Annotated in this window: 41 protein-coding genes and 1 tRNA gene; 24 read left to right on the top strand and 18 right to left on the bottom strand. The window is 43.6% G+C overall.

Going from position 1 to position 57671, the window contains the following annotated elements; translation table 11 throughout:
* The first annotated feature begins 40 nt into the window (after positions 1-40).
* A tRNA-Phe gene (locus tag KW060_RS12105) sits at positions 41-115 on the top strand.
* Between the two features lie 74 nt (positions 116-189).
* Here the strand turns inward: KW060_RS12105 and KW060_RS12100 are convergent.
* The gene (locus KW060_RS12100) at positions 190-1155 is read right to left on the bottom strand and encodes a LysR family transcriptional regulator (RefSeq protein WP_249035646.1); all 966 of its coding nucleotides are present in this window, start codon (positions 1153-1155) and stop codon (positions 190-192) included.
* A gap of 351 nt (positions 1156-1506) precedes the next feature.
* On the opposite strand from KW060_RS12100, the gene KW060_RS12095 reads away from it, so the two are divergent.
* On the top strand, positions 1507-8211 hold the full coding sequence (locus KW060_RS12095) for a DUF5801 repeats-in-toxin domain-containing protein (protein WP_274757286.1): 6705 nt from the start codon (positions 1507-1509) through the stop codon (positions 8209-8211).
* A 47-nt stretch (positions 8212-8258) separates the two neighbouring features.
* Positions 8259-9431: a type I secretion system permease/ATPase gene (locus tag KW060_RS12090; protein WP_249037070.1), complete on the top strand. Its 1173-nt coding sequence runs from the start codon at positions 8259-8261 to the stop codon at positions 9429-9431.
* Here the strand turns inward: KW060_RS12090 and KW060_RS12085 are convergent.
* Together KW060_RS12085 and KW060_RS12080 are read right to left on the bottom strand one after the other, a co-directional pair.
* Positions 9406-10782, bottom strand: coding sequence for an NAD(P)-binding protein (locus KW060_RS12085; protein WP_249037071.1), 1377 nt, complete (start codon positions 10780-10782; stop codon positions 9406-9408). The genes KW060_RS12090 and KW060_RS12085 overlap by 26 nt on opposite strands.
* A gap of 66 nt (positions 10783-10848) precedes the next feature.
* Positions 10849-11715 (bottom strand): LysR substrate-binding domain-containing protein, encoded by an 867-nt coding sequence (locus KW060_RS12080; protein WP_249037072.1) that lies wholly within the window; start codon positions 11713-11715, stop codon positions 10849-10851.
* 124 nt (positions 11716-11839) lie between these two features.
* Here KW060_RS12080 and ahpC point away from each other — a divergent pair, with 124 nt between their 5' ends.
* From ahpC to KW060_RS12050, 6 genes are all read left to right on the top strand, one after another.
* Positions 11840-12403, top strand: a complete 564-nt coding sequence (ahpC, locus tag KW060_RS12075; protein ID WP_249037073.1) for an alkyl hydroperoxide reductase subunit C — start codon at positions 11840-11842, stop codon at positions 12401-12403.
* Between the two features lie 78 nt (positions 12404-12481).
* Complete coding sequence (ahpF, locus tag KW060_RS12070; protein ID WP_249037074.1) at positions 12482-14038, top strand: alkyl hydroperoxide reductase subunit F; 1557 nt, start codon at positions 12482-12484, stop codon at positions 14036-14038.
* Positions 14039-14101: 63 nt separating this feature from the next.
* Positions 14102-16279, top strand: coding sequence for an OsmC domain/YcaO domain-containing protein (locus KW060_RS12065; protein ID WP_249037075.1), 2178 nt, complete (start codon positions 14102-14104; stop codon positions 16277-16279).
* A gap of 99 nt (positions 16280-16378) precedes the next feature.
* Complete coding sequence (locus tag KW060_RS12060; protein ID WP_249037076.1) at positions 16379-17809, top strand: NAD-dependent succinate-semialdehyde dehydrogenase; 1431 nt, start codon at positions 16379-16381, stop codon at positions 17807-17809.
* A 91-nt stretch (positions 17810-17900) separates the two neighbouring features.
* The gene (locus KW060_RS12055; protein ID WP_249037077.1) at positions 17901-19898 is read left to right on the top strand and encodes a TonB-dependent receptor plug domain-containing protein; all 1998 of its coding nucleotides are present in this window, start codon (positions 17901-17903) and stop codon (positions 19896-19898) included.
* Between the two features lie 80 nt (positions 19899-19978).
* Positions 19979-22381 carry a transporter substrate-binding domain-containing protein gene (locus KW060_RS12050; RefSeq protein WP_249037078.1) on the top strand — a complete coding sequence of 801 codons (2403 nt, stop codon included), beginning with the start codon at positions 19979-19981 and terminating at the stop codon, positions 22379-22381.
* Between the two features lies 1 nt (position 22382).
* Here KW060_RS12050 and KW060_RS12045 read toward each other — a convergent pair whose 3' ends face one another.
* Complete coding sequence (locus KW060_RS12045) at positions 22383-24404, bottom strand: oxidoreductase (protein ID WP_274757285.1); 2022 nt, start codon at positions 24402-24404, stop codon at positions 22383-22385.
* Between the two features lie 125 nt (positions 24405-24529).
* Between KW060_RS12045 and fadB the strand changes: the two genes are divergently transcribed.
* Positions 24530-26695, top strand: a complete 2166-nt coding sequence (gene fadB, locus KW060_RS12040) for a fatty acid oxidation complex subunit alpha FadB (RefSeq protein WP_249037079.1) — start codon at positions 24530-24532, stop codon at positions 26693-26695.
* Positions 26692-27867: an acetyl-CoA C-acyltransferase FadA gene (fadA, locus tag KW060_RS12035; protein ID WP_249037080.1), complete on the top strand. Its 1176-nt coding sequence runs from the start codon at positions 26692-26694 to the stop codon at positions 27865-27867. The genes fadB and fadA overlap by 4 nt, the downstream gene beginning before the upstream one ends.
* A 36-nt stretch (positions 27868-27903) precedes the next feature.
* On the opposite strand, the gene KW060_RS12030 is transcribed toward fadA, so the two are convergent.
* Positions 27904-29346 carry a Gfo/Idh/MocA family protein gene (locus tag KW060_RS12030; RefSeq protein ID WP_249037081.1) on the bottom strand — a complete coding sequence of 481 codons (1443 nt, stop codon included), beginning with the start codon at positions 29344-29346 and terminating at the stop codon, positions 27904-27906.
* A 127-nt stretch (positions 29347-29473) separates the two neighbouring features.
* Between KW060_RS12030 and KW060_RS12025 the strand changes: the two genes are divergently transcribed.
* Both KW060_RS12025 and KW060_RS12020 read left to right on the top strand, forming a co-directional pair.
* Positions 29474-30673, top strand: coding sequence for a trans-sulfuration enzyme family protein (locus KW060_RS12025; RefSeq protein WP_249037082.1), 1200 nt, complete (start codon positions 29474-29476; stop codon positions 30671-30673).
* Between the two features lie 25 nt (positions 30674-30698).
* A complete protein-coding gene (locus tag KW060_RS12020; protein ID WP_249037083.1) occupies positions 30699-31994 on the top strand; it encodes an APC family permease in 1296 nt (431 codons plus the stop codon).
* On the opposite strand, the gene KW060_RS12015 is transcribed toward KW060_RS12020, so the two are convergent.
* Positions 31954-32553: a uridine kinase family protein gene (locus KW060_RS12015; RefSeq protein WP_249037084.1), complete on the bottom strand. Its 600-nt coding sequence runs from the start codon at positions 32551-32553 to the stop codon at positions 31954-31956. The genes KW060_RS12020 and KW060_RS12015 overlap by 41 nt on opposite strands.
* Before the next feature lie 171 nt (positions 32554-32724).
* On the opposite strand from KW060_RS12015, the gene KW060_RS12010 reads away from it, so the two are divergent.
* Positions 32725-35124: a transporter substrate-binding domain-containing protein gene (locus KW060_RS12010; protein WP_274757284.1), complete on the top strand. Its 2400-nt coding sequence runs from the start codon at positions 32725-32727 to the stop codon at positions 35122-35124.
* A gap of 6 nt (positions 35125-35130) precedes the next feature.
* Here the strand turns inward: KW060_RS12010 and KW060_RS12005 are convergent, their stop codons facing one another.
* Together KW060_RS12005 and KW060_RS12000 are read right to left on the bottom strand one after the other, a co-directional pair.
* Entirely contained in the window at positions 35131-36819 is a 1689-nt protein-coding gene (locus tag KW060_RS12005; protein WP_249037086.1) for a GMC oxidoreductase, read from the bottom strand.
* A 2-nt stretch (positions 36820-36821) separates the two neighbouring features.
* Positions 36822-37739, bottom strand: coding sequence for a sugar phosphate isomerase/epimerase family protein (locus KW060_RS12000; protein ID WP_249037087.1), 918 nt, complete (start codon positions 37737-37739; stop codon positions 36822-36824).
* 109 nt (positions 37740-37848) lie between these two features.
* Here KW060_RS12000 and KW060_RS11995 point away from each other — a divergent pair, with 109 nt between their 5' ends.
* Together KW060_RS11995 and KW060_RS11990 are read left to right on the top strand one after the other, a co-directional pair.
* Complete coding sequence (locus KW060_RS11995) at positions 37849-39075, top strand: nucleoside permease (protein WP_249037088.1); 1227 nt, start codon at positions 37849-37851, stop codon at positions 39073-39075.
* Positions 39076-39257: 182 nt separating this feature from the next.
* On the top strand, positions 39258-39449 hold the full coding sequence (locus KW060_RS11990) for a hypothetical protein (RefSeq protein ID WP_249037089.1): 192 nt from the start codon (positions 39258-39260) through the stop codon (positions 39447-39449).
* A 48-nt stretch (positions 39450-39497) separates the two neighbouring features.
* On the opposite strand, the gene KW060_RS11985 is transcribed toward KW060_RS11990, so the two are convergent.
* Complete coding sequence (locus KW060_RS11985) at positions 39498-40223, bottom strand: ThuA domain-containing protein (RefSeq protein ID WP_249037090.1); 726 nt, start codon at positions 40221-40223, stop codon at positions 39498-39500.
* Positions 40224-40345: 122 nt separating this feature from the next.
* On the opposite strand from KW060_RS11985, the gene KW060_RS11980 reads away from it, so the two are divergent.
* The gene (locus tag KW060_RS11980) at positions 40346-40867 is read left to right on the top strand and encodes a hypothetical protein (RefSeq protein WP_249037091.1); all 522 of its coding nucleotides are present in this window, start codon (positions 40346-40348) and stop codon (positions 40865-40867) included.
* A 6-nt stretch (positions 40868-40873) separates the two neighbouring features.
* Here KW060_RS11980 and KW060_RS11975 read toward each other — a convergent pair whose 3' ends face one another.
* From KW060_RS11975 to KW060_RS11965, 3 genes are all read right to left on the bottom strand, one after another.
* A complete protein-coding gene (locus KW060_RS11975; protein WP_249037092.1) occupies positions 40874-41356 on the bottom strand; it encodes a hypothetical protein in 483 nt (160 codons plus the stop codon).
* A 24-nt stretch (positions 41357-41380) separates the two neighbouring features.
* Positions 41381-41836 (bottom strand): hypothetical protein, encoded by a 456-nt coding sequence (locus tag KW060_RS11970; protein WP_249037093.1) that lies wholly within the window; start codon positions 41834-41836, stop codon positions 41381-41383.
* Between the two features lie 107 nt (positions 41837-41943).
* A complete protein-coding gene (locus KW060_RS11965; RefSeq protein WP_249037094.1) occupies positions 41944-42402 on the bottom strand; it encodes a PAS domain-containing protein in 459 nt (152 codons plus the stop codon).
* Between the two features lie 263 nt (positions 42403-42665).
* On the opposite strand from KW060_RS11965, the gene KW060_RS11960 reads away from it, so the two are divergent.
* The gene (locus KW060_RS11960; protein ID WP_249037095.1) at positions 42666-43889 is read left to right on the top strand and encodes a hypothetical protein; all 1224 of its coding nucleotides are present in this window, start codon (positions 42666-42668) and stop codon (positions 43887-43889) included.
* Here KW060_RS11960 and dgcA read toward each other — a convergent pair.
* Positions 43857-44846, bottom strand: coding sequence for an N-acetyl-D-Glu racemase DgcA (gene dgcA, locus KW060_RS11955; protein ID WP_249037096.1), 990 nt, complete (start codon positions 44844-44846; stop codon positions 43857-43859). The two genes, KW060_RS11960 and dgcA, sit on opposite strands and share 33 nt — an antisense overlap.
* On the bottom strand, positions 44846-45883 hold the full coding sequence (locus tag KW060_RS11950; RefSeq protein ID WP_249037097.1) for an N-acetyltransferase DgcN family protein: 1038 nt from the start codon (positions 45881-45883) through the stop codon (positions 44846-44848). Before KW060_RS11950 ends, dgcA begins: the two co-directional genes overlap by 1 nt.
* Before the next feature lie 106 nt (positions 45884-45989).
* Between KW060_RS11950 and KW060_RS11945 the strand changes: the two genes are divergently transcribed.
* Entirely contained in the window at positions 45990-46868 is an 879-nt protein-coding gene (locus KW060_RS11945; protein WP_249037098.1) for a LysR family transcriptional regulator, read from the top strand.
* Here the strand turns inward: KW060_RS11945 and KW060_RS11940 are convergent.
* Positions 46861-48585: a SulP family inorganic anion transporter gene (locus KW060_RS11940; protein WP_249037099.1), complete on the bottom strand. Its 1725-nt coding sequence runs from the start codon at positions 48583-48585 to the stop codon at positions 46861-46863. The two genes, KW060_RS11945 and KW060_RS11940, sit on opposite strands and share 8 nt — an antisense overlap.
* Before the next feature lie 90 nt (positions 48586-48675).
* Between KW060_RS11940 and KW060_RS11935 the strand changes: the two genes are divergently transcribed.
* From KW060_RS11935 to KW060_RS11920, 4 genes are all read left to right on the top strand, one after another.
* Positions 48676-49347, top strand: coding sequence for an SDR family oxidoreductase (locus KW060_RS11935; protein ID WP_249037100.1), 672 nt, complete (start codon positions 48676-48678; stop codon positions 49345-49347).
* A gap of 15 nt (positions 49348-49362) precedes the next feature.
* Positions 49363-51099 (top strand): ATP-grasp domain-containing protein, encoded by a 1737-nt coding sequence (locus KW060_RS11930; RefSeq protein WP_249037101.1) that lies wholly within the window; start codon positions 49363-49365, stop codon positions 51097-51099.
* A gap of 80 nt (positions 51100-51179) precedes the next feature.
* On the top strand, positions 51180-52328 hold the full coding sequence (locus KW060_RS11925) for an NnrS family protein (protein ID WP_249037102.1): 1149 nt from the start codon (positions 51180-51182) through the stop codon (positions 52326-52328).
* A 173-nt stretch (positions 52329-52501) separates the two neighbouring features.
* The gene (locus tag KW060_RS11920; RefSeq protein ID WP_249037103.1) at positions 52502-52966 is read left to right on the top strand and encodes a TonB C-terminal domain-containing protein; all 465 of its coding nucleotides are present in this window, start codon (positions 52502-52504) and stop codon (positions 52964-52966) included.
* Positions 52967-52970: 4 nt separating this feature from the next.
* Here KW060_RS11920 and murD read toward each other — a convergent pair whose 3' ends face one another.
* From murD to KW060_RS11905, 3 genes are all read right to left on the bottom strand, one after another.
* Complete coding sequence (gene murD, locus KW060_RS11915; RefSeq protein WP_249037104.1) at positions 52971-54239, bottom strand: UDP-N-acetylmuramoyl-L-alanine--D-glutamate ligase; 1269 nt, start codon at positions 54237-54239, stop codon at positions 52971-52973.
* Positions 54220-55548 carry a MurL-like N-terminal domain-containing gene (locus tag KW060_RS11910; protein ID WP_249037105.1) on the bottom strand — a complete coding sequence of 443 codons (1329 nt, stop codon included), beginning with the start codon at positions 55546-55548 and terminating at the stop codon, positions 54220-54222. The genes murD and KW060_RS11910 overlap by 20 nt, the downstream gene beginning before the upstream one ends.
* Positions 55549-55697: 149 nt before the next feature.
* Positions 55698-56474: a DUF1499 domain-containing protein gene (locus KW060_RS11905; protein WP_249037106.1), complete on the bottom strand. Its 777-nt coding sequence runs from the start codon at positions 56472-56474 to the stop codon at positions 55698-55700.
* Positions 56475-56705: 231 nt separating this feature from the next.
* On the opposite strand from KW060_RS11905, the gene KW060_RS11900 reads away from it, so the two are divergent.
* A complete protein-coding gene (locus KW060_RS11900; protein ID WP_249037107.1) occupies positions 56706-57098 on the top strand; it encodes a CBS domain-containing protein in 393 nt (130 codons plus the stop codon).
* Positions 57099-57671: the final 573 nt, after the last annotated feature.

Below are 57671 nucleotides of genomic sequence, written 5' to 3'. Positions count from 1 at the left end.
TTCCTATAACCCTCCCACCTCATATGAGTCTACACACGATGCCCGGGTAGCTCAGGGGTAGAGCAGCGGATTGAAAATCCGCGTGTCGGTGGTTCAAATCCGCCCCCGGGCACCACTTTCTAAAATATGTTTTTTTACTTCCATCCTTTGCTGTAGAGTTGTGTTCTTCTTCCAGTGAATTCAATAATATTATTCAAGATCGAAAGAGTGTTGTGTTCTGTTAAGACGCTGTGAATAAGGTGCAAGCAGCACATTATTTTGACTACGCATAGCTTCCTCAACATTTTCAATAATGCGTGCAAGAAATTGGTCTTTATAATTGGTGGAAAGCATGCCAATACGGATGGTGTATGGTTTTAAGTCCAATGGGCAACGAGACATAAAAAGGCGTTCTGTTCTTGATAAGATTACAGCTGCATGTGACGGTATCGTTGTAATTATTTTTGTTCCTAGCAACAGGTATTTAGCAACCGAAAAATGTGTGGTCGTAGCAGCAATCTTTCGCCGAAGATTGCTTTGTGAAAGAACTTCATCAATTAAACCAATGGCATCGCTACTACCTTGTTCAGTGAATGTGATAAGTAAGTGTTCATGTTCCAGGAATTCATCTAGGGTAAAAGTACGGCCGTTATCAGGGGGAAAGTTGCTAAGTGTTAAATAGCCGGTTTGGCCAATTGATTGTGCGCGAATACTTCTGTCAGAAAGTCCACCTGAACCGATCGCGATGTCAATTTCCCGGTTTTTAAGCATATCGGCAAGAACCGGGTTATGCGCTTGTTTAAATACCGGCCTTGCGTTGGGAAATAATTCTTTAATACTTGCAATAATATCTTTACCAAATGCAATTTCGATATCGTCGGATAGCCCAATGTTTATACTGCGATCCTGTGAACCTTCATCAACATATGAAAGGCTCTGTTTTACTGAATTTAGGGCGTTTCTTATTAGCGGCCTGATTTCATTTGCACGTTCAGTGGGTTCCAGGCCACCAGGAATCCGCGTAAATAAGACATCGTTATAAGTCTGGCGTAACCTTGCGAGTGATGCGCTGACTGCTGCTTGACTTACCCCTAATTGCATGGCGGCACGGGTTGCATTTCCCTCTTCATAAAGGGCTTCGAAAACTTTTAATAGGTTGAGGTCAATTGCTTTCATTATAAATGCTATTTATAATTTGTATAATATATATTTGTTTGACATATATTATGTGCAATGTCAAGCTTCACAATACATCACCTAATTCTTTTATAATAAAGGTGAAAATATAAAATTCCTTTGGGCAACTGGCATCGTTTTTTTGATGTATTAAATTGGAGGATTTGAGAGCATCTCCATTTGATCGGGGTGTATGCGGGATATTATCATTATCCGGGCATACTGCCTTTTTTATACTCTCCGTTTGTTTTCTTGAGTTCTGACATCCTGAATTGGGGTGTGGGTTCGTACCTAAGTATTTTTTAAAGAAGTAAATTATTCGATAAAAATAAAGTTTGGCAGGAGAATGTTATGGCGACCACATATGTATCAGGCGCAGGAATCACAATACAAATAGACTATTATGAAGTGGACTATGATGGTGATGGTGATATGGAATTGGAATTCACAATCACTATTTTGGATGGTCCAAAGATTGGTGATTTAAGGGGGTTCTTTTTTGATTTAGCAAATGACAGTTTAAACGACTTGTCTGTCACATATGTAAATGACACCAATGATGGTTATGTCGATGATCCAGATGGGGTTGTTACGGATTATCAATTTGAAACCGACGGTGTAGTCGATCTTGGGAATGGTGCCAATATGCATGGTGTTGAGGAAGCACCGTTTGATGCAGGTATTGAGCTTGGCACACCCGGCATGTCTTCTGATGACCTTCAATCGGTTACTTTTATATTAGATAGCGAAACAGAATCTCTTTCCTATGAAGATATTGCTGAACAATATTTTGGCATTCGTCTGACCAGTGTTGGTGCGCCAAACAGCCCACGTGAAGGTTCATTGAAACTTGTTGGTACACTTCCGATGCCGCCTGTTGCTAATCCGGAAGAGAGAACTGTCGATGAAGCTGCACTTGATACTGATGTAACGGGTGATGATGATACCAATGATGTGGCGCCGGCAGATACAACAGGATCCGATCCAGATTCAGGCGAAGAAACCGTTTCCGGAACACTTTCTTTCAGTGATCCCGATAGTTCCGTATCTGTCACCAGTGTCGAATTTGATGGTAATGTGGTGAATGTACCGCAGGACGGCACAACCACGACCATTAATGGTGATTTTGGTGTTCTTGAAATTGATATGTACGGGAATTACAAATATACCCTGACAACAAATAGTACTGATCATAATACAGAAGGCACGGCAACTGATGGCGTCCATGAACTGTTTAATTATACTGTTACAGATCCAACTAATCTGACAGCATCCTCAACCATTACAATTAATATAGAAGATGATATTCCGACAATAGATGTAAATGGTTCAGAACCTGATCTAATGGTCGATGAAAGTGATTTGGACATTGATGATACCGATGCCAATATGCTTTCGGATTATTTTGATATTGAATTTGGTGCAGATGGTCCTGGCTCAATCACATATAGCCTTGAAATAGAAAATGCGAATTCAGGATTATACGATACCGCCACTGGCAATGAAGTAATTCTTTATAACAACAATGGCGTTGTTGAAGGCTGGACTTTACCAGGCGGCGCTGGTGGTGGCGGTGAACTGGTATTCAGTTTGTCAATCGTTGGAGGTGCATTGGTTTTAAATCAAGAGCGCGCGATTATTCATTCAAATAATCCAGGCCCTGATCCTGTGATTGATCATGATGAAAGTTTATCCCTTGGTGATAATATAATTAACCTTAATGCTTCGATCGAAGATGCCGATGGGGATACAGATGATGCAACATTTGATTTGGGTGGAAATCTAACATTTAAAGACGATGGTCCGACATCTGATCTTTCGCTTGCGGGTGGTTATGTTGTTGTTGATGAAACCGATGGTGTTGATAATGCTCCGGGTGAGACCGATGTGGTCGGTGGCAATCTTGGTTCTGCGACCATCGCTGGTAATCTGCTGTTTGTGGATAGTTCTGTCTATGGATCAGACGGCATGGCCGATAGTGACTATGCGGTTTATTCTTTGGCACTGAACAGTGGCGGCGATGGTGATTCCGGTGTTGATGATACCGCGAGCGGTGAGAATGTCATGCTCACGGATAATAACGGTGTCATTGAAGGCCGGACAGAGAATGGCAATCTACTTGTGTTTACGTTATCGATTGATGCGGACACAGGCGATGTCACCTTGACCCAGCACCGTGCTGTTGATCATGGTGATGATGGTAATGACCATGACAGCCTGTTGATGCTGGACAGTGGAGAGATTGATGCGGTGCTGACCGTGACCGATGGGGATGGTGACTATGACATGGATACCGCCGACATTGGCTCCATGGTAGGCTTTGAGGACGATGGCCCAACATCTGATCTTTCGCTTGCGGGTGGTTATGTTGTTGTTGATGAAACCGATGGTGTTGATAATGCTCCGGGTGAGACCGATGTGGTCGGTGGCAATCTTGGTTCTGCGACCATCGCTGGTAATCTGCTGTTTGTGGATAGTTCTGTCTATGGATCAGACGGCATGGCCGATAGTGACTATGCGGTTTATTCTTTGGCACTGAACAGTGGCGGCGATGGTGATTCCGGTGTTGATGATACCGCGAGCGGTGAGAATGTCATGCTCACGGATAATAACGGTGTCATTGAAGGCCGGACAGAGAATGGCAATCTACTTGTGTTTACGTTATCGATTGATGCGGACACAGGCGATGTCACCTTGACCCAGCACCGTGCTGTTGATCATGGTGATGATGGTAATGACCATGACAGCCTGTTGATGCTGGACAGTGGAGAGATTGATGCGGTGCTGACCGTGACCGATGGGGATGGTGACTATGACATGGATACCGCCGACATTGGCTCCATGGTAGGCTTTGAGGACGATGGCCCAACATCTGATCTTTCGCTTGCGGGTGGTTATGTTGTTGTTGATGAAACCGATGGTGTTGATAATGCTCCGGGTGAGACCGATGTGGTCGGTGGCAATCTTGGTTCTGCGACCATCGCTGGTAATCTGCTGTTTGTGGATAGTTCTGTCTATGGATCAGACGGCATGGCCGATAGTGACTATGCGGTTTATTCTTTGGCACTGAACAGTGGCGGCGATGGTGATTCCGGTGTTGATGATACCGCGAGCGGTGAGAATGTCATGCTCACGGATAATAACGGTGTCATTGAAGGCCGGACAGAGAATGGCAATCTACTTGTGTTTACGTTATCGATTGATGCGGACACAGGCGATGTCACCTTGACCCAGCACCGTGCTGTTGATCATGGTGATGATGGTAATGACCATGACAGCCTGTTGATGCTGGACAGTGGAGAGATTGATGCGGTGCTGACCGTGACCGATGGGGATGGTGACTATGACATGGATACCGCCGACATTGGCTCCATGGTAGGCTTTGAGGACGATGGCCCAACATCTGATCTTTCGCTTGCGGGTGGTTATGTTGTTGTTGATGAAACCGATGGTGTTGATAATGCTCCGGGTGAGACCGATGTGGTCGGTGGCAATCTTGGTTCTGCGACCATCGCTGGTAATCTGCTGTTTGTGGATAGTTCTGTCTATGGATCAGACGGCATGGCCGATAGTGACTATGCGGTTTATTCTTTGGCACTGAACAGTGGCGGCGATGGTGATTCCGGTGTTGATGATACCGCGAGCGGTGAGAATGTCATGCTCACGGATAATAACGGTGTCATTGAAGGCCGGACAGAGAATGGCAATCTACTTGTGTTTACGTTATCGATTGATGCGGACACAGGCGATGTCACCTTGACCCAGCACCGTGCTGTTGATCATGGTGATGATGGTAATGACCATGACAGCCTGTTGATGCTGGACAGTGGAGAGATTGATGCGGTGCTGACCGTGACCGATGGGGATGGTGACTATGACATGGATACCGCCGACATTGGCTCCATGGTAGGCTTTGAGGACGATGGCCCAACATCTGATCTTTCGCTTGCGGGTGGTTATGTTGTTGTTGATGAAACCGATGGTGTTGATAATGCTCCGGGTGAGACCGATGTGGTCGGTGGCAATCTTGGTTCTGCGACCATCGCTGGTAATCTGCTGTTTGTGGATAGTTCTGTCTATGGATCAGACGGCATGGCCGATAGTGACTATGCGGTTTATTCTTTGGCACTGAACAGTGGCGGCGATGGTGATTCCGGTGTTGATGATACCGCGAGCGGTGAGAATGTCATGCTCACGGATAATAACGGTGTCATTGAAGGCCGGACAGAGAATGGCAATCTACTTGTGTTTACGTTATCGATTGATGCGGACACAGGCGATGTCACCTTGACCCAGCACCGTGCTGTTGATCATGGTGACGATGGTAATGACCATGACAGTCTGTTGATGCTGGACAGTGGAGAGATTGATGCGGTGCTGACCGTGACCGATGGGGATGGTGACTATGACATGGATACCGCCGACATAGGGTCCATGGTAGGCTTTGAGGACGATGGTCCCTCTGTAGAAGCAACTGGATCAGAGCCTGATTTAATGGTTGATGACAGTGATTTTGATACGGATGATACTGATACAAATGCTGTTGCCGATTATTTTGATACTTCTTACGGTTCCGATGGTCCGGGTAGTACGACTTATAGTCTTGAAATAGAAAACGCCAATAGTGGCCTTTATGATACGTTGACCGGTAATGAAGTTATTCTTTATAACAATGCCGGAAGTATCGAGGGATGGACAATCGCAGGTGGCCAAGCAGGTGGAGGCGAGCTAGTCTTTACAGTTTCGATTGTTGGTGGAATGCTCGAACTTGATCAGTCACGTGCGATTGTACATACGGATAACCCCGGACCTGACCCTGTTACTGATCACGATGAAAGCTTAAGTCTAGGTGACAATGTCATCAATCTTGTGGCTGAAATTGAAGATGGCGATGGTGATACGGATAGTGCCGAAGTTGATCTTGGTGGCAACCTAACGTTTAAAGATGATGGTCCGACAGCTGAACTTAACGATAACGCTGCACCAATCGTGCTTGATGAAACCGATAATGATGGTGATGATGGTGATGTTGGTGGCTTGCTAGCAGATGTCACAGTAAACGGCAGCTCATTCTATACCACATTAACGCACGGAAATGATGGTGAAGCGGCCACGGATCCAACGGTATTTTCTCTTATACTGAATGCTGGTGCATCTGGATTAACGGATACAGTATCTGATACAGCAGTTGTTTTGTCATTTGAAAGCGGTGATGTCGTGGGACGTACATCCGATGGAAATAGTGATGAAGTTTTCCGTATTGCTGTTGATGCTGATACTGGCGATATTACCGTTACTCAAAGCCGTGCACTTAAGCATGATGATCCGAATGATCCTGATGAAAATGCCTCTCCAGAGGTAATGAATTCTGGCCTCGTAGAATTGATGGTTATGTTAACTGATGGTGATGGAGATTATGTTTCAGATACCATTGATCTTGGCGAGCTGATTAATTTTGAAGATGATGGGCCATCAATTGCCCTTCAAGAAGATGATGCCGCAATTGAAGTTGATGAAAGTACGCTTCCAAATAATGGAAGTGATAATTTCGCTGGTTACTTTGGTACGATAACTTACGGTTCTGATGGTGGAAGTGCGGCAAAAACATTTAGCCTTACCATTGATTCAGAAGGCGTGGATAGCGGTCTTAATGACACATTAACCGATGCAGATATCCTGCTTTATAAAACCAATACAGGTACAGTGGAAGGGCGTGTCGGCGGCCAAGCCGGTGCCGTTGCATTTATCATTTCAATTGATGATGTGACAGCCGAAGTGGATTTTGATCAAAAACGCTCAGTCGTGCATCCAAATCCAAATGATGATAATGAAGCGATCACACTTGATTCTGATGTTCTTTATGTCACAGCGACTGTTACAGATGGTGATGGCGATTATGGTTCAAGCAGCATTGACCTTGGTGAAAAAATCACGATCCTTGATGATGGTGTTGAAATTACCAACATAGATGACGGCCTTGTAGAAATTTATAGTATGTCACCTACGGATACAGGCGCGATCACCGTTGATTATGGTAACGATGAAGAACATGGTACTACGCCAGTGGTATTTTCAGCGGTTGATTTAACGCACCCTGACCTTCCAGATGGATTGGTTGTAGTTAGTGGACTTGGAACAGATCAGTTGATTTTATCCAATATGCCGGGTGATATTAATTCGGAAGATGCGACGACAATTACGTTTGACATAATCAACGGTGGTACGGAATGGCAGGTAACAGTGCAGACCCCACCAATTGTCCCATTTGAAACAAATCTTGCGTTTGTGAATCCTGGATCACCAGAGGAATTTGTGTATGCAAATGAAGGTGGTGACGCCAACCAGCCAATATTGGTAACTTTTGATGGCGTATTTGTCGAAAACTTCACAACCATTGATCCAATCAATGACGGTGATGTTATAAATCCAGGCGATGCGGCAGCGGGTGGTTATTCAAGTACGGATGATGACCTAAATGCTAATCAGGTTGGATTTGGTAACCGTGCCGAGCAGGATTCAAACTTTGAAGAATTTGGCGGATTTATTGCAATTCCAATGCCGGAAGAATCCGTAGGGTTCAGATTTACGGTTGATGGTATTGGTAACAATAATGATGCGACCGTCCATTGGGTTGCTTATAACGATACTAATAACGATGGCGTTTTAAGTGCTGGTGATGGCATGGTGGACTATGGCGAAGTTCTGGCGGATGAGCTCGCTGGAGTTAACAAGCATGGCGGAGTAGTTTTACAGGTTACTCCGGATGATGTTCTTGGTGGAGATGGCGTCGATGCCAATAATGACGGCTTTGCCGATAATCTCCAATTCTTTGATTTCATGGTTGTTTGGTTCGAAATGGATGATCCTGAATCAAATAATGGTCCTGATGATAAGGATAATGATACCATCCGTGTAAAAGATTTCGTCCTGCTAACACAAGATGAAATTCCGGATTATGAAATTGATGTTACCGTGACGGCAATGGATGGTGATCAGGATACTGATGATGAAGAATTCACTGTGGTCTTTGATGGTAATGATTTTGGTGTTGGTTAATTCCTATCAATCTTTTGTCTAGTTATTTGTATAGGTAAGGAGTTATCATGAAAAACAGATCATCATTAAATGATTTAATTAAGCAAGGTAGATCAGGGTTAATTGCCCTGATCGGCTTTGGCTTTGTGGCTAATATACTTCTTCTGGCAACTCCACTTTATATGATCCAGATATTTGACCGGGTTCTAAATTCCGGTAGTAAGGAAACATTACTTTTTCTTACGTTCATCGTGATTATTGCATTGCTTGTATCCGGCATAATGGAAAGCGTCAGAAAACGTCTTTTAAACCGGATCGGTAATTGGCTTGATAAATCATTATCCCCAAAATTATTAAAGGCAAGCATGCAGGGTGCATTAAGTGGCATGCCTGCTAGTGCACAATCATTAAGAGATTTAGGTTCCATCAGACAATTTATCACAGGCCCATTAAGAACATTAACGGATCTGTTGTGGGTACCAATTTTTCTTGCTGCGGTATCTGTTTTACATTTATGGCTTGGTATTTTGGCTGTGGTATTCGGTGCCATGCTTATCACCATTACTTGGTTAAATGAAGTGGCAACAAGAAAACCATTATCAGAAGCATCAGAAGAACATATTAAAAATCAACATCTTGCTGATCTTGCGGTTCGAAATGCTGATGTATTGCAAGCCATGGGCATGTTTAATCCTTTTAGTGAAGGTTGGCAGCAAAGTAATCATAAAATACTAGCCAAAAGGCAAATCGCATCAGACAGAAGCAGTACTTTATTTGGTATGAGCCGTTTCTTAAGAATGGCTGCGCAGGCTGGTGTTTTAGGGCTTGGCGCGTATCTTGTACTTGGGAACCAGCTAACGCCTGGGGGTATGATCGCGGGATCGATATTGCTTGCTCGTGCGCTTGGCCCATTGGAACAAGCCATTTCATCGTGGCGCGGTTTCGTGAATGCACGAAGTTCTTATGGACGTATCCGAACATTGCTTGAAATATCCGATCAAAAGAAAACACAATCTAATTTACCAAAACCCAATGGGAAATTGGTTTGTGAAGATGTAACCTATTTTCCCAAGGGGCATCAGGTGCCGGCATTGAACCGAGTAAATTTTACGTTGGATCAAGGTAGTGTACTTGGCATTATCGGGCCATCATCGGCTGGCAAAACTACCCTTTGCAAAATACTTGTCGGAACATGGCAGCCAAACGATGGCCACGCTAGGTTAGGCTTCTTAACGCCGTAAATTGATCTTCCGGCAAATCAGGAACAATAAACGGGATCATCATATTATAGCATGCCATCACAACATTTTTGGCCTTTACCACATATGATTTGCCATCATTGATATAATTCACAAATGCGCTTATGGCGGTGTTAACGGGGCCATCATGTTTTACATTCACGACAGTACTGTTCAGGCGAATTCGCGCGATATTATCCGGCAGATCGAGGGCGGCGTAATTATATTTGGATAAGATTGCGTCCTCTACGTTGTCACCGGGTCCCACGTGGGGGATTAATTTTTTAACTATTAATCTGGCGATGGTTGCATTGCCATCTGGGAAATGTTGAATGAATGGATCGTCGGTGCCGTATGTGCCCTTATCTTTATTGATGTAATGCTGATATGCACCATTACCAAGTGCATCTTTCCATGCCACATTCGGGTCATCACCAAGTGGCCCACTTGCGAGCGCATCATAAAGGCTTAATGCATCAAGCCCGCCTTCGGTATAATCAACGGAAGTATGTCTTGCGATTTGCAGCACATGTTCATCATCCACACCAAGTGTATTTTTTAAGAAATCAAAATATAAATTGGATTTGGCGAATTCTTTCATCTGGCTTTTTGGAACGCCCAGATCATCCTGGCTTGCCTTAATCACCTTAAGAAGCTGTTCTTTCCCACTTTCGCTGAGTGGGGTTTGTGCAACGGCATCCTCGACCGAAATAGTTGGTCTGACCATGCCTTCGATAAAGCCGGGATAATCACATAGCGGGTGATCAACAAGCGTGTTTTTGCCAAAGGTCTTTTCATTAAAAAACATTTTTGCACTAAGGCCGTGTCGTTTGAAAAAGCCGAAATCATATCTTTCGGTAAATTGATTAAGATCGATGCCAATGTCATTCAACATTTCAAGCAGGGCGCCGCTATAGCTTGCTGTATCCTCAAGCGATTCAGAACCACCCTGACCAATGCGAAGATTGCCGTCGATGTGGTGTTCATTGCGTCGGGCGTGTCCCCCAAAATCATCATGATTATCAAGGATCAGTATCTTTTTATCATTGCCATATTCCTTTTGGAAAAAATATCCGGCCGCAAGGCCGCTGATGCCGCCACCAACAACCACGAGATCATATTCTTCGTTCAGGTTTTCCTTCTTACCCCAATCATCCTGGCCAGCCCAGCTTAGCGCATGGGCAGCATCATTTGATCCCGGCTGACTGCCGCGTAGTCCGGTCATTGATGGCGGGTAAAAATCCGGGTTCATTTTTGCCAGAACTTCTTGTCCTGTTCCCTTAAAGGGCAAAAGCGATGCCCCGGCCGCCATTAAGGTGCCATTGACAAAATTTCTTCTGGTAATTTTGGACATGGATATTTCCACTTATATTTTGTGATCACATCACTTTAGGGCAGGAAGTTTAAATGCACCAGAATTTTATTGTTTTAACAGCTCAACCATTTTTTCATATAGCGGGTACTTGGGTGAAGATTTTCGCCAGTTTAACGATATGGTTCGGTACGGCGGATTTGGTGTGATGGGAACGTAATGAATATGATCGTCTTTTTTACGGGCGATTTGTGGGATGAGTGTGGATCCGACCCCTGCTGATACCATTTGTTTTAATGTTTCCATGCTGGTTGCTTGAAAATCATGGCCCGCGTTTTCGGTCGGGATACTGCAATAATCAAGGGCCTGATTGCGCAGGCAATGTCCTTCTTCAAGAAGCAGTAATTTTTCAGATAATAATTCATCACGGGTGATGGATTTTACAGCATTATCATTCATGGGTGTGCCATAAATAAATTCATCATTAAATAGTGGCGCTGATGTCAGCATGCCATCCCCTTCTGGTGTTGCGAGGAAAGCAGCATCAATTTCACCATTTAATATTTTATCGACCAGAATTTCAGTTTTTTCTTCGATCAGTAAAAGCCTGATGTCCGGAAAAGCTTTCGATATAATCGGTACAATCTGACTGAAATAATAAGGGGCAAGGGTCGGGAAGGCGCCCAGTTTAAAATCACCGACAAACGGGCTTTTAAAAGTATCTGCGATTTCAATGATTTCTTCGCTGGCGCGAATGGCGTCTTTCGCGCGTTCAACAATTTTTTCACCCACATCGGTGATCAGCACTTTTTTATTGGTGCGTTCGATCAGTTTAACGCCGAGAAAATCTTCTAACTTGCTTAACTGCATGCTTAATGCAGGTTGGCTGACATGGCAGCTTTCGGCGGCTTTGCCGAAATGCAGATGTTCTGCAACAGCGATTAAATATTTTAAATCACGTAAATTCATAATCATAAATATTACTTATTGAAATGATAAAATCAATATATTTTACTTAAATTGAGGTTGGTTTTATTCTCTTTTTGAAGCTGAGAGACATTCAGCGGAATTTTTTAAATGAATTAAGGAGAAAGAAATTATGTCTATGATCAACAAATCAATTCCGGAATTTAAAGCGGAAGCATTCCACAACGGCGAATTTAAAACAATTACATCTGATGATGTAAAAGGGAAATGGTCAATTTTCCTTTTTTACCCAGCCGACTTTACATTCGTATGCCCAACTGAGTTAGAGGACATGGCCGATCATTATGAAGAGCTTAAAGCACTAGGTGTTGAGGTTTATTCCGTTTCAACAGATACGCATTTCAGCCATAAAGCATGGCACGATTCAAGCCCGGCAATTGGTAAAATTAACTTCCCAATGATCGGTGACCCGACAGGCAGAATTACACGTGGCTTTGACGTGATGATCGAAGAAGAGGCACTTGCCCTTCGCGGTACATTTCTTGCGAACCCGGACGGCATTGTAAAGGTTGCTGAAATTCACGATCTGGGTATTGGCCGTTCCGCAAAAGACATGGTGCGTAAAGTAAAAGCCGCACAATATGTCGCGGAAAATGACGGCGAAGTTTGCCCGGCGGCATGGGAACAAGGTGAAGAAACATTAACACCAAGCCTTGATCTTGTCGGCAAGATTTAAACTTTAAAAATAATAAACGGTGGCGGCTCGCCTGCCACCGATCCCCCCAATTGATATTTAAGTACTGAGGAATAGATTATGTTAACAAATGAAATTTTGAATTCTTTAAAGCAATATACCGCCAACATGCAAAATCAGATTACACTTGTGCTTGAAACAGGTGAACATGAAAAACGCGCTGAACTTCATGATTTTCTAACGAAGCTTTCATCAGTATCAGAAAATATCAAATTCGAAGAGCGTGACACGGGCGGCAGATTACGTTCACCAATTTGCTTTTTAATTGAGGCAGACGGTAAAGACACCGGCATTAGGTTTTCCGGATTACCGGGCGGCCATGAATTTAATTCACTGGTGCTTGCAATCCTTCATTCATCGGGCACAGATATGAAGCTGGACGATAGTATTTTGAAAATCATTTCAAATATCAATGAAGAGCTGAATTTTCAAGTTTACGTCAGCCTAAGCTGCCATAACTGTCCGGATGTGGTGCAGACGTTAAATAAATTCGCGCTTATTAATGATAAGATTTCCACAGAAACCATTGATGGCGGTGTGTTCCCGGAATTGATCGAAGAAAATAATATTCAAGGGGTCCCAAGCGTTTATTTAAATGGTGAGGTTTTCGCAAACGGTAAAATTGATCCTGCGGTGCTTATGGATAAACTTTTACAAAGAAACCCGGAAGCCATAAACGTTTCTGATGATGAAAAATTACCGCTACAGGATATGACCATCATTGGCGGTGGTCCGGCGGGTGTATCCGCGGCCATATATGGTGCACGTAAGGGACTTGCCATTACCATTATCGCTGACCGTTTTGGCGGACAGGTGAAAGATACTATGGGTATTGAAAACCTGATTTCCGTATCAAAAACAACTGGCCCGGAATTAACGGGTGCCTTAATGGCGCACATGGATGATTATACCATCACCCGTAAGGAACATTTACGTGTTGACCGAATTGAACCGGGTAAAATTAAAAAAGTCCACCTTTCATCGGGTGAGGTGATTGAAACCAAAACCGTGATTATCGCAACCGGTGCAAAATGGCGTGAGCTTGGCATCCCGGGTGAAAAAGAAAACATCGGTAATGGTGTGGCCTACTGTCCGCATTGTGATGGCCCCTTTTATAAAGGTAAGGATGTTGCCGTAATCGGCGGTGGTAATTCCGGTATTGAGGCGGCAATTGATCTATCCGGTATCGTAAATTCGGTTTCCGTATTTGAATTTTTACCGGAACTTAAGGCCGATCAGGTGTTAATCGAGCAGGCAGAATCCCGTGATAACATCACCATCTATAAAAATGTCGCTGCACAGGAAATTCTGGCAAATGGATCAGGTGTTGAGGCAATCCAGTATCAGGACCGTGAAAGTGGTGACGTATTGACCAAAGATTTAAACGGCGTTTTCGTGCAAATCGGATTGTTACCGAACAGTGAATTTGTAAAAGGTTTGGTGGATCAATCCGAATACGGTGAAATCCTGATTAATGAACGCGGCGAAACCAGCGAAGAAGGCATTTTTGCCTGCGGTGATGTAACCACAGTTCCTTATAAACAGATCGTCATCGCCATGGGCGAGGGATCAAAAGCATCACTTTCCGCTTTTGACTATCTAATTCGTGAATTTTAATTTATCTTGCTGAAAAAATAGGGTGCGGCCAGTTGCTGCACCCGGATTTCAGGAAAGTAAATTATGGAAATCACCGTAAATTTTTTGGATAACTTGCGACTTGAGGCGAAATTTGATGATTTTACCGTCATCACGGATCAGCCCATTAGGTATAAAGGCGATGGCACGGCCCCAAGTCCGTTTGATTATTTCTTGGCCTCATCCGCGTTATGTGCTGCATATTTTGTAAAGGTTTATTGCCTTGCCCGTAAAATACCAACAGACGGCATCAGAATTTCCCAAAACAACATTATCGACCCTGAAAACAGATATAAACAAACTTTCCAAATTGGTGTTGAGCTTCCGGATACAATATCGGACCGCGACCGCGAAGGGATTTTAAGATCCATTGATCGCTGCACCGTGAAAAAAGTGGTGCAGGAAGGGCCGGATTTCAACATCGAAACCGTCGAAAGCATCGAGGATGACACATCGATCCTTAGCATGGATGATATGATCGATGGCGAAACCATGATCTTGGGTAAAGATTTACCGCTTGAGCAAACCATTAAAAATATGAGCGGCATTCTATCCGACCTTGGTATCAAGATCGAGGTGTCATCATGGCGTAATATTGTCCCAAATGTTTGGTCACTTCATATTCGTGATGCGGCGTCACCCGTCTGCTATACGAACGGTAAGGGCGCAAGCAAGGAAAGCGCATTATGTTCCGCACTTGGGGAATATATCGAACGGTTAAGCTGTAATTTTTTCTATAACGATTATTATTTCGGTGAAGAAATCGCGAACAGTGAATTTGTTCATTATCCAAATGAAAAATGGTTTAAAGCCGGGCCGAATGATGCATTGCCGGATGGGATATTGGATGATTATACCCTTGGGATATTTGACCCCGATGATGAATTAAAAGCATCCAACCTGATTGATACCAATTCCGGCAGAAGTGACCGTGGCATTTGCGCATTGCCGTTTAATCGGGCATCCGATGCTAAAACGGTTTATTTTCCATCGAACCTGATCGAAAATCTGTTCGTCAGCAACGGCATGAGCGCGGGTAATAATGAACATGAAGCCATGGTGCAATGTTTATCTGAAATATTTGAACGCGCCGTAAAGCGTGACATCATTGAAAATGAAATTGTGCTTCCTGATGTGCCGAAAAGCGTTCTAGATAAATATCCACATATTCAGGCGGGTATTGATGAGCTTGAGGATAAAGGATTTCCGGTACTGGTAAAGGATGCGTCACTTGGTGGGAAATATCCGGTGATGTGTGTGACTTTAATGAACCCGAAAACGGGCGGTGTGTTTGCGTCATTCGGCGGTCACCCGAGTTTCGAAGTCGCATTAGAAAGAAGCCTAACCGAATTATTGCAAGGCAGAAGTTTCGAAGGGTTAAATGACGTTCCACCACCCACATTTAATAGTTTAGCGGTAAGCGAACCTAATAATTTCGTTGAACACTTCATTGACTCAACGGGGGTTGTGTCATGGAAATTTTTCAGCGCGAAAAACGAATATGAATTTGTGGAATGGGATTTTTCCGGCACCAATGAGCAGGAATGCGAAACTTTAATGGGCATTATGGAAAGCATCGGCAAAGAAGTTTATGTGGCGACATATAATGATTTTGGTGGCTGTGCGTGCCGTATTCTTGTACCCGGTTATTCTGAAGTGTATCCGGCCGATGATCTGATCTGGGATAATAGCAATAAAGCGCTTTTATTCCGTGAAGATATTCTAAATATTCATTCACTTGATTATGACGACCTTGAAGATCTTCTTGAAAGGTTAGAAGAAAGCGAGCTGGATCATTACACGCTGATTTCAGATTTAATTGGCATCTTGTTTGATGATACATCGGTCTGGAGCAGACTTGATATAGGTGAGCTTAAAATATTAATTCATCTGGCCCTTGGAAATTACGAAGATGCCAAGGAAATCATTTTTGATTTTCTAAATTACAATGACAACACAAAAGAACGGGTTCTGTTTTATCAGGCGGTGAATGCTGCGCTTGATATTGAGCAGGATGATACGCTTGATATGGCGGATTATCTGACCAATATGTCGCGTATGTTCGGTGATGATGTGATGAAAAATGTCGTGGGTTCCATCACGGGTGAGGTAAAATTCTATGGCCTCAATAAAACAAGTATGAATTTGGAAGGGCTTGATAAGCATCTAAAACTTATTGAAAGTTATAAGAAAATTCATAAAGCCAGAGCCTTGAAATCTTAACGCCAGATTTTATTTTTATATAGTAAGTAGATAAGTCTGTTCCTCTTTAAGAGACTCAGATATAAAAATGTGATCACAATTTTTTAAAATGAGAAAACAATGTCGTACGATTTAGATTTAGTGAAAAATTATATTGGTTTTGAAAACGGTCTGGCCGTGAATAATCCGGCCACTGGTGAACAGATCGCGGTGGTTAAGGATTATTCAGTTGCGGAAACAGAAGCCGCCGTAGAAGCCGCTAACATTGCGTTTAAAACTTGGGCAGCAAAAACAGCAAAAGAACGCGCCGCCATTCTACGAAAATGGTATGAGTTGATCCTAGAAAATACGGAAGCGTTAGCGCAATTGATCACGGCGGAATGCGGTAAACCGTTATTCGAGGCACGCGGCGAAGTGGCTTACGCCGCATCATTCATTGAATGGTTCGCTGAAGAAGGAAAACGTATTTACGGTGACGTAATCCCAACTCATGCTTCCGATAAACGCATTATTGCGCTGAAGCAACCAATCGGCGTTATTGCCGCGATTACACCGTGGAATTTCCCACTTGCGATGATTACTCGTAAAGTTGGGCCTGCGCTTGCCGCGGGTTGTACGGCACTGGTGAAACCGGCGGAAGCAACACCATTATCGGCCCTTGCGCTTGAGGAACTAGCGTTTCAAGCGGGTGTGCCGGAAGGTGTGATGAAAACGGTCACAACAACAAAACCGGCGGATATTGGTAATGTTTTTACAACGCACCCAACCATTCGCAAGATTACATTCACTGGGTCAACGGCAGTTGGTAAAATCCTGATGCAGCAATCCGCAAGCACCGTGAAAAAAGTTAGCATGGAACTTGGTGGTAATGCACCGTTTATCGTGTTTGATGATGCGGATATTGATGCGGCCGTTGCAGGTGCGATGGTTTCAAAATATAGAAACGCCGGCCAAACATGTGTTTGTGCAAACCGTTTCTTCATTCACGAAGATATTCATGATGAATTTGTCGAAAAATTCAAAGCGGCGATTGAAGCATTAAATGTTGGAAATGGCGCCCATGATGATGTTCATGTTGGCCCGGTGATTAATAGCGCCGCAGTGGATAAGGTTGAAGGACTTGTAAATTCCGCAACATCAGAAGGCGCGGATTTGATTCTTGGCGGTGAAAGGCATGACGCCGGTGATAATTTCTATACACCAACATTGTTAACCAACGTCAAAATGGATATGGAAATTGCCAATTCTGAAATCTTTGGCCCTGTTTCCGCGATCATTAAATTTAAAGATGAAAATGAAGTCATCGAAATGGCCAACGATACGCCATATGGACTTGCCTGTTATTTCTATAGCCGTGACCTTGGTCGTGTGTGGCGTGTGACAGAAGCACTTGAATATGGCATTGTCGGTGTTAACGAAGGTATTATTTCAACGGAACTGGCACCATTTGGTGGTGTAAAAGAATCCGGTGTTGGCCGTGAAGGATCAAAATACGGCATCGATGATTACGTCGAAATTAAATATTGTTTGATGGGCGGCCTTATGTCGTGAGCATAGCAAAAGATTGACAAAGGGGTAATCTGTTCTTAAACAACGTCGCAGTACTATTGAAACAGCAAGGATTATAGGGAAAACTGTATAGATGCGAACGAACCTGATTACAGCTTTTCTTTTATCATCGTCCTGTTTGTCGGGGAATGTTTTCGCGGCTGCTGTTGAATATGGTGCAATTGACAATATCGTTGTAACCGCACCGAAAACCGAACGCCGATCACTTCAACCGGAAATGGATATTTCCTACGATAAAATCAATGGAAAATTCCCATCAACACTGATTGATATTTTTAATGCTGAGCTCGGGGTGGGGATCAGAACCAATTCCCGCGGTGAAGCGGTCTTGAGACTTCGTGGATCAGAAGAAAGACAATCACAGATTTTCATAGATGGCGCACCCATTAGTGTACCGTGGGACGGACGTGCGGATTTAAGCTTGTTCCCAGCGGGTGTGATTAGGAATGCCCGTGTGATTAAAAGTGCTGCACCTATTGAATATGGTGCTGGGGCTGTGCTCGGGGTTGTGGATTTATCAACGGTTCATTTTGCGGATAAATATGATTATAACGCCCGCGCGGAATGGGGTAGTCATAATGCAGTTTTGGTGGAAGGGGCCGTGTATGCCCCACTTGAAAATGGATTATTTTTACAGTTTGGTGCAAATCACATCGAACGTGATGCGATAACGGTTGCGGATCATGACGTTATACCGTTTGACCCAAACCCTGAAAATGGCAGAACCAATACGGATTTAAATAGCGATAGCATTTTTATGTCTGCAGGCGTTAATCAGGAATGGGGCATGGTTCGATTTACCCTGCTTGATATTAGCGCGAATAAGGGGATTGCCGCCGCTGCACATGTTGAGCCTGAAGATGGAAACCCAAGATATTGGCGTTATCCAGATTGGAATATGACACAAGTCAGTATGGCCAGTGAATTTAATTTTAGCGAACATAGTGATTTAAGAATTAACGTCTGGAACCAGCAGTTTGGACAATCCATTGTTTCATATGATGATGTTAGTTATTCACTCACTGAAAATAGGCAAGATGATAGTGACAGAACATATGGTGGAAGAATTGTTTTAAGCCATGATTGGACAGATGTCACAACACGCCTTGTTGCATCAACGCAGGAAAGTACCCATGATCAGGTCGAAGTTGATCTAATCAATGATGTTTCAGGGAATAATGAGAAATTCCGCCAACGTGTCATGAGCATCGGTGCTGAAATGGATGTGCCGTTAGGGGAAACGGTAAAAGCATCATTTTCATCTGCATATGACAGGTCATCAACCCCATTAACCGGCGGCAGACCAGAACAACCCGCCATTTCAAAATGGGCGGGAAGTGCTGCTATTGAATGGAAAACATCTGATAAAGTCACGGTCACATCCACCATCGGACAGCGTACACGGTTCCCGTCAATGCGCGAATTATATAGCGCGGCCCTTGGCATGTTTTTGGTTAATCCTGATCTAAAGCCGGAAACAGCACTTGTTGGTGATTTAACCATTGCATGGCAAGCGGAAGAAGCACCGGTGGTTGTTAATTTTACCCCGTGGTTTTCGCGCATTAATGACACGCTTTCCAGACGCAATGTCGAAGTGGACGGCAAAACATTAAGGCAGCGATATAATCTGGATGGATCATTCGGGTATGGTGTAGAGTTTTCCGCCGACTGGATGATTTCGGATACTTTAACATTAGAAGCCGACCTATTCTGGCAGGAATTAAAAGCGGACCTAGATGAAAATAGTTTAAGACCAACGCTTTATCAACGGCCAGATAGCCAAATGTTACTGGCTGCCAATTATACATTTGAAAATGAAGCAAATGTCCGCGCGGAACTTAATCATACTGGTAAAGCCTATGATGAAAATGAAGACGGTATTGTAACTAAACTTGATCCATCAACCGAAATAAATTTAAGGGTATCTATGCCTGTAATGGTCAGTGAATTCGGCAATTGGCAACTTTATGCGGCGGTTGATAATCTTACCAATGAAGTCGTTCTCCCCCAACTTGGATTACCGTCGCCGGGTAGACGATTTAAGATCGGTTTACGTGTTGCAGATTTTTAATTACTCGTATTAATGGTTAATTAAGGTTCGATTGATATAAAAACTATGGGGTAGATTTTTGTAGGTACGTATATTCATCAATGAAGTTAAATGTATTTAGATATCTTTTAAGTTTACTGATTTTCATTTATTGCACATTAAGTTATTCACATGCGCAAGCCCAACTTACTGAAGAAGAATTAGAATGGATTAGAAATAATCCAACCGTAACTGTGACCAGTCAATCAGATTGGGCGCCCTTTGATTTTACAGTTACCGGGATGCCGTATGGTTTTTCAGTGGAATACGTTAATCTAGTTGCAAGTAAAGTTGGGTTGAAAACTGAATTTATCAGTGGCTACACTTGGACGGAACTTCTGGATAAATCTTATAACGACGAAATCGATATAATTCATAGTTTGGTTCGTACTGAAGAGAGAGCAGAGCATTTAATTTTTACAGAAACTTACTTTGAAATGCCTGTGGTATACTTTGGCCGCGATGAAAGTAATCTGAATAGCAGTGAAACGGATATCTCCAATCTGAGAATTGGCCTCGTTGAGGATACAGCACAGTCACGCTATATAAGGGAAAGATTCCCTGATTATAATTTTGTAAGTACTGAATCATCCTATACCTCTGTTATGGCTTTAGCTAGAGGAGAGTTCGATGTATTTCTTGGGCGGGCGCCAGTTGTAAATTATATCCTTCAACAAAATAACGTTAAAGGTATCAGTATTCTGGATAAACAATATTTTCCAGAACTGCTCATAATGAACCAGATCAGGATGGGGACGCACAAAACAAATGATATGCTGCGCAATATCTTGGATAAAGGTATGTTGGCTGTAAGTGATGAAGAATATCGTGCCCTTACAAGAAAATGGAATACGGATTATCTTGCTGCGGCTGGACACGAACTGACTGATGAAGAATTAAATTGGTTACATGAAAATCCGGTTGTACGCGTTGCAGCATCACCAATTTCACGGCCAATTGAATTTATCTCGGAAGACGGTCAAATCACCGGGATGACAGGTGATTATCTAAATATTTTATCACGCATGCTTAATGTTGAATTTGAGTGGGTTGGAAATGAAACCTGGGGTCAAGGTTATGATATGGCCGTTGCGGGTGATGCCGACATGATGTCTTTCATGATTGAAAATGTGGAAAGACGGCAATATTTTGATTTTACAGATGGTTACTTAACCGGATTTTATGCCATTTTTGCTAAAGATGGTGAAGAAATGATTGGGGCTATGGAAGGGTTGATTGGCAAAAAAGTGGCGCAAATTCAAAATTCCGCCATTAGTAATTATATCCTTAGAGATTATCCTGGTATTGAAATCATTGATGTAGCAACCACCGTTGAGGCACTTGATTTAGTTGAGAATGGAGTGGCTGATGCTCATGTTGGCGTTCTGCCAATTGCATCTTATTATATTACGACAGAAGGTTTTGATAATATTCGTGTTGTTGGCCAGACGCAGTATGATATCACGTTTTCAATGGGTGTCATAAAAGATAAGCCATTGTTATATAGTGCACTTTACAAAGCCATGAGTGCGATTTCGACAGCGGATGAAATTGAAATATCAAGGAAATGGCTTTCAACCACAGTAAATGAAGGTGTGGATTATACATTTGTCTGGCAAATTGTCGGCGCTGGGATGTTTGTTTTGGTTATTGTTCTTATTTGGGCAATAAGCTTGAGAAGAGAAATCAACAGAAGAGAAATTATTGAAAGAGAACTTATTTTTGCCCGTGAAACCGCATGGGAAATGCAAGCCAAAGCAGAAGAAGCCAATGCGGCAAAATCACAGTTTTTAGCGAACATGAGTCATGAGATCAGGACGCCTTTAAATGCAATAATTGGTTTTTCAGAAGCCATTTCATCCGGTATTTATGGTGAGGTTGCAGTTCCAAAGCATAAAGAATATTTAAAAGATATTAAATTTAGTGGCGAACATTTGGCGACAATCATTAATGATGTGCTTGATCTTTCTAAAATCGAAGCCGGCAAATGGAAATTAGAAAAAGAAAAGTTTGACCTGATCGATAGTGCCAAAAGTACAGTTAATATTATAAAACCTATGGCAGAAGAAAAGGGTGTTGAATTATCCCTAATCAGCGAAGATGAGTGTATCATTGATGCAGAAAAACATGCCATGAAACGCGTGATGATTAATTTACTATCCAATGCTGTGAAATTTACGGATAGTGGCGGGCGTGTTAAATTAAAAATTACGTCATCCAACGGTAATGTAATTTTGATAGAGGTCGTTGATACTGGTATTGGTATTCCAGAAGACAAGCTTGAAAGAGTATTAAGGCCGTTTGAACAAGATAAAGATGTCCGCATATCAAACGAAGGTGGCACGGGTTTAGGGCTTCCGATTGTGCAACAATTAACCGAACTTCATGGTGGTACATTTGAATTATCCAGCGAAGTTGGTGTTGGTACCAAGGCGACCATTACAATACCGCGAAATATAATGTAGCTTAAATCTCTAACGCAAGTTTGCATGCTTGATTGATGGCGCGTTTGGCATCAAGTTCTGCGGCCACATCGGCGCCACCGATTAAATGAACATTTAAATCGGGATTGTCATTTTGAAGTGACCGTTCCGGCTCTTGGCCCGCGCAAATGATGATATGATCAACATCCAGTATCTGTTGTTCGCCATTCATTGTTACATGCAATCCATCATCATTAATTTTTTGATATTCGCAGCCCGGAACCATATGAACGCCTTTTTTCTTAAGTTCCGTGCGGTGGATCCAGCCGACCGTTTTTGCAAGCTTTTTACCAACGCCAGTTTCACTACGTTGCAATAGGTATATTTCCCTTTTCGATTTTGGAAATTTTGCTTCAACCCCTTCGATGCCGCCGCGGGCATCAAGTGCCATATCCACGCCCCATGCTTTCATATATGCACCAATATTTTGACTGGTGCGTTCACCAGAATGACTTAAAAATTCCGCGACATCAAAACCGATACCGCCTGCGCCAATGATGGCAATCTTATCACCCACATGCGTGCCATTTAACACATCGATATAGGTAAGTACCTTTTCATGATCCAATCCGGGAATGTCGGGTATGCGCGGCTTAACACCCGTCGCCAAAATGATCTCGTTAAAATCACCATTTTTGATCACCTCACCATCGATATGGGTGCCTAGTTTGACGTCGACATTATGAATTTCCAGTTGACGTTCATAATATTTGATCATGTCATAGAATTCTTCTTTGCCGGGCACTTTCTTGGCCATGTTTAATTGCCCGCCAATTTTATCCGCTTTATCAAATAAGGTGACATGATGCCCACGCATGGCGGCATAAACGGCAAAAGCCATCCCGCCGGGACCAGCACCCACAACGGCAATGTTTTTGGGTGTTTCGGTGGGGGTGATTTTCAAATAACTTTCCGCACAAGCAAGCGGGTTAACGAGGCAACTTACCGGTTTGCCGGTTAATGTGTGTTCAAGGCAGGCCTGATTACAGCCGATACAAATGTTTATCTCGTCTTCGCGGCCATCTGCTGCTTTATTAACGAATTCTGGATCGGCGAGCATGGGGCGGGCCAAAGAAACCAGATCGGCATGGCCATCCGCCAAAACCTGTTCGGCAATTTCCGGTTTATTAATACGGTTCGATGTCACCATCGGCACGGACAGGTGCTTTTTAAATTTTTCCGTGACCCATGTGAATGCGGCCCTTGGCACCACGGTATGGGTTGTCGGAACACGGGATTCGTGCCAACCAATGCCGCCGTTTAAGATATTGATGCCCAGTTTTTCAAGCTTCTTTGCAAGCATAAGTGCTTCATCAAAGGTGCTGCCCTCTTCAACAAGATCTAGGATTGAAAAACGGTACATTAAGATAAAATCATCACCGATTTTTTCACGCACGGCTTTCACGATTTCAAGGGCAAGTTTGATACGGTTTTCATATGACCCACCCCATTGGTCGGTTCTTTTATTGGTGCGCTTTGCAACAAATTGATGAATGAAATATCCTTCTGATCCCATGATTTCGATGCCGTCATATCCGGCCAGTTTCGCGCGTTCGGCTGCCACGGCGAAATCATCAATTTGCTCTAAAATCTGTTCATGGGTGAGCTCGAGCGGCGCAAACGGCATAATCGGGGATTTGATCGGTGATGGTGCGATCGCTTCCGGGCTTGGTGCATAACGGCCCATATGCAAAAGCTGCATGATGACCTTGCCGCCTTCATTGTGGACGCGGTCGGTGACTAGTTTATGCCTTTCGATGTCATTATTATCATAAAGCCCGCGTGCACCGTGAAAGCCTGCAAATGATGCTTCATTTACCGGAAAACCACCCGTGACGATTAAGCTAACACCGCCACGAACACGGGCCGCATAAAATTCCGCAAGCCAGCTTAAATCCTTCATATCTTCGAGCATAGTATGCATGGAACCCATGATGATACGGTTCTTAAGACGCGTAAAACCAAGATCAAGCGGTTCAAACATGTGCGGGTATTTATTCATCATTTTATATGATCACAAACATATAAAAATATCAATAAAACTATTGAAGGCCATATTGATGCCATTACATTAAAGGTATAGAGTATTTGATAACAAATGAAAAATCAGCAAAGAAGGAGAGATGCACCATGCTTCCGCAAGGGCAATTTATCCAAGTGAAGGACGCCGGAAACGATATTTATGAAATCGTTTTTGACCGCAAAGACGATAAAATCAATAAATTTGATCAGGCTGCACTCGAAGAATTACGAGATACCGTTGCGGCAGTCGCCAAAATCGAAGGCATTAAAGGGGCGGTTTTCACAAGCGCGAAAGATACATTCATTGTTGGTGCTGATATTACTGAATTCATTCAAATGTTCTCTCATACGGAAGAAGAGGTCTATGACCATATCTTAAAACATCATGATTATTTTAATGCGGTAGAAGACCTGCCATGTCCGACGGTTACGGCCATTAACGGCATTGCTGTTGGTGGGGGCATGGAATTATGTCTTGCGACCGATTACCGTATTATGACCCCGGACGCAAAAATCGGATTACCGGAAGTAAAGCTTGGCCTTAACCCTGGTTGGGGTGGCACGGTTAGACTGCCGCGATTAATCGGTGTTGATAACGCCAATGAATGGATTTGCGCGGGCGGCAATAATGACGCGGAAAAAGCATTAAAAGAAGGCGCTGTTGACGCAGTGGTGGAAAAGGACCAATTACTATCAAGTGCCATTGATCTCATTAACAAGTGTAACGCGGGTGATTTTGATTATCAGGCAAGACGCACGGAAAAACAAACGCCCGTGAAGCTTAATCACGTTGAACATATGATGGCGTTCGAAAGCGCGAAAGGTGTCATCGCCGGAAAGGCAGGGCCACATTACCCGGCACCGATGCAAGCCTTAAAAACCATGAAAAAATCCGTGACCATGGACCGTGCCGGCGCGATTGAGCAAGAAGTACGCGGCTTCGCAAAACTTGCTAAAACCGATGTCTGTACGTCACTTGTTAGCCTGTTTTTAAATGATCAGATCGTGAAACGCGTTTCCAAAAAATACACGAAAAACGCAGAACCTGTGAATATGGCAGCCGTACTTGGTGCGGGTATCATGGGCGGTGGTGTTGCCTATCAGTCGGCATCAAAAGGCACGCCGATATTGATGAAAGACATCAACGAAGATGCATTACAGCTTGGGCTTGATGAAGCGGTGAAATTATTAAGCGGTCAATTAAAACGCGGCCGCATTGATACGGCGAAAATGGCAAAGACATTAACGCAGATCACACCGACCTTAAGTTACGGCGATTTTGGCCGTGCTGATATTGTGGTTGAAGCCGTCGTCGAAAATGAAAAGATCAAAAAAGCCGTCCTTGCTGAAACAGAAGAAAATATGAAAGATGGTGCGATCCTAACGTCAAATACATCAACCATCTCCATTACGGAACTGGCCACGGCGTTAAAGAAACCGGAAAAATTCTGCGGTATGCATTTCTTTAACCCCGTGCACCGCATGCCACTGGTTGAGGTCATCCGCGGTGAAAAAACAGGTGAAGAGGCGATCGCTCAGACGGTCGCATACGCACAACGAATGGGTAAAACACCGATTGTGGTGAATGATTGCCCGGGCTTTTTCGTGAACCGCGTGTTGTTCCCTTACTTTGGCGGGTTTTCCTCGTTGGTCAGCGAAGGGGCCGATTTCAAACAAGTGGATAAAGTGATGGAAGGGTTCGGCTGGCCAATGGGGCCTGCATACCTGCTTGATGTAGTGGGGATTGATACTGCCTATCACGCGGATGCGGTAATGGCCGATGGTTTCCCGGACCGTATGACCCATGAAGGAAAAAATGCCGTTGATCTGATGTTTGAACTGGAACGGTTTGGTCAGAAAAACAAAAAAGGCTTCTATAAATACGAACTGGATAAACGCGGCAAAGATAAAAAGATCATCGATGAAGATGTCCCTGGATTATTGAGCGATGTAACCGGTGATATTAAAGAATTTGACGATCAAGAAATCATTGAACGCATGATGTTGCCGTTACTGATCGAGGTCGCAAGATGCGTTGAAGAAGGCATTGTCGCCAGCGCGGCAGAGGCCGACATGGCGCTTATTTACGGTATCGGTTTTCCACCATTCAGGGGTGGTGCGCTACATTATATGGATCAGGTCGGGATGGATAACATCCTCGCCATGGCCGCTAAATACGAACATTTAGGGCCGCTTTATCATCCGACCGACCGAATGAAGGAAATGGCGGCAAATAAAGAAAAATACCACCAAGCAGAAGGAGACAAATCATGAGCATAGCGTTAAATGAAGTCGTGATCGTGGATTGTGTCCGTACTGCAATGGCAAGATCAAAAGGCGGATCGTTTAGAAATGTTCGCGCCGAAAAATTATCAGCCGAGGTTATCAAAGCATTGCTGGCAAGAAACCCAGAAGTCAAAGGCGATATGGTCGAAGACGTGATCTGGGGATGCGTTAATCAGACGCTCGAGCAAGGGTTTAATATCGCCCGGAATGCGGCGTTACTTGCGGGACTGCCGCATTCCGTTTCCGGTCAGACCGTGAACCGCCTTTGTGGGTCATCCATGTCGGCGCTTCATATTGCGGCGCAATCGATCGTATCCGGTTATGGTGATTTATTTGTGATCGGTGGGGTGGAACATATGGGCCATGTTGAAATGACCCACGGTGTTGATATCAATCCGGAAATGTCAAAACATGCCGCCAAGGCCGCCATGATGATGGGGGTGACCGCAGAAATGCTTGCCAATATCAACGGTATCGGCCGCGAAGATCAGGATGCCTTCGGTGTACGTTCACACAGGCTTGCCCATGAAGCGACCCTTGAAGGCAGATGGAAAAATGAAATCATCCCGGTTGAGGGACACGATAAAGACGGCAACAAAATCGCGCTTACCTATGATGAGGTCATAAGACCAGACACATCCATGGAAGGGCTCGCCGGATTAAGACCCGTATTTATGCCGAAAGGCGGTACGGTAACCGCAGGAACATCATCGGCGATATCCGATGGGGCGTCCGGTATGCTTGTGATGTCCGCCGCGAAAGCAAAGGAACTTGGATTAACGCCACGGGCCCGCATTAAAAGCATGGCTGTGGCGGGATGTGATCCATCGATCATGGGCTTTGGTCCGGTTCCCGCATCCATGAAAGCACTTGAGCGCGCTGGCATGTCCATGGATGATATTGATTATGTGGAACTTAACGAGGCATTCGCCGCGCAAGGTTTGGCTGTTCTTAAAAATCTGAAACTGCTGGATAGCATGGAAGACAAGGTCAACATGAATGGCGGTGCCATCGCCCTTGGTCACCCGCTTGGTTGTTCCGGTGCCAGAATAACCACCACATTACTTAATGTTTTGGAAGGTCGCGACGGAACCACAGGACTAGCCACCATGTGCATCGGCATGGGCATGGGGATCTCGACTATTATTGAGAGGGTATAAAAAAAGCCCCGATTAACGGGGCTTTTTCATTTTATCTTACAAGCTCCAACCTTCGCGGTATTCGCGTTTTACAAATTGGTTGGCGGGGTCGAAGTTGGTGATCTTCATGTTCGGGCCATCCCATAACAGTTTCTTACGCCCTGGGTAATTAAACCTGTTGCCGTTCTTTTCACGCACATTAAAGCTGCGAATGGCAAGGTTCCCCATAAGGATGGATTCCGTTAACGGTCCGGCAAAATCAAATGATGATGTGAGCGCCTTATGTTCTGCACTGCCGTGTCCGGCTTTACAGGCATCAACCCATGCGGCGGCGTGGCCATTTTCTGGAAGTGCATTCGGTGCTTCTTCAAGCGCATCGGTGTCAAATTCCATCATCGTACCGTCATTAAGGTAAATTTTCGGATTTTCCGCATAGGTACCACAAGTCATGATGCCTTTTGTCCCGATCATAATCACACCATTGCTGCTGCCGCGGTCACCGATATCATGATCCGCAGGAATCAGGTCAGGACGGAATGGGCGCAGACCACCGTCAGTCCATGACATTTTAACGTCAGACGGGTTTTTATCAGATGCCGGGAATTTAAGCTGCGTACGTGATGACGGTGGGCAGCTTTCCGGTAAATAATCCGGAACCCAGTCCTGTGAATATAGGGCGCCGACGCTGCTTTCGACCTCTGTCGGGTAACCAAGACCAAGCACACGGAATGGCGGATCAATCAAGTGACACGCCATGTCACCAAGTGCGCCTGTGCCGAAATTCCACCAGCCGCGCCATTTAAATGGGTGATAAAGCGGATGATAATCAACCATGCTGGCTGGGCCAATGAAGCTATCCCAATCAAGGCCATCCATCATTTTTGGAAATTCTGTTGGTGATTTAATGCCTTGTGGCCAAACAGGACGGTTGGTCCAGACGTGGACCTCGTCAACGGTTCCGATAATACCGGCATCGAACCATTCGATCATTTTCTTAACGCCCGGTCCGGATGCACCCTGATTACCCATTTGGGTAACGATTTTATGTTTTTCAGCAGATTCTGTTAGAACGCGCGCTTCATGAATGCTATGTGTTAATGGCTTTTGCACATAAACATGTTTTCCAAGCTTCATTGCCGCGTTTGCAATCACCGCATGGGTATGATCCGGTGTTGAAATCGTTAGCGCGTCAATGTCTTGCATTTCATCAAGAACTTTACGCCAGTCTTTATATTTTTTTGCATTCGGGAATTTTTCAAATGCGCGTTCGGCCATATTGAAATCAACGTCGCAAATCGCAGAAATGCGTGATGCGCCATTATTCCATGCGTTCAGTGCATCGGTATATCCCTTACCGCCGCCGCCGATGACGGCAACGTTTAACTGATCACTTGGTGCTGTCATGCCCTGACCCAGTACGTGTCTTGGTACAATGGTAAAGCCCAGTGCCGCACCAGCCGTTTTTTTAATGAAAGATCGTCTATTGGTTTTATTGTTCATTTATAATTCGCCCCTTTAGTTATATGCGCGTATTAAATATGATCTTTATCAATAGGTAAAATGTTTTTTTTAATGACATTTGAAAAAGTTTATGCCCTTCTATTATCGAAATAGAAAAAGGGTCACCATGGATAACAATAATAGACGAAAATTAAACTTTAACAGCCGTGCCGTATATTGCCCACCGGATGAGGCAACAAAGGCTGTAAACCCGCCAATTGTGATGGCATCCAGTTTTGAATATGATGCGGAAATTTTCCAACGCATTGTCGATGGCGCCCGTAAAGAGGTCAATATTTATGGCCGTTGCGGCAATCCAAGCGAATATGCATTCGAAGAACAAATGATGATGATCGAAGGGGCTGATGCCTGCCTTGCGACCGCGTCGGGGATGGCGGCGATTTCAGTAACGCTTTTGGGATTACTCAAAAGCGGTGATCATATTGTGTGTGACTGGACGACCTATAGTTCAACCCATGAAATGCTGGATCACCGTTTGACCGATTATAATATCGAAACAACATTTGTGGATACGTCAAATATTGATGCAGTTCGTGATGCGATCCGCCCAAACACCAAAGTGATTTATTTTGAAACGATCGCGAATCCGTCCATGAAAGTGGCAGAAATGCCGCCGCTTGTGAAACTGGCCCATGATCAGGGCATTGTGGTCGTTTGTGATAATACATTCGCCAGTCCGTATGTGATGCGCCCGCTTGAATGGGGTGTGGATATTGTGGTGGAAAGCTGCACAAAATTCATCGGTGGCCATAGCGATGTGATCGGTGGATCAATCGCCATGAAATCGGAAATTTTGCCGGATGATTTTCTTGAACAAATTCGCTGGAACACCATGGTGAAGCTGGGTTCACCCTTGTCGCCCTTTAACGCATGGATGTTGCAACGCGGCATACAAACATTAAGCGTGCGTGTGGAAAGGCAATGCGAAAATGCGGCCAAGATGGCAGAATATTTCGAAGGGCACGATAAAGTATCCGGGGTTTGGTACCCGGGCCTTGAAAGCCATCCTCAGCATGATATTGCCAGGAAACAAATGCCGAAATTTGGCGCTATGCTTGCCTTTGATGTGGGCAATGCCAATAACGCGCTTAAGGTTCTTGATACACTCGAGCTTAGCTGTTTTTCAGCGAGCCTTGGTGGGGTAAGAACCACAACACAAATTCCGGCGTTAATGGCGTTCCTTGATATTCCGGAAGAAGAACGTCTTGAAATGGGCATTACCCAAGGGATGATCCGTATTTCAGCGGGGTTAGAGGATATCGATGATTTAATCGCTGATTTTGATAAGGCGCTTTCTGGAATTTAATGGCTAGGATTTAAGGGGTAATAGAATGAAGCTTAAAAAATCACTTGGCTTTTGGGATGTGTTTGCCATTGCACTCGGGCAGGTGATTGGGTCCGGTATTATGGTTTTAATCGGTATTGGTATTCAATTTACCGCTTACGCCGTACCGTTTGCGTTCATTCTTTCTTCTATTCTATCGATTATAAAACAGTTGCCTGTGGTGTTTATGGGATCGGCCATGCCCGCGACGGGTGGGTTATATGTTTATTGTAAACGGGTGCTTGGGCCGCGGGTCGGTTTCTTTTATCTGGCGATATTACTGATTACCCATATTTTAATCGCGCTTTTCGCGTTGGGTTTTGCGAAATATGCGCTTGCGTTATTGCCAGGGCTTAATGAAACCTATGTGGCGCTTGGGATATTAACATTATTTTATTTTGTGAATTTGGTAGGCATAAAACAGGCCGCTGCGGTGCAGAAAATAATGATTATTTTCTTGCTGATTGGTTTATCCAGTTTGATATTCTTCGGGATATTAGAGGTCGACTATTCCAATTTCACATCCCAGGAAAAATTATTCCCGGATGGTTGGTATGGTTTTGCGCTTGCATGTGTGGTGATGTCATTTGCGACAGGTGGGGCGCAATTTGTATCGGAACTGGGCGGTGAAATGAATAAACCGGAACGGGATTTGCCAAGGGCGATTGTTGCCGCCACGGTCATCGCGGCGATATTCTTTGCGCTTGTGTCCATTGTGGCTGTCGGGATTTTGCCGGTTGAACAAACGGCAGGTGCGACCCTTTCTGACGTGGCGCAGGAAATATTACCGCCCGCGCTTTATACGGCGTTTATTGTCGGGGCAGGATTATTCGCCCTTGCGACCAGTATTAATTCAACCTTTTCATGGGCAACGAAATCTGTCCTTATTGCGTGTGAGGACGGATGGCTTCCCAAAGGGATCGCGGTTGTGAACAAACGCTTTAACACGCCGCATATTTTGCTGACGCTTTTATTGTTAATTGGTGCTGCACCGATCATGGCGGGGTGGGACCTTCGGTATATTATTATGCTCGGGTCAGGGTTGGTGTTCATTTATGACATGGTACCGCTGGTGGCGGCGTTTCTTCTTTCCGCACGTCTGCCCGATGTGTTCCATGGGGCATATTGGAAACTTTCTGAAGGCAAACTTAAATCGATTAGTGTGGCGGGGCTTGTGATACTGTTATGCCAGTTCGCGCTCTCATTTTCCGATATCGATAGAACCGGATGGGTGTTGATCATCGGGTACGTAACATTAGTGGTTATTTATGTGAATGTTCGCGGAAAGCGTCTTGGGTATTAATCGCGTCCAACATTTCTTGGATGTCGCCATTATTTTCAATCACCAGATCCGCATTGGCCTTTAATGGTTCGATATGTTTGAAATAGGCAGGACGGACATCACGTTCATATTGTTCAATAACGCTTTCCCTTGTACGGCCCCGTTCCCGCATGTCACGTTCAATACGTCTATCAAGGGCAGTATCAAGATTGGCATCAACGAAAATATTAAAATCGCTTCGTTCTGATAAAAGTGTTCCGGCAAATAAACCATCCATAATCAGGGTTTTACCCACTTTAAATGGTTCATATCCCGCACGTTCACTGATGGTGAAATCATAAATGGGAACATTCGTTTCACCCGCCAATTTTAATTGATCAAGGTGGTCATGAAGCAATTCATGTTCTATGGCATTTGGGTCATCGAAATTGAAAGAGCCAAATTTTTCCACTTGTTCATTTTTGCTTAAATAATAGCGATCCACGCTCAGGAGTTTGCTGCCTGTCATGATGTTCAGGATATATTCTGCAAGTGTTGATTTGCCTGATCCACTTGCGCCAGAAATTGTAATGATCCTCATTTTTTGCGCAAAACCATTAAATTATGTAATAAAACCGTCATATTATGTGAGTTGTTAACTAATTTGTATTAAAATTACCTTATATGGTTAGTACAGATTATGGGAAGTACAGGATTTAGTCTATAGATGCAGGCAATAAATAGATATATTTATGCTGTTTTAGCGTTGTTTATGTTTGTGACACATGTGTATGCGCAAAGCCAATCGCCTGTGGATACAGTTCCTGTTGAACTTACCGAAGAAGAAAAGGCATTCATCGCCGATCATCCCGTTATTACATCGACTAATGAAATGGGCTGGGCACCACTTGATTTTATGCGTGATGGTGAAGCTTACGGATATTCCATTGATTATCTTAATTTGGTAGCGAGTAAAGTTGGTATCAACATTGAATATGTAAATGGGCTTGTTTGGTCTGATCTTTTAAAAGCGCTTGAAAATAAAGAAATCGACATGGGGCAAAGCATTATTCAGACGCCAGACCGCGAAGAATATTTGCTGTTCACAAGACCCTACCTTGATTTGCCGATGGTTTATTTTGGCCGCGAAGGGGCAGGTGAAATTACGGGAATTGATGATCTATACGGAAAACGTGTGGGTGTGGTATCTGGGGCATTTCCGGATACGATATATCGATCAGATTATCCTGAATTAAACCTTGTTAGTTTTGATACTACACCGCTTGCATTAAAAGCATTGGCGGCGGGCACAATCGATGTGCATGCGGATATATTGCCAGTTTCGCTTTATACAATCCGTACAAGCATGCTTCCGGGGATTGAGGTTATTGGTGATAAATTTTTCCCAGAAACTGAAAATTCAGATTTTATCCGTCTTGCCGTTCGGGATGATTGGCCGATTTTGCGCGATATCCTTGAAAAGGGAATGGCGGCGGTTACCGATGAAGAAATTGTGATGCTATCTAATAAATGGCAAACAACACAACTTAACGCGTCAACCGGTATTGGCCTTACATCAGCAGAGGCAGAATGGCTTGCGGATAATAGGATTATTAATGTCGGGGTTGATCCGACGCAAAACCCTCTTGAGTTTCTTGATGAAGAAGGAAATATCAGCGGGGTCACCGGCGCTTATTTGGATAAAATTGCAGAAAAGCTAAATGTTGAATTTCGCCATACAGGAAGCCGGAACTGGACAGAAGCCCTTGAAGATATCAATACGAAAGAAGCTGATATTCTTACGCTTATTACAGAAACTGATGAACGTAGAGAGACGCTTGAATTCACCGATCCTTATGTCAGTGTTGTGCATATGATTTTCGCACGTGAAGGCGAAGAGGTTTACGGTAATCTTGATGCGCTTGTTGGCAGAACAGTCGCACAAGTGAATAATTTCGCCGTGAAAAGTTTTATTGAACGGGATTACCCACGCATCAATATTGTGACCGCTGATACGGTCGCGGGTGCAATGGGGCTTGTCGCGACTGGTGAAGCCGATGCTTATGTCGGTAGTATGCCAATGGCAACATATTCCATCGCCAGCGAAGGATATTCGAACCTTGCTGTGGTTGGGGACACGCCATATCGCGGCGAAAATGCTATGGCGATTAGAAAAGATCTGCCGCTTCTTGCTAGCGCAATGCAAAAGGCATTACGCGCGATAACCCCAGAGGAACGCGCAGAAATTTCAAGAACCTGGATCGGCTTGAAATCAGAAGACACGATTGATTTTCAACTGATCTTCAGAATTGCTTTTGGTGCAGCGGTCGTCATATTTTTAGTGTTGATTTGGAATTACAGCCTGCGCCGCGAAGTCGAGCGTAGAATTGAAATTGAAAGTCAATTGAGACATTCACAAAGAGTAGCTGAAAAAGCATTAAAAGATGCGGAAAAAGCAAATCAGGCAAAATCAACATTCCTTGCCAATATGTCCCATGAATTAAGAACACCATTAAACGCGATCATCGGTTTTTCCGAAGCTATGATGAGTGGCATTGGCGGTAAAATCATTTCGGAAAAACATCAGGAATATTTAACCGATATTAAAAATAGCGGTGAACATTTATCCATTGTGATTAATGATATTCTTGATCTGTCCAAGATCGAAGCTGGGAAATGGAAACTTAATGAAGTTGAATTTTCGCTTGTTTCTGAAATTAAAGGCGCCATTAAGATGATTGATAAAATGGCGGAACTTAAAAACATTCCGGTTCACTTTGAATGCGAGAATAAAAACGGAGAATTAAAATTATTCGGCGATGAAATCGCATTTCGCCGGGTGATGATTAATTTATTATCCAATGCTGTGAAATTTACGAATAGCGGAGGTGATATATTCTGTAGAGTAATTAATGAGCGAAACGGAAGTATCACCATTGAAATTGAGGATACTGGTATTGGTATCCCGAAAGACAGACTCGAGCATGTTTTAAACCCGTTTGAACAGGCACATGGATCACACGACCTTAACGAAGAAGGTACCGGTTTAGGATTGCCGATTGTGAAAGAGCTTGTGGAATTGCACGGCGGTAGCTGTCTTATTGAAAGTGAAGTGGGTAAAGGAACAAAAGTTTCAATTTCCATCCCAGCAAGACGTGTGCGTATTATTTAGAGCTGATTATATCCGGCCTGCCTTTAATTCCTTAACCGCGAAATCAACCGCCCGTGCTGTCATGGCCATATAAGTCAGCGACGGGTTTTGACAGCCGCTTGACGTCATAGCGGCGCCGTCAGTGACAAATAGATTTTTAACCGAGTGTGCCTGATTAAATCCGTTAAGGATACTGTCATTCGGGTCACGGCCCATACGGGCGGTGCCCATTTCATGGATGCAAAGCCCCGGTGCTTTTGGTTTTACATATCCGGTTACATTTTTAAGACCCGCGGTATTTAACATATCAACAGCTGAATCCATTATATCCTGCAACATGGCATGTTCATTGTCAGAATGTTCACAAACCATATGCAGTTGCGGTATACCCCATTTGTCGGTTTTGTTTTCATGTAATCTGACATGGTTTTCAAATCGTGGCAGCATTTCACCAAAGCCCATAATTTCAAATTCCCATTCGCCCGGGCCTTTTAGGCTTTCTTTAAATTCGGGGCCATATCCCCCCGTTTCCGCACCATTATCCCAGACGCGGGATGACCATCCCTCATACCCGTAACCACGAAGGAAATCTGAACTGTCGTTCCCAACATTTCTAAAACGTGGCACGTAAATGGCGTTAGGACGACGACCTTTATAATATTTATCCTGAAATCCGGCGTAACGGCCGCGGGCACCAGCAAAGAAAATATGATCCATCAGATAATGACCAAGCACACCGCTATCGTTAGCAATGCCGTTCGGGAACCGTTCAGAAATGGAATTTAACATAATTTGCGTGGATCCAAGCGCCGATGCACAAAGGAATATGACCTTTGCGGTATAAACACGGTGTTCATTCGTTTTGGCATCAATAATACGCACGCCTGTCGCCTTGCCTGTTTCTGCATCATATTCAATGCTGTGGGCAATGGCATCAGTGATAATATTCAGGTTTCCAGTGCGTTCCGCCGCCGGTAAGGTGGCTGACTGACTGGAAAAATAAGCCCCAAATGAACAGCCGCGAATACATTCAGCACGGTTTTGACATTTAGCACGCCCAAGTTCCATTTGTTCTTCCGTGGGTTCTGTTAGGTTTGCCGTGCGGCTCGGTATAATCTTCCTGTCAGGGTAGGTGGCTTCAACCTTTTCTTTCACATAATTTTCAATACAATTCATTTCCATCGGTGGCTGAAACACACCATCCGGCAAATGTGGGATGTTTTCTTTTGATCCGCTGATGCCAGCAAATGTTTCCACGTAATCATACCATGACGCGAGATCATTATATCTGATCGGCCAATCGGTGCCGAAGCCATCTTTTTTATTGGCTTCGAAATCCAGATCACTTAATCGCAGTGCTACCCGCCCCCAGGTTAGCGATTTACCGCCCAATTGATGACCGCGGATCCATGAAAACGGTTTTCCATTCTCTTGTGAATATGGTTTTTCGCTGTCTTTTACGAAGAAATGTTTGTTCCATTCGTTGATGCCTGTTTGACGGTGGACCTGGTAATCTTTCGCCAGTTCTTCGCGGGATGTGCGGCCATGATTGGGCATTTCCCAAGGGCCTTTCCCTTCGGTCGGATAATCACCCCGTTCAACATGGCGGCCCCGCTCGATTACAAGTGTTTTTAATCCCTTTTCACAGAATTCTTTAGCGGCCCATCCGCCGGATATGCCGGAACCCACAACAATTGCATCAAATTCTTCGTCCATGGTTATCCTTCTATGAATGGTCTTAAATGGTTCGCGCTGTCAATAAGCGACTGTTTCCTTGATGCAAGGCTGTCTTCATAATCGGCGTCTTCGACCTCGATACATATGGCACCATCAAAACCGGCCATTTTCATGGTGGAAATGTATTTTTTCCAATCAATATCACCACGCCCTGGAATGCGCGGGGTGTGATATTCAAGCGGGTTCGCCATTGTGCCGACCTCGTCTAACTTTTCCTGATGAACGGTCACATCTTTTGCGTGGGCGTGATACATGCGGTCGCGAAATTCGCCCCATGGTTTTTCATAATCCATCTGCATCCAGACAAGGTGGGATGGATCATAATTTAATCCAAGCTCATACCCGTCAAATTCGGCAAATAACCTGCGCCATATTTTCGGGCTATAGGCAATATTTTTCCCCGCCGGCCATTCATCATCGGTGAAGAACATAGCGCAGTTTTCAATGCCGATTTTGATGTTTTTCGATTTGGCGTGTTCAAGGATCGGTGTCCAAACCTGGATAAGTCTTGGCCAGTTGTCATCAACATTTTTGTGCCAATTATTGCCAATGAATGTACAAACTGTATCAAGCCCAAGGATTGCGGCGGCATCAATAACTTTCATGATGTGATCAATATAGATTTGTGCTTCTTCTTCGTCTGGACATAAGGCATTTGGGTAGTATCCAAGCGCGCTGATCTCAACCCCTTTATCCGCGCAATATTCGTTAATGTAATCGGCTTTTTCTTTGGTGAAATCTGAGACATCAATATGGGTGACACCAGCGTATTTACGTTCTGCTTTTCCAACTGGCCAGCACATAAATTCAATGGATTTAAAGTTATGCTCGGCGGCAAAATCGACCACTTCTTCGAAAGACATGCCGTCAAGAATGGCGCTCTGGAGACCCAATTTCATTGCTAATTCCCTTTATTACTTTACTTTTTGTAACCGTTTACATTTCTACTGGTCATCGCAGTGAAGATCGGTTATGGTTTTTCGCAGTATAAGAGACAGGGAGGCAAAAATGAACCGCAAAGTTTACAGTCAGCTTAGTATTATGATGTTTTTGCAAATCGGCATATGGGGGGCTTGGTTTGTAACACTTGGCAGTTATCTGGCAAATATCGGATTTTCCGGCACGGAAATCGGCACTGCATATTTGACCAATAATATTGGGGCGATCATTGCGCCGCTTTTTGTCGGGCTTGTGGCGGACCGGTTCTTCCCTGCGGAAAAAGTTATGGCGATCCTGCATTTGATGGGTGCGGCGGTTCTTTATTATGTTTCGGGGATGGAAGGAACCAATAACATTATTTTGGGGCTTCTTATTTATAATGCCTGTTATATGCCGACACTGGCGCTTGCGAACAGTGTGTCATTCTATCAACTTGATGAACCGGATGCCCAGTTCCCACGTATTCGTGTATGGGGTACCATCGGCTGGATCGTAGCCGGGCTTGGAATTACGTTCGTTTTGGGAACGCAGGTCGAAAATGTTGAGGCCACATCAGTGCCAATGAAAATGGCGGCTGCGGGTTCTGTGATCCTTGGTCTGTTTAGCTTTACATTGCCAAATACCCCACCAAAAAGTAAGGGTAAAAAGGTCACCATCGGTGATGTTCTTGGTCTTGAAAGCTTTGCATTGATGAAGGATAAATCATTTGCGATTTTTGCCATTTCATCGTTGCTGATTTCCATTCCGCTTGCGTTTTATTATTCATTTGCGAACCTCTATTTAAATGAAATCGGCATGGAAGGCGTCGCCGCGAAAATGACGATGGGACAAATGAGTGAAGCGGTATTCCTCGTGATTATGCCATTTTTCTTCAGACGTCTTGGTGTTAAATGGATGCTTCTTGTGGGCATGCTTGCATGGGTGGTTCGTTATGGCTTGTTTGCCACAGGCGATATGGATAGCCTTGCGGCGCTTGTTTACCTTGGAATTATCCTGCACGGTGTTTGTTATGATTTCTTCTTTGTTACCGGACAGATTTATGTGGACAATAAAGCCGCACCGGAAATTCGTTCAAGTGCACAAAGCTTTATTGCACTATTAACATATGGTGTGGGGCTTGCCATCGGTACCGCAACAGCGGGCCGCGTGGTTGATGCCTTTACAACAGACGGCGTGCGTGACTGGACCAGTATCTGGATGACACCATGCGTTTTCGCCCTTGTGATTGCCATCTTCTTTATGGCAACATTCAAGAATGAAAAACTTGAAGGTAAAGCAGAGGCCGCAGCCGAATAATTACTCGTACAACGTCATAGTTGCGCCTGATAAGAATGTAGAGCTTAAAGTTCTACATTCTTGGGGCGCTCGTCCTTATATTCAGTAATTTGTTTATTACGACATAAGTAAAGATTGAATAAAATATCATTGTCGCATAAGGTTTTTATACCGATTAATGGATTACAAAAAACGAGGAAATAATGGATAAATTAAAATTTATACTTATGACAGCAATGATCGCCATACTTTCAGCATGTGGTGAAAGCAAAGAAGAAAGCTCAATGTCTTCTGCGATAAATGATGCAGCGAAAGAAGTAAACGAAGCAACAGAAGAAGCACGCGAAGAAGCAATGAAGCGCGCAGAAGAATTAGAAGACCTGGAAAATCAATAAATCATTGAAATACATTGCCCGACCAAGTCGGGCAATGACATAAGTTTTTTACTCACCAGCGGCCCATTCGACGCCGCCGATTAGAAGTTCTGATAAGAACGGATGATCTTTTTGGAAATAGTGGCCAAAGCCAGTGTAAAAGGCTCTGCCGCCATCAAATTCATTGACCCATGTGATTGGGTGATCGTCACCGGTAACGCCGCCTTCATATGTATTTTCATCGACAGTCATCAGAACGGTGTAACCCGGTTTGCCGCGCACGTTTGATGTGTAATCATACCATTCTTCAAGAACAGGAACGGTTTCTTGCACGTGTTTAAGTGCCGGATGATTTTTATTTTCAAGGCTTGTTTCGCCGACCTGATCGGTATCAGGATGGCTTCTGAAAAAACCGCCGACCAGTTTTCCGTACCATTCCCATCCATGTTCTGTGTCTGCCGCGGAATGGGTGCCAACATACCCGCCGCCGTTTCTGATATATCTTTCAAAGGATGCTTGTTGTTCATCATTCAATATGTCACCCGTTGAATTGATAAAGGCAACAACATCATATTGCGAGAGGCGCTTATCATTAAAACTGCCGCTATCGTGGGTCACGTCTACTTTCCAGCCTTGTTTTTTGCCAAGCCTTTCAATCAGCGCAATGCCATTTAGGTTTGAAAGGTGGTGATAAATCCCCGGTTCCACTTGTGAAAAGGCAAGTACCTTGATATCTTTTGCATATGCAGTGCTCGTCATAATAAGTGACGACATTAAAAGAATGATTTTTTTCATTTTGATTGTTCCCATTAAATTATGGCTTCACTATTTCATAACCAAATCCATATCACAAGTATGATCGAAAAAATGACATAATTATGATATAGTTATGGTGCATCAGATAAATGAGGTGAGCCATGAAAAGACTATCTTTACTAATAAGCGTTCTGTTTGGGGTATCAATTTTCAACATTTCTTTCGCACAACAAATTGATCCACCATCGCTCGAACTTGATACGGGGCCTGCGGTGATGTCACCGAAATTACAACGAGCACTTGAAAGTTATAGTTCTGGTGACGAGCTACAGGGAATTGTGGTTTTATGCGCCAATGCGTGTGAGCCAAAACAGGCGCAAGGTACACGTGTTCGTAAACCGATGCAGGATTTAAAAAATACGGCTGCGGCGTCAACGCGTGAAAAAGGATCCGGCATGGCCACGGGTAAGAGACAACATCGCCCTGTTACAGTGACCAAACCGCTCGATAAAGCATCACCCGCGATGGCACATGATACCGGTATGGCGATCATCAGGAAAATTGGCGCGCGTATGGCTTGCACTGGTGCATCTGCCTGTGTTGATATGATTGCACGGAATAATTCCTGTAAGGTTGGTACCATAAAATGCACAGATGGAAGCTGCCGCTGCGACGCGAATTAAAAAAAATTATAGTGCCTTCAGCAACGGGCTATAATCTTTGGTGATTTCCGTTGAAATTAAACAAAGGACTTCGCGTATTTCATCGGTGCGCCAGAATGGTATCATGACCTGATGCCATTCTATTTCACGGAATCCTTCACGGCTTATGCATGTGCTTAAATAAATGAAATCATTTTTATTGAGTGTTTCATTTAATAGATCGATGATTAATTTGGACGGCTGTTCGGGGTTGGTTTCTGTAATGTGTTTGCCTGTAATGTCCATTCCATAAATATTTCCGATGTGAGTGCCGCAAAAAGTGCAGATAAAATCCTCACCTTTATTCACCGGTTTTACGATGATCATATCTTTTGAATATTTAAATAATTCTGTGGATTGTATATGGCTGATATTAAAATGATCTTTGGCCGCAATATTTTCATAGATGTTCATGAATTTTTTAAGATAAGGATCGTTAACGGCATCATCATCATTGATTTTGAATTTCATTGCTTTTCCCTCCCTTAATTACTTTTAGTCATTCACACGACCTTCGACGATGACGTAACTGATGACTTCGTTAATTCTTCCGTTCCGCATCAAAGGCTGACTTATTTGGTGCCAATCCAAAAAATCTTTGCCGCGTGTTTGAAGAGTGCCTGTGAAATAGACGGTTTTTTGATCATCAATGATGCTTTTATAGATTTTGATGAACTCTTTTATTGTGGATGGGTCGGTTGTTTCTGAAATATATTTTCCCGTGATATCCATTTCATAATTTGAAGCAATATTGCTGCCACAAAAACGAAATTTGAAATCATTCTGCTCTTTATCAAATTCTGCGATCATTAAAGATTTTGAATATTTAAATAGATCGCGTGATTGCACCATATTAATGGTCAACGGATTACCTGCGGCCGCATTGTCGCAAGCCTGCTTGAATTTGATAATTGCGGGGTGATTGATCGTTTTATCGTTGTTTATAATCAATGGCATAATTCTTTGATTTAAATGATATTTAATTCTTGTCTTATATATCAAATAAACCCCTTTAACAACAAAGTCTTATTGCATATATTTAATTTATTTCAATGAAACTATGTGCTGTTATCATCGAAAATTACAAAGCCAATTACTTCGTTGATTTGATCGTTTCTGATTAAAGGCTGACTGACCATATGCCAGTCAATAAATGCCTTGCCGCGCGGTTTAAGCGTGCCGGAAAGATAAACCGTATTACGTGTTTTTATGATGTCTTTATATATATTTATTAGTGGCTCAATGTTATCCTCTGACGCGGTTTCAGAAATATATTTTCCGGTTATTTCCATTCCATAAAATGAACAAACCTTGCTGCCGCTATACCGAAATTTAAAATCGTTTTTTTCATCGTCATATTCAGAAATAATGAGCCATTTTGAATATTTGATTAAATCATACGTTTGAACATATTGAACCGACAATAAATCGCCATTGGTCGCTTTGTTACAATCTGCTAGAAAATCTTTAATAGCAGGATGATTGATCGTTTTATCGTCGTTTATTGTAAATGGCATAATTTATAATGGCTTCTGCAAGCTTTAAATTTGTTTATGATTGTATATCATTTACGTGTTTTTCACAATGATGACCAAAATACGCTTACGTGCGATTAAGAAAATATGATGGTAAAGGGATAGCCTTTTTCTTTGCATCTGTAAAAATCTGCTTTATGAATGGGCTTATGAAAAATAATGGATTTAAATGGGGTGTTTTTAGGGCTTACCTGCCTTTAATCCACTATAGAATTGAATGGGGGTTGCTGCTGCAGGGATTTGTCGTGTCCCTGTCAACGGGACTTGCGCTTGTGCCGTTACTCACCGGATCATTCGGCCTTACTTTTGAAGAGGCCGTCACCATGGCCATGCTCCATATGATGCTGGTCACATCGCATATTTTGATTTTTGGTGAAGCCTATGCCGCGGGTTGGATTACGGCGGCGTTGCCGCTTGTGCTTGCCCTTGTGCTTGGTGGTTATGACAGCCCAACTGAACGCTTTCAAATGATGACGGCGTTATCGATTGAATTTGCGGTGCTGACCTTTTTCATGGGGATTACCGGTTTTGGTAAAAAGCTAATTGGTATGATCCCGGCTGCTTTAAAGGCGGGGATAATTATGGGGGCGGCATTATCGGCATTAAAACGTATATTTTATGATGATGTGTCAAAATTTGATGTGATGCCGATCTCATTTATCGGGGCGATTGTTTTATGCCTTGTGATTTTTTATCTACCCGCTTTTCAAAAATGGAAACAGGAAAATAACATCATAAAATTGATTGCATCGCTTGGATTGTTACCGGTTTTCGCCGTTGTGGGTATTTCCGGTTATGTCGCGGGCGAGCTGGAATTTGATATCATATCCGGCGTGTTAAATCCGCCGTTTGCAAGTCTTTTTGAAAAAGTATCGCCCTTTGCGATTGGTTGGCCGCCGCTTGATTATTATATTGCCGCCATGCCGATTGTGTTGATGGCTTATGTGATTTTGTTCGGTGATCTTTTAACCGGAAAGGCGATCATAGACGCGGGCCAACAGGAAAGGTCGGATGATCCAGTTGATGTCAATTTTAACCGTTCCCATTTTGCCGTTTCAATTCGCAACTTTTTAATGGCTGTAATCGTGCCGTTTTTTCCGACACAAGGCGTACTTTGGGCCGGTGCCCAGGTCATTGTTACTGAAAGGTGGAAAGAGGGCAAAGAAAAATTAGAAGGCCTGATCGGGGGCATAGCGGCATTTTACTATTATGCAATTCCAATTGGTTTTATCTGGTTGCCTGTTGTGACATTTTTAAAACCATTTATGCCGGTTGCGCTTATGTTGACATTACTACTTACCGGGATTGCGTGTGGTAAGCTTTCCATTGGGCTTGTTAAAACCCATAAAGAAAAAGCGATCATGATGCTGACCGCTTTGCTTCTTACGTTTTATGATCCATGGATCGGATTGTCTATTGGTGCCTTGGCGTGTTTATTAATCCGCACCACCGTAAAGCGCGGGGTTTAATGCGCTCATTTTACCGTCTTTAATGGTTAAGGCATGATCACGGTCTGTTGCCAGCATTGTTGGCGCATCCAGGTCAACGTAGCTTGCTTCTGTCGCAATGAACATGCCCGCCGCCATGGAAAGCGATGTGCCGACCATGCAGCCAACCATGATGTCAAAGCCCATCTCTTTTGCTTGATCCAATAATTTCTTAGCTTCGGTAAGGCCTCCCGTTTTATCAAGTTTAATATTCACCACATCATAAATACCATGAAGGCGTTCCAAATCCGCGGCAACATGACAGCTTTCATCACCACCAAGTGGCAATGGCGCATTGATGCCGCGTAAAGTTTCGTCTTCTGCTGGTGGGACAGGCTGCTCTAGCATCACAACGCCATTGTCCTTTAATGTGGATGCGACGCGTCTTACGATATCCGCATTCCAGCTTTCGTTGGCATCAACGATCAATTTTGCATTCGGCGCGTTTTCATGAACGGCCTTGATACGGTTTTCAATATCATCTGCGTTCATTTTCACTTTGATGGTTGGGAAATTTTCAAGCGTTTTTGCCTTTTTACCCATTTTGTCTGCTTCGCCGATGCTGATGGTTTCAACGGACAGAAGCGCGTCCGGCCAATCATGTCCCATCAATTCAGCGATGGTTTTGCCTGATTGCTTGGCTTCTAAGTCCCACATGGCGCAATCGATGGCATTACGGGCGGCGCCCGCGGGTAGTGCATCCTGAAGTTCCGCGCGCGTTAATCCTGCTTTCATCTTAAGGGCAATTTCATCGATCTGTGCCATGACGCTTTCGACGCTTTCACCGTAATGCGGGGTGGGGCAGCTCTCGCCCCATCCTTTAAACCCGTCTTCTTCGATTTCGACGATGATTACGGTTGTATCAACGCGTGAACCGCGGGAAATGACGAATGGCGTATGAAGATCGAATTTTTCTGCTCTATAGTCAAATTTTCTCATTATTTAAGCGTCTCCACAAATTCAGAAACACCAGTGATCATTGGGTCAAAACATGGAACACCGTATTTTTCAGCAAGCTCTGCGCGTTGTTTTTCGCCTTCCTCGGCGCTTAAGTTTCTGCAGTTTAGTGAAATGCCACCCAGTGTCGCGTTCGGATTGGTCAGACGCGCATGTTTAAGGTTTAATTCAATGCAATCCGTCATATCAGGCATTGGCATATGCGGTAACCCTTTAATATGCGGACGGCCTGCTTCGTGGCAGAATACAATCACATCTGCTTGTGAACCGTGTAAAAGACCAAGGCTCACACCCGCAAAGGCAGGATTATAAAGTGATCCTTGTCCTTCGATAATGTCCCAATGGTTTTCATCGTTTGATGGGGATAATTCCTCGATCCCGCCAGCGATGAAATCGGCAACAACTGCGTCGATACAAATACCGCTTCCGGCAACAAGAACACCTGTTTGTCCGGTTGCTTTAAATTCAACGTCAAAGCCTTGTTTTTTCATTTCGTTGGTGATGGCAACGGTGGTGTACATTTTACCAACGGAACAATCAGAACCAACCGCAAGCAAACGTTTACCAGTACGTTTTTCACCCGTTCCAGTTTTAAGATCAGTATAACCATGACGTACGTTATGTAGTTCCACGCCGTGTTTTTCGGCGGCCTCAAGAATGGCTGGGAATTCTTCAAGTTTACGGTGAAGGCCGCTTGCGATATCCATACCGTTTTCGATGGCCTCTATGATATATGGTTCCCATTCCGGTTCCACATAACCGCCAGCGTTAGCAAGACCGATGACGAATGTCTTTGCGCCTTTGCTTGCTGCTTCTTTAATGGATAATTTATCAAGTCCAACGGTTAACGGGCTGTCGCCACCGGCGATTTCACCGATGCAGACATCAGGATTAAATTCTGCAATGCCGCGTGATGTTTTAATGGAAAGCTCATTATCACCACACCCAAGAAACAGGTGGTATGGTGTTTTGATCATTTCTTTTTGATTGGCGCGTTTTACACGTTCGGTTTGTGACATAATTCTATCTCCAAAAAATATATTGGGTAACTTATATGCCGTACCAAGATAAAAGTCATATGAAAATAGCTATTGAATATATAGCTTAAAGCTATAGAATAGTCATATGAATTTAAGACAAATTGAAATATTCAATGCAGTATATGAAATGGGTTCGATTTCCGAAGCCGCCAAAGTGCTGGGCATCGCGCAGCCAACGGCCAGCAAAATTTTAAAACACGCCGAAGACGGCCTTGGGTTTTTATTGTTTCGCCGGGTGCGTGGGCGGCTTGTCGCCACATCAGAAGCCAACATTTTATATAAAGAAACCGAGGGGATCTATAAACGGATCGCTCGTCTTAAACAAACAGCAGAAAATTTAAAAAACCCCGAAGACGGCAAAATCAGGATTGTCTCCGTGGCGGCGCTCAGTATTGAAATATTACCGCGTCTTATTCAGGATTTCCGCGCAAAACATAAAAGCGCACAGTTCATTTACCAAACAGAACATTTTTCCAGCATGATGAAAACCTTATTTGATTATGACAAGGAAATTGGCTTTGCATTAAACCCGCCAAAAATTGACGGCGTTAAAGAAGTGGTCATTGGCGAAGGGGAGTTGGTTTGCATTTACGGCAGCGGTGAATTTGATGATTATCCGGACAGATTAAAATTACCCGAATTACAAAGCCATGATTACGTCAGTATCGAAGACAGCGGCCCGTTAAGTGATTTGCTTGAAAATAGAATGGATAAAGACGGCCTTAGTTTTCAATCAAGCCTGATTGCGCAGACCTATTTCGTCGCCCGCAATATGGTGGCTTTGGGAAGCGGTATTGCCATCGTTGATGATGTCACCGCCCGTTCCAACCGCCCGGAAAATGTGAAATATAAAGGGTTCAACCCGCCTATAAAATATCAAATCAAAGCATTATTCCTATCCGAGCGAAAACTATCCCCCGCCGCAGAACGGTTTTTAGAATTTGTTAAGCGCGGGTTTAAGTAGGTGAATTATTGCTTAGCGCATTAAAAGCTTCATATTGGCTTAAGAATATTTGGCCGGATAGGTCATCCATGAATGTTGTTTTTGAAAGTTTATCGGTGACTGGGCCTTTTACCTCGCTCATATGAAGTTTGACATTGGCGTCTATTAATCTGTGATTGATGGATTCAAGGCTTTCTAGTGCGCTGCTATCAATTGAATTTACCGCAGAACACATCAGTATAATATGTTCACATTCCGGCTGGGCGGCGACAAGTTTATTAATTTCATTTTCAAGATAGCGAATGTTTGAAAAATAAAGGCTTTCATCAATACGAATGGAAATGATCCTTGGGTCGGTGATGACATTATGTCTTTTGATGTTTCTGAAATGCTCTGTCCCGTCAACGCGGCCAACGACGGCGTAATGGGGCTTTGTGGTTTTATACATGAATAAAATAAATGATGATGCAACGCCGGTAATGATACCTGCTTCGACGCTTAAAAATAATGTTAGCAATATTGTGACGGCCATCGCGAAAAAATCGGATTTACTATATCGCCATGTGTCAATCATCGGCTGAATTTTAACAAGTCCCATGACTGCAATAATAATGGTGGCCGCCAATGTTGCCTTGGGCAGATAGTATAAAAATGGGGTTAGAAACAATGTGGCAAGCGCGATACCAATAGCGGTCATGCCGCCGGCAGCGGGAGTCACGGCACCCGCATCAAAATTGACCACTGATCTGGCAAAGCCGCCGGTTACGGGATAGCCACCAACCGCGGATGATCCAATGTTACTCATGCCCAATGCAATCAGTTCCTGATTGGGATTGATATGCTGTCTTCTTTTGGCGGCGAGCGTTTGTGCCACGGATATGGATTCGACAAAACCAACCAGACTGATGAGAAGGGCGGCTGAACCAAGCTTGATCACAATATCCATATTAAGTTCCGGCAATTGTAACGAAGGAAGCCCTTGCGGCACCATGCCGACAATATCAAGATTTTTTTGATCAAGCGATAACGACGCCGTCAGAATAATGGTGATCATGACTGCAAAAACAGGTCCGGCTTTTACAAGTAAGCTTGCCACATAATCACTTAAGCCGATTTTTTTAAGCAAATTTTCAAGTGAATTTCTTATGAATAGAAGAAATATTATACTGCCCGCACCGATTAATAATGCGGGGTATTGTGTCATGCCAATGTTGGAAAAAAGAGACGCCAATTGTTCCGTCAAATTATGACCGGAAATGGATATGCCCAGGATATGTTTTAACTGGCTTAACGCGATCAAAAGGCCGGATGCTGTGATAAAGCCAGCCATTACAGGATGGCTTAAGAAATTGGCGATAAAGCCAAGCCGAAATAATCCCATTAGAGTAAGGAATATGCCGCTTAACAATGAAAGGGCAATGGCCGTTTCCAGATATCCGATGGTTCCCGGTTCAGCGATGGCACCAATTGCCGTGGCCGTCATTAATGAAATAATCGCGACCGGCCCCACGGACAGGGTCCTGCTTGTGCCAAAAATCGTGTATAAAATAAGCGGTGCGATGCTTGCGTATAATCCGACCTCAGCTGGTAATCCGGCCAGCAAAGCATAAGCAAGCGATTGCGGAATAAGCATGACCGTGACGATTAATGCGGCAATGGCATCTGCAACAAAAATTTCCTTTGAATATTCCTTGCCCCAATTTAATATTGGCAAAAATTGGCTTAGTGTTTTTTTCATTAAAAATGCTCTTGGTTTTTTAGAGTTTAATTATTCCAGAAAATGGATTAACGATATAGCAAATAATTGAAAAATATGGGGACTAGAAAAATGTCATCAAATAAAACTGTTGTAATTACCGGCGCGAATAGGGGAATCGGCCTCTCTATTGCGCAGCATTTCCATAATGATGGATATAATATTATTGGTATATGCAGAAACAGTTCAGATGAACTGGATCAGATTGCAACACGTGTTGTTGACGGAATTGATGTCAGCACGGCAGAAGGATGTGAAAAACTTGGGCAAGAATTATCAGGAACCAGCATTGATATTTTAGTGAATAATGCAGGCATCTTAAGCGAAGATGTTTTCGGAAATCTTGATTTTGATACCATGGAAAAACAGTTTCGTGTGAATTCGCTTGGGGTGTTACGCGTGACGGAAGCATTACGGAATAGGTTATCTGATGGCAGTAAAATTGCCATCATCACCAGCCGCATGGGGTCAATTGCTGATAACACAAGCGGTGGACGTTACGGATACCGTATGTCAAAAGCAGCGGTGAATGCAGCCGGCATGTCATTATGTCATGATCTTAAGCCACTTGGCATTGCTGTTGGTTTGTTCCATCCCGGGTATGTGATGACGGGAATGACAAGCGGGCGCGGGGAAATAACCCCCGATGTTTCCGCGGGACGTTTAAAAGGCCTGATTGAAAAGCTTGATATCGAAAATAGCGGTTCATTCTGGCATTCAAACGGCGAAATCCTTCCTTGGTAATAGAGATATAATTTAATGAATAATTCAAACGCGCCTATCGAAACGCGTATTTTTCATGGCCCAAATATTGTTGTGCCATTTAAAGCAATCGTTGTTGACTTTGAAGATCGTTTGATTGGTGGCGACGGGACCGTATCATCAAAAAAACTCGCGGATTTGAAAAAAATAATTCCTGAAACTTTTTTTAAAGGAATAGAAAACCATGATGGTTGGGAAAAGGTTCCTGGTTCTGCCGCAATTGATGCATTTCAGTTTTTTTTAGATTGTTTTATAAATCTAAACATAAAGAATAAAACATATATAGATGTGTCTAAGCTGACTGATGGTAGGCATAGAATTGTTACGGCATTTTATTATGCTGATGAAACACTAAATTCTATTGATTTATCATTTCAGATTACATCTTTTTTAACGGCCACCAATAATCGTTCATTATTTGCGCATAAGAATATTTTTGAAAATAAGTTAAATGCGTTGGTTGCATCAATGAAGCCAAATATTATTTCTGATTTTCTGGAGTTTTCAAAGAAACATAAAATTCCAACTTATCATGCGGGATATACAAAATTTCATTTTATCTTAGGTCAGGGAACTAAGGGTATTGTTTACAATTTTGCATCAAATGAATTTGATAGTTTGTATGGTTATTACCTGCAGAAAAATAAGAAATATACCCATGAATATTTAAAAAAACTTGGCATTCCTGTTGCTGATCAAATTGTGGTTAAAACCATGGAACAATGCTTGGAAGCAGTAAAAAATATTGGGTTCCCCGTGGTTATAAAACCGCTATCCGAAGGGCAGGGTCGCGGAGTATCCGTCAATATTTGCAATTTGGAACAGGCAAAAAAAGCATTCCTAAATGCCAATAAGTATGATGCAAGAACGACTTTGGTCGAAAAATTTATTGAAGGGGATGTATACCGCATCACTTTATCGCAGGGAAATTTAAATACGGTTTATGAAATGATCCCGGCCTTTGTGATCGGAAATGGAAAAGATACCATTTCTGGATTGATGCAAACCGAAAATAAATTTAGGAAAAAAGAACGGGCAAAAGGGCTTAGCTATATTGATTTGGTTATTGATGACAGCGTTATAAGCGAACTGGCTAACAATAATATGGACGAAAATACAGTCCTTAAAGATGGCCAAAAGGTTTTTTTAAGAAGAACATCGAATACGGCGTCCGGCGGGACTTACAGACTGCTTGATGATGATGATGCTCATCCGGATGTTAGGGAATTGATGCTGGATCTTCCGAAATTATTCAGATTGGACAATGTGGGTATTGATTATGTGACGACGGATATTTCAAAATCCTGGCGGGAAAATGGTGCGATTATCGAGGTTAACGCTTTCCCGAGTGTTGAAAACTTTATGATTGAAAATATATTCATAAATCATTTTGGCGAAGAATTGGATTGCAGGATTAAATCGAAATTGATCATCAGCAATCAGGATCAATATGTCGTTGGTGAAATTCAACATAAAACTGGCTTTGTCAGTGCGAATTCCACTATTTTTAAAGGCGGGGAGTTGGCGTTAAATAATGCGACGATTTATGAACGATGTTTGGCGTTGATGTTGAATAAAACCTGTGAAGGTATAACTGTGAAAATGACAGAACAGGAAATTGACCATTTCGGTTTACCTCTTGATTATTTTGATGAATGTATTTTGGATGATACGGTGTCGGAAGATACGGCAAAATGGATAGAACCGTTCGTTGGTCAAATCAGTAAACAATAACGTTAGGTTTTTGACATTGATCAAGATTTAGATTGTTTTTCCTGATACCGTGAATTCATTGCTAATAAAAAGGAACGGGTATGTTTTCCATATTATTTTCTGCTGGTTTCAGGGTGTTTTTTCCGCTTGGTGCATTGGGTGCGATATTTTTGCTGCCTTATTGGGTGTTATTAATCAGTGGAAATGCAGGATATCTGCCTAGTCATTTTTCTGCGCCCTCATGGCATCAACATGAAATGATTTTTGGTGTGTTTGCCCCGATCATCATTGGCTTCCTTTTTACGGCAGTGCCCAACTGGACAGGAAAACCTTCGCCAGCAGGGTTGCCGCTTGCTTTACTCGCGCTACTTTGGGTTCTTGGGCGGGTAAGTGTGTTTTATGGCGGCGAACTTCCGGTGTTTGTTCCAGTGGTGCTTGATGTTGCGTTATTACCGCTTGCGATTATGGGAATTGCGCCAGCAATTTTTCAAACCGGCAATAAACGTAATTATTTTTTGCCCGTGATGCTGTCTATCTTTGCAATATTTAATTTATGCAGTCATTTGGCTGCACTTGAAATTATAGATTTTGATGAAAATAATTTCTTTGTCGCAGCGCTTCTTTTTGTGGTGATGTTGATGAATGTTATTGGTGGCCGTGTGGCGCCAAGCTTTCTTAAAAATAAATATGGCGATGTTGGGCAGTGGAGCCATAAAGCACTGTTACCCATCAGCATGATTTCAATTGTTGTTACGATGCTCGGTGTTATTTTTGATGCACCGGATAAGATGATTGGTGTTTCTTCGTTGATTGCCGGTATTGCTATATTAATCAGGATTGTTGGCTGGAAAGGTTGGGTTGCCATAAAAGACCCGCTGATGATTATTTTGCATATTGGCGTGTTATGGATTGCCGTTGGTTTTTTCCTTATGTCTTACGCGAAATTCATAGATGATATGTTCATGACACTATCCTATCATGCCTTTAGCATCGGTGCGGCTGGATCATTAACATTAGGGGTGATGACCCGTGCTATGATTGGCCATTCCGGCAGGCCAATGAATAATGAATTTATTTTCAGTTTTTATTTTGTTCTGATTAACATTGCGGCACTTTCGCGGATTATTGCACCCTTAATGTTTGATGGGTTTTACATTGAATTATTAAGTGTGTCCGGGGTTTGCTGGGTTCTGGCATATTTATTATTCTTGCTTCGCTTTATTCCGCTTGTGGTAACGCCTCGCGTATAATTTTTGATGCGATTTTACACTTTGTCGCATGAGAAATACCGCTCATCGCTATTGGCTTTATTTTTATCACATATTCACGCTAAATGAATTTGCGTTTACGAGTGACGTAAGGGCGGGGAAGGGAAAATGGCAATTGCCAAAGATAAAATTGAATAAGAACTTAGGAACATGAAATGATCAAACCTCTTCTCTTTACCGCAGCCGCACTAGGTATGTTTACAACTTCTTTGAATGCAGCAGAGGCACCATCCTCTATCAGCGAATGGGCCAGCGAAGCAAGCAAGGCCATCGAAGCAAAAATGGAATATCCAGAAACAGCAATTAAATCTGTTGAAATCGATAGCAATAAATTTGTTCTAACCGTTAACCACGATGGTGACGTGCTTGATGTTGAAAAATTGAATAAAGCAGAACAAACTTATTTCGATCAAGCATCATATGATGCAATTCGCGATGCTGATCTGCCGGATCTGCCGAAAAGTTATAAAAAAGATACAGCAACCGTTGTTTTAAGCCTTGATTACATTTTAAAAGATGATGATGTATCAAAACTTCAAAAGCGCGCGATGAAGCGCGTGAAAAGAGAAAAGATGCTTGCAGAGGCAAAAGCAAGACTATCTGAAAAAGATAGCATCTAATGATTTAGGATGCGGCAAGCTCCATAAATAAATTGCCGCGTTCTTCAAAATCATTAAAGGCATCATAACTTGGCGAGGCGGGGGATAATAATATATATCCCCCCTTTGCTGTTATGTCTTTTGCGCATAATACGGCGTCAGCAAGGGATGATGCCTGATGATGTCCATCACTTAACAAATCAAAAATTCTGGGCCCCGTTTCATATACGCATATGGCGGTGGTATTTGTTTCTTCAATAATCTTTGCCATCTCCGTGTAATCCTGTTCGCGGTCCTCACCACCAACAATCAGGGTTACGTCTTTCTCTTTAAGCGCATGAAGCGCGGCAATGGTTGCTTCCGGATCAGTGGAAATACTGTCATTGATAAACATATGATCCCCCACGGGACCGAATATTTGCAATCGGTGCGCAAGGCCTGCGTAACTATAACTTGCTTTCAAGCAATCCGTAATTACAAGTCCAAGTTCCCGTAAAATGGTCAAGGATGCACACAGGTTTTCCAAATTATGATCCCCGAGAAGAGGGAAATTATCCGTGCCGCCGACGGGCATATCGCCGTCATATATAATGCCGCTTTCAAAATGAATGCGGTTTCTATCATTAAATAAGATTTTATTTTCTGTGTTCTCTAATCGCGGCTCAAGCGCATTAACGATATTAACCGTCGCACCGCGCCGGATCAGATTACATTTATCATGATAATATTGTTCGTGACTTCGGTGCCATTGAATATGTTCCGGATGCAGGTTTAAAAGCACCGCGATATCCGGTACCCCCGTCAAATCACATGTCTGATAGCTGGATAATTCGACCACATAATAGTCCGCGTCCGCGGGTAATGATAATAACGGTGTGCCGATATTCCCACCCAGTTCCGCATTTTTACCCAGCGTTTTTAAAATATGATGGGTGAGGGCTGATGTGGTGCTTTTGCCATTGCTGCCGGTGATGGCAATGACTTGTCCGTCCTTGGGTAGTGAGAACCAAATGTTGGTCGCCGATGTAACTTTAATACCCGCCGCTTTCATCAATTCAACAGCGGGATGATAATAACTGATCCCCGGTGATTTGATCACCACATCAAAATCGTTCAAGCGATTTTCAATATTGCCCTCGGCAATGAATTCCTCATCCGCATCAACTTCATCACGGTTGATGATGACGAATTTTTGATTTGGGAATTTTTCTTTTAGAAAGGAAAGAGTGGTTTGCCCCTCTCGTCCCATCCCCCAAATGGCGATGCGTTTACCGTCAAGATCCGATAAATTCATTTAAGCTCTCCAGGAATTCATCGGGAATATTATGATCATATTTAAAGGTAAGCGCAGATGCTTTTAATGCGCTCACATTCATGGTCGGATTTTCAAGCTCACCCGCCAGCATCTTAACAAGTCCATCATCCGCCCATTCGGTGGTCGTAAGCGTGCGCATGATAATCTGGCATTCTTCAATCTCACCGACACATTCAAACGGTTTATGTCCTTTAAGACCGCATAGCTCACGAAAGCCATCTTCCTGTGTCATGTCAACCAGCATGTTTTTGCCGAATATATCTATCAGCCTGTCTCGTTTAATAAACGGCGAAAGCGCCAGAAACACAAACCGGCATTTCGGGCAATCACAACACCAGCCATATTTGCGTTCACCTTCATCAATATGGAAATTTCGGTTACAGCTTTTGAATGTATCAAAATAATGAGTAAGCCCACTGAACAGTGCTGCAATCCCCGTTTCATTGAGCGGGCGCAGTAACGAGAAATATTTAAAATTCTTCAGCGCCGTCAGACGGATATATTCTTCAAAATCCAGTTCGAACTCTAATGATTTGCTATATTGGTGATTGACCTCAATCCCCGCGAATTCCATGTTGCCTTCGCTTGCCGATCCTTCGTTGGACATCACCACACTATCATATCCGTAAAGGATCGCCCCGCACGCCATCACGAATGATAGAATGCCGGTAATCGGCACATGACCGTTCATGGCGCCTTTTTCATTAAGTTCAAATAACGCCGGATCAAGGGTGCGTTTAATATGAATGGCATCGCCGCCCGCCGCATCCATCACCTCAAGGATCGGCCTGCCGGCGTTAATCGCGATCATGTGGTGGGGTTTACCTGCGGCTTTTATCACCTCTAACGATACAACGCTGTCTTTACCACCACCAATGGGCACCACCGATGATGACGGCAGTTCAATATCAGACGCCCCAAGATGATGATTACTGGTCACCGGAAAACGGATCACACCGGAAAGATCAATATTATTTTCTACGGAAAATTCACCAAGGCCGTGACGATAAAATTTAAAAAAGAAATCGGCCTCTTCTTTGGTCATGCGGTGGTTTTCAACACGAATGTCGCGCGGGCAATAGGCCTTATAATAACTGATCCCCGCCGCCAGGTGCAATTGCCGCATCGCAAGATCAAGCGCATGACGCTCTTCATCATTAAGGCTCGCCTTCGCGCCCGGAAAATGAATTTTCTCACTAAATTCCGGCCCGTCCAAATACGCATAGCCAAGCGCAATGGTCTGGCTTGTTTCATCATAAGTGGCTGATTTAAATATGAATGTATCCATAAAACCCTTGTCGCCTGTTTTTGTGGCAAAAACAAGATAATTTTAAGCGAAAATATTTGTCATTCCCGTGAAAACGGGAATCCATTTCTAAGTGGATAGATTTTTAAAGTTTCAAGATGGATGCCCGATCAAGCCGGGCATGACTAAAACTACCCATTAAACCGCGTAATAAATTCCCTGATGCGTGCGGCATTAACGCCAATGTCACCGACACCAATGCGGGAAACACTGCGCACGTCAATGCGACTGCCACCATCACGTGCCGTGACCACAACAACCGTGTCATCAACAAATCTGAACACGGGCGTTACTGCGGTGCCTTCGAAACGGTGGGCGACTGGATCAGCACCAATGATTTCCCATCCCATGGCTTGGCCAACTGATAATGCTTTTGCGTATGCTTCATCCGGTGAAAGGTTCGACATAATCGGTTTAATGTCCGCGTATGCTGCAAATTCAAGCTGACGTGACGGATACCATTCCTGTCTTTCCGGTTTGTTAAAATAACTAAGCGTATTTCTTGAACCCGGTCTTGGGTCGGTAAGCGCCACAAATTCCGGTGGGTTCACTGTGTCTGTGGTAATGTCATGGATCGGCGGGTAACTGATGCTTTCCGTGACCGTGGATTTAATGGTCGGGTATAAAATGCCAAGTCCGATCAGCAAGGCAACGACCGCTTTTTTCTTACCAATTAAATGTTTCTTGGTCGAAAGATACCCGAGTGTCGCTACCGAAAGGCCAACAACAACATAACCGATATATTCAAATGACCTGCGGTAATAAATAAACCCGTCAATGGGTTCCCATAATCCTATAAACGCACCAAACAGCATGACCAAAATGGCCGCACCACCTAGCAGCGCCAGATAAAAAATGATTGTCGCGAGTAACGACGTTTTCCTCTTTCCAATATACATTGAACCCATTGAACCCTCGCCAACTAATATTTTGTTTTTTATGATTTTATTATTTGCCGCATATACTAAGCGTAATCGTGATCAAACGCAAATGACTATTTGGTGAAGCTAATATGTTATTTGTTAATGAGTTCGGTCCGTGAAAATTTCCCCCCTCCCATTTCCCCTTCTTTTGTGATAAGCTTAAGTAACTCTTATTAAAACAGTTCATTAATCTTGAGCCCGGTACATGGGTTTTTCGTGGACGATATCGGGATCATAACCATAGAAGAGAGGGACCTGCCAGTGTATGTAAAAAATATTCTATCACGCAAAGGAAACGACGTTGTTAAAGTGTCGCCGGAAAATACTCTGCTGGAAACAGCGCGGGTGTTACGGGAAAATAAAATCGGCGCGGTGCTTGCCTGCGATACGGACGGCAAGATGTGTGGTGTGATTTCCGAACGTGATATTGTTATTTCCGTGGCCCGTTCCGGTGCCATCGCGCTTGAACGTAAAGTGGATAGTTGCATGACCACTGGCGTTTATACCTGTACCGAAAATGACAGCATAAAAGAAGTGATGGAGGTCATGACCTCTCGTCGCATTGCCATCTTCCGGTGGTGGGTGATGGTGGTTCTATCGTTGGTATGATCTCGATCGGTGATGTGGTTAAAGAACGCATTTCAGAAACAGAGGCCGAGGCCGAAGCACTAAAAGCATATATCGCGACTTAATATATATAGGGGGGGCTCGCCCCCCGTTCTCGCGAACACTCTTTAGTTTGATGGGGGGAACTACCGCTCGTGGCCCTCGCTACTTGAGTTCCCCCCGCGCTCGCGCGCTCCCCCCCCTAAGTAGTTTAGGTTTGAGCCAGGAACAGATATTACAGAATATACTCCCCGAAGACCTCAAGCCTTTGAGGTCTGAGAACGGGCCGACTGGCCCGCGCGAACGTTTTCGCGAGGGGGAGGCCGCGAGGCCGGGGGCAGAGCCCCCATCAATAAAAAAAGCGAGTCGTTAAAAACTTCACAAATCCGTACATATCTCTATTTTCGGTTGCAAATGTAACCATAAACATAACTTATTGGAATCAATAAAGGATTCGTATCGGGATTCGTGCTTGATTCTGCCAAGTTGAATCACTTTATGCATTTGTGGTAGGGTTATTGCCCTTTGTCCTTGCATATAATCTATGGGTCCAAAGTGACCTTAAGGACAATTTAA

It is taken from the genome of Pseudemcibacter aquimaris (genome assembly GCF_028869115.1).
Lineage (GTDB): Bacteria > Pseudomonadota > Alphaproteobacteria > Sphingomonadales > Emcibacteraceae > Pseudemcibacter > Pseudemcibacter aquimaris.
The sequence above is the reverse complement of the archived record's forward strand: the minus strand, read 5'-3'. Positions and strand labels throughout refer to the sequence as shown.

What these genes read in the sequence shown, in the direction of transcription:
- KW060_RS12045 (WP_274757285.1), bottom strand. Translation starts at nt 24,404, where the DNA reads ATGATGAATAAATACCCGCACATGTTTGAACCGCTTGATCTTGGTTTT.
- KW060_RS11985 (WP_249037090.1), bottom strand. Translation starts at nt 40,223, where the DNA reads ATGAAAAAAATCATTCTTTTAATGTCGTCACTTATTATGACGAGCACT.
- KW060_RS12010 (WP_274757284.1), top strand. Translation starts at nt 32,725, where the DNA reads ATGTTTGTGACACATGTGTATGCGCAAAGCCAATCGCCTGTGGATACA.
- KW060_RS12030 (WP_249037081.1), bottom strand. Translation starts at nt 29,346, where the DNA reads ATGAACAATAAAACCAATAGACGATCTTTCATTAAAAAAACGGCTGGT.
- KW060_RS12050 (WP_249037078.1), top strand. Translation starts at nt 19,979, where the DNA reads ATGAAGTTAAATGTATTTAGATATCTTTTAAGTTTACTGATTTTCATT.
- KW060_RS12100 (WP_249035646.1), bottom strand. Translation starts at nt 1,155, where the DNA reads ATGAAAGCAATTGACCTCAACCTATTAAAAGTTTTCGAAGCCCTTTAT.
- murD (WP_249037104.1), bottom strand. Translation starts at nt 54,239, where the DNA reads ATGAATTTATCGGATCTTGACGGTAAACGCATCGCCATTTGGGGGATG.
- fadA (WP_249037080.1), top strand. Translation starts at nt 26,692, where the DNA reads ATGAGCATAGCGTTAAATGAAGTCGTGATCGTGGATTGTGTCCGTACT.
- dgcA (WP_249037096.1), bottom strand. Translation starts at nt 44,846, where the DNA reads ATGAGAAAATTTGACTATAGAGCAGAAAAATTCGATCTTCATACGCCA.
- KW060_RS12020 (WP_249037083.1), top strand. Translation starts at nt 30,699, where the DNA reads ATGAAGCTTAAAAAATCACTTGGCTTTTGGGATGTGTTTGCCATTGCA.
- KW060_RS12060 (WP_249037076.1), top strand. Translation starts at nt 16,379, where the DNA reads ATGTCGTACGATTTAGATTTAGTGAAAAATTATATTGGTTTTGAAAAC.
- KW060_RS12090 (WP_249037070.1), top strand. Translation starts at nt 8,259, where the DNA reads ATGAAAAACAGATCATCATTAAATGATTTAATTAAGCAAGGTAGATCA.
- KW060_RS11990 (WP_249037089.1), top strand. Translation starts at nt 39,258, where the DNA reads ATGGATAAATTAAAATTTATACTTATGACAGCAATGATCGCCATACTT.
- KW060_RS11930 (WP_249037101.1), top strand. Translation starts at nt 49,363, where the DNA reads ATGAATAATTCAAACGCGCCTATCGAAACGCGTATTTTTCATGGCCCA.
- KW060_RS11995 (WP_249037088.1), top strand. Translation starts at nt 37,849, where the DNA reads ATGAACCGCAAAGTTTACAGTCAGCTTAGTATTATGATGTTTTTGCAA.
- KW060_RS12085 (WP_249037071.1), bottom strand. Translation starts at nt 10,782, where the DNA reads ATGTCCAAAATTACCAGAAGAAATTTTGTCAATGGCACCTTAATGGCG.
- KW060_RS12025 (WP_249037082.1), top strand. Translation starts at nt 29,474, where the DNA reads ATGGATAACAATAATAGACGAAAATTAAACTTTAACAGCCGTGCCGTA.
- KW060_RS12095 (WP_274757286.1), top strand. Translation starts at nt 1,507, where the DNA reads ATGGCGACCACATATGTATCAGGCGCAGGAATCACAATACAAATAGAC.
- KW060_RS12080 (WP_249037072.1), bottom strand. Translation starts at nt 11,715, where the DNA reads ATGATTATGAATTTACGTGATTTAAAATATTTAATCGCTGTTGCAGAA.
- KW060_RS11980 (WP_249037091.1), top strand. Translation starts at nt 40,346, where the DNA reads ATGAAAAGACTATCTTTACTAATAAGCGTTCTGTTTGGGGTATCAATT.
- KW060_RS12005 (WP_249037086.1), bottom strand. Translation starts at nt 36,819, where the DNA reads ATGGACGAAGAATTTGATGCAATTGTTGTGGGTTCCGGCATATCCGGC.
- KW060_RS11945 (WP_249037098.1), top strand. Translation starts at nt 45,990, where the DNA reads ATGAATTTAAGACAAATTGAAATATTCAATGCAGTATATGAAATGGGT.
- KW060_RS12015 (WP_249037084.1), bottom strand. Translation starts at nt 32,553, where the DNA reads ATGAGGATCATTACAATTTCTGGCGCAAGTGGATCAGGCAAATCAACA.
- KW060_RS11920 (WP_249037103.1), top strand. Translation starts at nt 52,502, where the DNA reads ATGATCAAACCTCTTCTCTTTACCGCAGCCGCACTAGGTATGTTTACA.
- KW060_RS11910 (WP_249037105.1), bottom strand. Translation starts at nt 55,548, where the DNA reads ATGGATACATTCATATTTAAATCAGCCACTTATGATGAAACAAGCCAG.
- KW060_RS11950 (WP_249037097.1), bottom strand. Translation starts at nt 45,883, where the DNA reads ATGTCACAAACCGAACGTGTAAAACGCGCCAATCAAAAAGAAATGATC.
- KW060_RS11905 (WP_249037106.1), bottom strand. Translation starts at nt 56,474, where the DNA reads ATGGGTTCAATGTATATTGGAAAGAGGAAAACGTCGTTACTCGCGACA.
- ahpC (WP_249037073.1), top strand. Translation starts at nt 11,840, where the DNA reads ATGTCTATGATCAACAAATCAATTCCGGAATTTAAAGCGGAAGCATTC.
- KW060_RS12065 (WP_249037075.1), top strand. Translation starts at nt 14,102, where the DNA reads ATGGAAATCACCGTAAATTTTTTGGATAACTTGCGACTTGAGGCGAAA.
- KW060_RS12000 (WP_249037087.1), bottom strand. Translation starts at nt 37,739, where the DNA reads ATGAAATTGGGTCTCCAGAGCGCCATTCTTGACGGCATGTCTTTCGAA.
- KW060_RS12055 (WP_249037077.1), top strand. Translation starts at nt 17,901, where the DNA reads ATGCGAACGAACCTGATTACAGCTTTTCTTTTATCATCGTCCTGTTTG.
- KW060_RS11935 (WP_249037100.1), top strand. Translation starts at nt 48,676, where the DNA reads ATGTCATCAAATAAAACTGTTGTAATTACCGGCGCGAATAGGGGAATC.
- KW060_RS11975 (WP_249037092.1), bottom strand. Translation starts at nt 41,356, where the DNA reads ATGAAATTCAAAATCAATGATGATGATGCCGTTAACGATCCTTATCTT.
- ahpF (WP_249037074.1), top strand. Translation starts at nt 12,482, where the DNA reads ATGTTAACAAATGAAATTTTGAATTCTTTAAAGCAATATACCGCCAAC.
- KW060_RS11925 (WP_249037102.1), top strand. Translation starts at nt 51,180, where the DNA reads ATGTTTTCCATATTATTTTCTGCTGGTTTCAGGGTGTTTTTTCCGCTT.
- KW060_RS11940 (WP_249037099.1), bottom strand. Translation starts at nt 48,585, where the DNA reads ATGAAAAAAACACTAAGCCAATTTTTGCCAATATTAAATTGGGGCAAG.
- KW060_RS11965 (WP_249037094.1), bottom strand. Translation starts at nt 42,402, where the DNA reads ATGCCATTTACAATAAACGACGATAAAACGATCAATCATCCTGCTATT.
- fadB (WP_249037079.1), top strand. Translation starts at nt 24,530, where the DNA reads ATGCTTCCGCAAGGGCAATTTATCCAAGTGAAGGACGCCGGAAACGAT.